General features: G+C 60.4%; 43 protein-coding genes, 1 tRNA gene and 1 pseudogene. 23 read left to right on the top strand and 22 right to left on the bottom strand.

What is annotated here, in order from left to right; translation table 11 throughout:
• Positions 1-156: 156 nt before the first annotated feature.
• From AC1RRP_RS12695 to AC1RRP_RS12680, 4 genes are all read right to left on the bottom strand, one after another.
• Positions 157-606, bottom strand: a complete 450-nt coding sequence (locus AC1RRP_RS12695) for a thioesterase family protein (RefSeq protein ID WP_305617697.1) — start codon at positions 604-606, stop codon at positions 157-159.
• Positions 607-849: 243 nt separating this feature from the next.
• Positions 850-2,862, bottom strand: a complete 2,013-nt coding sequence (locus AC1RRP_RS12690; RefSeq protein WP_305617699.1) for a ParB/RepB/Spo0J family partition protein — start codon at positions 2,860-2,862, stop codon at positions 850-852.
• 644 nt (positions 2,863-3,506) lie between these two features.
• The gene (gene radC, locus AC1RRP_RS12685) at positions 3,507-4,016 is read right to left on the bottom strand and encodes a RadC family protein (RefSeq protein WP_305617701.1); all 510 of its coding nucleotides are present in this window, start codon (positions 4,014-4,016) and stop codon (positions 3,507-3,509) included.
• 350 nt (positions 4,017-4,366) lie between these two features.
• Positions 4,367-5,692 carry a DUF5623 domain-containing protein gene (locus tag AC1RRP_RS12680; protein ID WP_305617703.1) on the bottom strand — a complete coding sequence of 442 codons (1,326 nt, stop codon included), beginning with the start codon at positions 5,690-5,692 and terminating at the stop codon, positions 4,367-4,369.
• Positions 5,693-6,012: 320 nt separating this feature from the next.
• Between AC1RRP_RS12680 and AC1RRP_RS12675 the strand changes: the two genes are divergently transcribed.
• Entirely contained in the window at positions 6,013-7,509 is a 1,497-nt protein-coding gene (locus AC1RRP_RS12675; RefSeq protein ID WP_305617705.1) for a glyoxalase superfamily protein, read from the top strand.
• Positions 7,510-7,770: 261 nt separating this feature from the next.
• Positions 7,771-8,649: a hypothetical protein gene (locus AC1RRP_RS12670; protein ID WP_305617707.1), complete on the top strand. Its 879-nt coding sequence runs from the start codon at positions 7,771-7,773 to the stop codon at positions 8,647-8,649.
• A gap of 165 nt (positions 8,650-8,814) precedes the next feature.
• Here AC1RRP_RS12670 and AC1RRP_RS12665 read toward each other — a convergent pair whose 3' ends face one another.
• Positions 8,815-9,144, bottom strand: coding sequence for a helix-turn-helix domain-containing protein (locus AC1RRP_RS12665; protein ID WP_305617708.1), 330 nt, complete (start codon positions 9,142-9,144; stop codon positions 8,815-8,817).
• 75 nt (positions 9,145-9,219) lie between these two features.
• Between AC1RRP_RS12665 and AC1RRP_RS12660 the strand changes: the two genes are divergently transcribed.
• Complete coding sequence (locus AC1RRP_RS12660) at positions 9,220-9,630, top strand: lecithin retinol acyltransferase family protein (protein WP_305617710.1); 411 nt, start codon at positions 9,220-9,222, stop codon at positions 9,628-9,630.
• 61 nt (positions 9,631-9,691) lie between these two features.
• Positions 9,692-10,711 (top strand): glycosaminoglycan attachment site, encoded by a 1,020-nt coding sequence (locus tag AC1RRP_RS12655; protein ID WP_305617712.1) that lies wholly within the window; start codon positions 9,692-9,694, stop codon positions 10,709-10,711.
• A 19-nt stretch (positions 10,712-10,730) separates the two neighbouring features.
• Here AC1RRP_RS12655 and AC1RRP_RS12650 read toward each other — a convergent pair whose 3' ends face one another.
• The 3 genes from AC1RRP_RS12650 to AC1RRP_RS12640 form a co-directional block, all read right to left on the bottom strand.
• Complete coding sequence (locus AC1RRP_RS12650) at positions 10,731-13,109, bottom strand: type I restriction enzyme HsdR N-terminal domain-containing protein (protein WP_305617714.1); 2,379 nt, start codon at positions 13,107-13,109, stop codon at positions 10,731-10,733.
• Entirely contained in the window at positions 13,106-13,846 is a 741-nt protein-coding gene (locus AC1RRP_RS12645; protein WP_305617716.1) for a hypothetical protein, read from the bottom strand. Before AC1RRP_RS12645 ends, AC1RRP_RS12650 begins: the two co-directional genes overlap by 4 nt.
• 63 nt (positions 13,847-13,909) lie before the next feature.
• Positions 13,910-16,894, bottom strand: a complete 2,985-nt coding sequence (locus AC1RRP_RS12640) for a TrlF family AAA-like ATPase (protein WP_305617718.1) — start codon at positions 16,892-16,894, stop codon at positions 13,910-13,912.
• Positions 16,895-17,112: 218 nt separating this feature from the next.
• Here AC1RRP_RS12640 and AC1RRP_RS12635 point away from each other — a divergent pair, with 218 nt between their 5' ends.
• Genes AC1RRP_RS12635 through qatD form a run of 7 tightly spaced genes read left to right on the top strand, consistent with a single transcriptional unit; the run spans position 17,113 to position 24,336 of the window.
• Entirely contained in the window at positions 17,113-17,445 is a 333-nt protein-coding gene (locus AC1RRP_RS12635; protein WP_305617720.1) for a helix-turn-helix domain-containing protein, read from the top strand.
• A complete protein-coding gene (locus tag AC1RRP_RS12630; protein ID WP_305617722.1) occupies positions 17,435-18,697 on the top strand; it encodes a type II toxin-antitoxin system HipA family toxin in 1,263 nt (420 codons plus the stop codon). The genes AC1RRP_RS12635 and AC1RRP_RS12630 overlap by 11 nt, the downstream gene beginning before the upstream one ends.
• A gap of 36 nt (positions 18,698-18,733) precedes the next feature.
• Positions 18,734-19,357, top strand: coding sequence for a poly-gamma-glutamate hydrolase family protein (locus AC1RRP_RS12625; protein ID WP_305617724.1), 624 nt, complete (start codon positions 18,734-18,736; stop codon positions 19,355-19,357).
• An 18-nt stretch (positions 19,358-19,375) separates the two neighbouring features.
• Positions 19,376-21,319 (top strand): Qat anti-phage system ATPase QatA, encoded by a 1,944-nt coding sequence (gene qatA, locus AC1RRP_RS12620; protein ID WP_305617726.1) that lies wholly within the window; start codon positions 19,376-19,378, stop codon positions 21,317-21,319.
• Positions 21,319-22,209, top strand: a complete 891-nt coding sequence (gene qatB, locus AC1RRP_RS12615) for a Qat anti-phage system associated protein QatB (protein ID WP_305617728.1) — start codon at positions 21,319-21,321, stop codon at positions 22,207-22,209. The genes qatA and qatB overlap by 1 nt, the downstream gene beginning before the upstream one ends.
• Positions 22,206-23,573 carry a Qat anti-phage system QueC-like protein QatC gene (gene qatC, locus AC1RRP_RS12610; RefSeq protein ID WP_305617730.1) on the top strand — a complete coding sequence of 456 codons (1,368 nt, stop codon included), beginning with the start codon at positions 22,206-22,208 and terminating at the stop codon, positions 23,571-23,573. The genes qatB and qatC overlap by 4 nt, the downstream gene beginning before the upstream one ends.
• Before the next feature lie 13 nt (positions 23,574-23,586).
• Complete coding sequence (gene qatD / locus AC1RRP_RS12605) at positions 23,587-24,336, top strand: Qat anti-phage system TatD family nuclease QatD (protein ID WP_305617732.1); 750 nt, start codon at positions 23,587-23,589, stop codon at positions 24,334-24,336.
• Between the two features lie 261 nt (positions 24,337-24,597).
• Here qatD and AC1RRP_RS12600 read toward each other — a convergent pair whose 3' ends face one another.
• Entirely contained in the window at positions 24,598-25,986 is a 1,389-nt protein-coding gene (locus tag AC1RRP_RS12600; protein WP_305617734.1) for a tyrosine-type recombinase/integrase, read from the bottom strand.
• Between the two features lie 302 nt (positions 25,987-26,288).
• Between AC1RRP_RS12600 and AC1RRP_RS12595 the strand changes: the two genes are divergently transcribed.
• A complete protein-coding gene (locus AC1RRP_RS12595; protein WP_493036683.1) occupies positions 26,289-27,914 on the top strand; it encodes a DUF6538 domain-containing protein in 1,626 nt (541 codons plus the stop codon).
• Positions 27,915-27,926: 12 nt separating this feature from the next.
• Here the strand turns inward: AC1RRP_RS12595 and AC1RRP_RS12590 are convergent, their stop codons facing one another.
• Both AC1RRP_RS12590 and AC1RRP_RS12585 read right to left on the bottom strand, forming a co-directional pair.
• Positions 27,927-30,761, bottom strand: a complete 2,835-nt coding sequence (locus AC1RRP_RS12590; RefSeq protein WP_493036681.1) for an AAA family ATPase — start codon at positions 30,759-30,761, stop codon at positions 27,927-27,929.
• Positions 30,762-30,769: 8 nt separating this feature from the next.
• Positions 30,770-32,269 carry an SIR2 family protein gene (locus AC1RRP_RS12585; protein WP_493036679.1) on the bottom strand — a complete coding sequence of 500 codons (1,500 nt, stop codon included), beginning with the start codon at positions 32,267-32,269 and terminating at the stop codon, positions 30,770-30,772.
• Positions 32,270-32,741: 472 nt separating this feature from the next.
• Here AC1RRP_RS12585 and AC1RRP_RS12580 point away from each other — a divergent pair, with 472 nt between their 5' ends.
• Positions 32,742-33,326 (top strand): recombinase family protein, encoded by a 585-nt coding sequence (locus AC1RRP_RS12580; protein ID WP_493036677.1) that lies wholly within the window; start codon positions 32,742-32,744, stop codon positions 33,324-33,326.
• A 295-nt stretch (positions 33,327-33,621) separates the two neighbouring features.
• On the opposite strand, the gene AC1RRP_RS12575 is transcribed toward AC1RRP_RS12580, so the two are convergent.
• Positions 33,622-34,941 (bottom strand): hypothetical protein, encoded by a 1,320-nt coding sequence (locus AC1RRP_RS12575; protein ID WP_493036675.1) that lies wholly within the window; start codon positions 34,939-34,941, stop codon positions 33,622-33,624.
• A 128-nt stretch (positions 34,942-35,069) separates the two neighbouring features.
• Here AC1RRP_RS12575 and AC1RRP_RS12570 point away from each other — a divergent pair, with 128 nt between their 5' ends.
• Positions 35,070-35,324, top strand: coding sequence for a helix-turn-helix domain-containing protein (locus AC1RRP_RS12570; RefSeq protein WP_493036673.1), 255 nt, complete (start codon positions 35,070-35,072; stop codon positions 35,322-35,324).
• Between the two features lie 199 nt (positions 35,325-35,523).
• Here the strand turns inward: AC1RRP_RS12570 and AC1RRP_RS12565 are convergent, their stop codons facing one another.
• Entirely contained in the window at positions 35,524-36,426 is a 903-nt protein-coding gene (locus tag AC1RRP_RS12565; RefSeq protein ID WP_493036671.1) for a LysR family transcriptional regulator, read from the bottom strand.
• Between the two features lie 159 nt (positions 36,427-36,585).
• Between AC1RRP_RS12565 and AC1RRP_RS12560 the strand changes: the two genes are divergently transcribed.
• Entirely contained in the window at positions 36,586-37,560 is a 975-nt protein-coding gene (locus AC1RRP_RS12560) for a Bug family tripartite tricarboxylate transporter substrate binding protein (RefSeq protein ID WP_493036669.1), read from the top strand.
• A gap of 44 nt (positions 37,561-37,604) precedes the next feature.
• The gene (locus AC1RRP_RS12555) at positions 37,605-38,894 is read left to right on the top strand and encodes a gallate dioxygenase (protein ID WP_493036667.1); all 1,290 of its coding nucleotides are present in this window, start codon (positions 37,605-37,607) and stop codon (positions 38,892-38,894) included.
• Between the two features lie 27 nt (positions 38,895-38,921).
• Here AC1RRP_RS12555 and AC1RRP_RS12550 read toward each other — a convergent pair whose 3' ends face one another.
• The 7 genes from AC1RRP_RS12550 to AC1RRP_RS12520 form a co-directional block, all read right to left on the bottom strand.
• Positions 38,922-39,101 (bottom strand): hypothetical protein, encoded by a 180-nt coding sequence (locus AC1RRP_RS12550; protein ID WP_493036665.1) that lies wholly within the window; start codon positions 39,099-39,101, stop codon positions 38,922-38,924.
• 225 nt (positions 39,102-39,326) lie between these two features.
• Positions 39,327-39,402: transfer RNA gene (locus AC1RRP_RS12545), tRNA-Thr, on the bottom strand.
• Between the two features lie 10 nt (positions 39,403-39,412).
• Positions 39,413-40,435, bottom strand: coding sequence for a class 1 fructose-bisphosphatase (locus tag AC1RRP_RS12540; protein WP_493036663.1), 1,023 nt, complete (start codon positions 40,433-40,435; stop codon positions 39,413-39,415).
• 9 nt (positions 40,436-40,444) lie between these two features.
• Positions 40,445-43,135, bottom strand: a complete 2,691-nt coding sequence (gene pepN, locus AC1RRP_RS12535) for an aminopeptidase N (protein WP_493036661.1) — start codon at positions 43,133-43,135, stop codon at positions 40,445-40,447.
• 9 nt (positions 43,136-43,144) lie between these two features.
• A protein-coding gene (gene prfB, locus AC1RRP_RS12530; RefSeq protein WP_493036659.1) for a peptide chain release factor 2 occupies positions 43,145-44,249 on the bottom strand; the annotation gives its coding sequence in 2 pieces (ribosomal slippage) (positions 43,145-44,167 and positions 44,169-44,249; 1,104 coding nt in all).
• Between the two features lie 107 nt (positions 44,250-44,356).
• The gene (locus AC1RRP_RS12525) at positions 44,357-44,887 is read right to left on the bottom strand and encodes an ABC transporter ATP-binding protein (RefSeq protein WP_493036657.1); all 531 of its coding nucleotides are present in this window, start codon (positions 44,885-44,887) and stop codon (positions 44,357-44,359) included.
• Positions 44,888-45,064: 177 nt separating this feature from the next.
• Complete coding sequence (locus AC1RRP_RS12520; protein ID WP_493036655.1) at positions 45,065-45,982, bottom strand: alpha/beta fold hydrolase; 918 nt, start codon at positions 45,980-45,982, stop codon at positions 45,065-45,067.
• Between the two features lie 25 nt (positions 45,983-46,007).
• Here AC1RRP_RS12520 and AC1RRP_RS12515 point away from each other — a divergent pair, with 25 nt between their 5' ends.
• The 3 genes from AC1RRP_RS12515 to AC1RRP_RS12505 all read left to right on the top strand — a co-directional run bounded on the left by AC1RRP_RS12515 (position 46,008) and on the right by AC1RRP_RS12505 (position 49,780).
• Complete coding sequence (locus tag AC1RRP_RS12515) at positions 46,008-47,846, top strand: acetate--CoA ligase (RefSeq protein WP_493036653.1); 1,839 nt, start codon at positions 46,008-46,010, stop codon at positions 47,844-47,846.
• On the top strand, positions 47,824-48,639 hold the full coding sequence (locus AC1RRP_RS12510; RefSeq protein ID WP_493036651.1) for a glycine-rich domain-containing protein: 816 nt from the start codon (positions 47,824-47,826) through the stop codon (positions 48,637-48,639). The genes AC1RRP_RS12515 and AC1RRP_RS12510 overlap by 23 nt, the downstream gene beginning before the upstream one ends.
• Before the next feature lie 73 nt (positions 48,640-48,712).
• Positions 48,713-49,780, top strand: a complete 1,068-nt coding sequence (locus AC1RRP_RS12505; protein ID WP_493036649.1) for an aldo/keto reductase — start codon at positions 48,713-48,715, stop codon at positions 49,778-49,780.
• A gap of 172 nt (positions 49,781-49,952) precedes the next feature.
• Here the strand turns inward: AC1RRP_RS12505 and AC1RRP_RS12500 are convergent, their stop codons facing one another.
• Entirely contained in the window at positions 49,953-51,389 is a 1,437-nt protein-coding gene (locus tag AC1RRP_RS12500; protein WP_493036647.1) for a coniferyl aldehyde dehydrogenase, read from the bottom strand.
• Positions 51,390-51,410: 21 nt separating this feature from the next.
• Entirely contained in the window at positions 51,411-52,028 is a 618-nt protein-coding gene (locus AC1RRP_RS12495) for a YitT family protein (RefSeq protein ID WP_493036645.1), read from the bottom strand.
• 62 nt (positions 52,029-52,090) lie between these two features.
• Here AC1RRP_RS12495 and AC1RRP_RS12490 point away from each other — a divergent pair.
• The 4 genes and pseudogenes from AC1RRP_RS12490 to AC1RRP_RS12475 all read left to right on the top strand — a co-directional run.
• Positions 52,091-52,402, top strand: a pseudogene (locus tag AC1RRP_RS12490) (YbaK/EbsC family protein); the annotation flags it as partial.
• Positions 52,403-52,497: 95 nt separating this feature from the next.
• Positions 52,498-53,856, top strand: a complete 1,359-nt coding sequence (locus AC1RRP_RS12485; RefSeq protein WP_493036643.1) for a site-specific integrase — start codon at positions 52,498-52,500, stop codon at positions 53,854-53,856.
• Between the two features lie 459 nt (positions 53,857-54,315).
• Positions 54,316-55,977: a hypothetical protein gene (locus AC1RRP_RS12480; RefSeq protein WP_493036641.1), complete on the top strand. Its 1,662-nt coding sequence runs from the start codon at positions 54,316-54,318 to the stop codon at positions 55,975-55,977.
• Between the two features lie 22 nt (positions 55,978-55,999).
• Positions 56,000-57,631, top strand: coding sequence for a hypothetical protein (locus tag AC1RRP_RS12475; RefSeq protein ID WP_493036639.1), 1,632 nt, complete (start codon positions 56,000-56,002; stop codon positions 57,629-57,631).
• Positions 57,632-57,671: the final 40 nt, after the last annotated feature.

The raw sequence follows: 57,671 nt of genomic DNA, 5'->3' as shown, positions 1-57,671 counted from the left end.
TTTGCGGCGTGGAAGAAGCTGCGCATCGGAACGCTCTCTGTGAGCCACCGTCGTCTGGCGGACTATTCGCCCGCTTTATTCAGGACGGCTTGCACGACATTCGAGCGCGGCAAACTGCGTCGTGTCCGCGCTCCGCCACCGGCGGGGCGCCCACTTCTAGGTTCCAGGGCATTGGAGTGCCAATACCTTTGTCGCGATGCGCAACTCCATCTGCGCCCGCTGGACAGCCACCAGCGTGACAGTGGCTTCGCAGACGACCTCGTGCGCATCGTGGGCCTGAACGCGGAATGTGGCGCTCCGGTCCCCCAGCCGTTCGAGCCATCCGCGCAGCCGCAATGGCGACCCAGGCGGGATCGGTCCTCGATGGTCGATACGGATCGAACGGCCGACCACCACTTCGGCGACGGCATCGACGTGCTGCTGCATCTCACGAATGCAAATGGATTCGACCACCGCCACCAGGTAGCCGGTGGCAAGACATTCGATCAGTCGCTCCGCATACCCGCTTCCGTGCGGAAGCCGCGCGAAAAGCGACTTCGCCGTCTGGTCCACCGGCACGGTGTAGGACTCTTCAAAGAATATCTCGCTGACGCCTTGGTGGTTCATGGGGTATCCGGATGGGGTTGTCGAAGGCTCGATCAGCGCGCTGGATTGCAGGCGATCGGTGCTGTTCGATGCTCCCGTGACCAGCAGGCATCCCCAACCCACCGCAGCGAGCGCTGGCGTAAGGCGGCACGCAGGGAGCGTTGGGCTTGCGCGTTCCGGAAGTCAAAACGCGCGCGGCAGACCTGCCGCGCGCGTCGCGCCGATTTCTTGATCCCCGGCCTCGCGGCCGGGGAGTCATATGGATCACGCCGTTGCGTGCGCGTCCTCGTGGTTTTCGGCTTCGGCCTGCCCCTCAGCAATCGGTTCAGCGCCTGCAACGTCAGCCGGCGTTACCTCCGGGGCGCGGAGCATCGCAGGCAGCCAGCCTGTACCCGCCGCCAGTCGCTCGGCCTCGCTGGCGATCTGCGCCTTCTTGAGCTTGCCGAGCCGATTCACTTCAGCGGGCGCGAAGGCATGCACTCCTTCCAGTGCCCTGGCCTTGGAGACGTGGTCGAAGTAGCCTGCTGCGGTCGGCGTCCACCACGCGTGCATGTCCAGCCCGACTGCTTGCGCCAGCGCAGCAGCCGGGGCTTCGTCCTCACGCGAAGCGATGGCGGTCACCGTGAAACTCACGCACACTGCCAGCAGCGACAGCAACTCCTGCTGTGGCATTGCCAGCAACTCGGCGAACAGCGCATCCGGGTCGCTGGGCAGGCGCTTGCCCCAAGCCTCCCGCACCTGTCGCATGCCCACCGCAGCCGGTGCCTCTGCTACGTCCGGCGCGTACTGCTCCAGCCGGTCCTGCGGGTTGGCGGTGATGTTGATGGGCGAACCGTAGTGCGCGTCATGGATGACGCGCAACGCAAGCCGGTGCATCACGGCCACCAGCGCCACATGCGGATGCCGGGCGACCTCGGCCTGCAGGGCGGCGGTGCGATGGGCACTCAGGCGCTTGACCAGCTTCTCCGAAATGGTGAGCTTGGCCTCCTGCCGCCCGCTGCCGTCTTCGGCTTCGGCTTCGTCATCCGCACTGTGCCCGTCGCGTTCCTGCTCCCGCAACGCCTTGGCCTGTTCCTCGCGCAGCAGCCCGCGATGCACGATCACGCCGCCCATGCGGTCGAGTGACACCACGGCTCCCGCCGTCGCCATCCCGCGCGGCGGATAGACCACCAGCGTGCGCTCGAAGGCTTCCAGCTCATTGCCCAGGTTGTCCATCTCGTCCTGCATGGTCTGCGCCTGCTCGTCCGTCATGTCCTCGTTCTCGTCGTCCAGGCGGTCTTGCAGCTTGCGTTGCTGCGCTTCGAGCTTGGCGATGCGCTTGGCTTCGGCCTTGCCCGGCTCGCGCCGCTTGCTGCGCATCCGCTGGAACTGGTGCAGGTCCGCGTAGGTGGCACGCGGCGCCACGTCCACCCAACCCCAGCCCTCGGACTGCACCTGCTCAGCCACCGGCATGAGCCTATCCTTCGTCAGCGACTCCAGCAACGCTGCATCCGTGAGGAAGATGCCGTTCTGCTCGTCCGCGAACAAGTCGCGCCGCACAGCGCCGCCAGCCTGCTCGTAGACCTCAACGCCCACGAACTTCGCCAACGCATCGCGGCCCGCATCGATCTCTTCATGCGTGAGGTGGTCGCGCAGCGCCTCCGGGCTGCGCTGCCACTGCGGCGATTCATAGAACGCCGCCTCCTGCGCCGCATGGTCGTCGGTGATAGCAAGGGCCATCAATTGCTCCAGCGTCACGTTGTCGGCCCGGTAGTCAGCCAACAGGCGCGGCGAGACGTTGGCGAGCTTCAAGCGCCGCTGCACCACCAAGGGGGTCACGCCAAAGTCGGCGGCAATGTCCTCGATCGGTCGGCCCTCGGCCACCAGATCGGCGAAGGCCTCGAACTGGTCGGCCGGGTGCATGGCCTCGCGCTGCACGTTCTCGGTCAGGCTGACGGTGCGCGCTGCCGCATCTGACCCCAGCAGGCAGGCCACCTCAAAGTCCTTGGCGAGCTTGCGCCGCTTGACCAGCAGCTTGAGCGCGGCGAGGCGACGGCGACCGGCCACGACCTCGTAATGTTCGCCATCGGCGGCCAGCACCACGTTGAGGTTTTGCAGCAAGCCCACACGGGCGATGCTGGCGGCCAGTTCGGGAATGGAGGTGCCCCCGCCCTTGCGCACGTTGCGGCTGGAAGGCCGCAGCTTGGACAGCGGAATCAACAGCAGTTCCTGCGCAGCCGTGACGGCTGCGACAGCAGCGGCGATGGCGGTGGTTTCGTGAAGGGTAGCGGTATTCATATTTGAAAACTCCTGTCCCGTGCCGGGACGTTGAAAGTGAGAAAAAGGGAAGAAAAGGGGAACGGGTTCAAGGTGTCGGTGTCTGCATGCGCGGCTCTCCTGTGGTTTCCCACCCAAGCCGGATTCCAAGATTCGGAGCCCGGTGTTGGCTTCGGTGGGTTCGGCGCAGTGACCTGGGCTGGTCGCCGTTGCCGCCGTCTTTCCTGAGTTCATCGCCCGCGAAAAACCGGGCCGGCGGGGACGGGCCGTCAAGGAAACAAGCGCAGGGTTGGTGCGGCCCGCAGCCGCAGGCGAGGACACGGCCCTGCGCGCCTTGACGGCCAGGCACCGGCGGCTACGGTCGCGGCATCAGCGATGAAGGAGGGGAAAGACGGAAACCCGGCCACGGCCAGGGGAGCGACGAACCCACGGCCGCGCGGCGAGCGCCCCTGCGTGCCGCGGGCACGCCTGGCTGGAGGTGAACAAGCGCGCAGCGCGCATCGGCACCGTGCGCTGGCCGATCAGGCGTCGCCTGTTCGGCGGTATCGAGGGGCGCCAAGCCTGCGCGGCGGGGATTGGCTTCAGCCAGTCCCCTGGAGAACCCTCGATCACGCGCGCAGCGCGCACGATGACGAAGGAATTCAAGGGCCCTCAGGCCCTTTGTGTCACAGCAACCCGCGCTCCGCGAAGCTGAGCACGTCGCTGCCCGCGACGATCAGGTGATCCAGCACGCGCACGTCCACCAGCGCCAGCGCAGCCTTCAACGTTTGCGTCAAGTGCTCATCGGCCCGCGACGGCTCAGCAACCCCGGACGGATGGTTGTGCACCAGGACCAGCGCCGCCGCATTGCGCGCCAGCGATTCCTTGACAACCTCCCGCGGATAGACCGATGCTTGGCTCACCGTGCCGCGGAACAGTTCGACGTATTCGATCAGCCGGTTCTGCGCATCGAGCATCAACACGGCAAACACCTCGTGCTCCAACGCCCCGAGCTTGACCCGCAGGAAGTCGCGCACCACCTGCGGCGACGACAACACCTCGCGCCCCTGCAACTGCTGGCCCAGCAGCCGCTGCGCAGCCTGCAGCACCTCGCCGGCCTCGGCCGGCCGGTACTCGCCCGCGACATCGCGGACCAGAAGAACGGAAGAATCGAAAGAGAAGAGATCGTGTGCCATCGTCGGCTCCGTGAATCGGGCGGGATTGCCCGAGACCGGCACCAGCACGGCGCAGCGCAGTGGTCGGGGTTCGAAGACGGCCGCCAGGACGCAAGCGCACAACCGCAGGGCAGGGCGCGCAGACCTTGACGACGAGAACGGCGTGATACGGTGAAGGGAACAGCAAGCCAACCCACCGCCACACACCCCGTTGCGGGATTGGCAAGCGAAGCGCGCAGCGGGGACACGCGCGAAGGCGTCAGCGATGGATGCCGAATGGGCGAGACGCCGCCAGCGGCTCGATGCGCAGCACGACAGCGCGACCCGGCAATGCCGGGTGACGCACAGGTACGGATGCAGCTCTGACAGCGTCAGCTTGACCAGGTCTGCATCGAACCGATGGAAGCATCCAGCTTCTTCATCAGCGCGCGCAGAGGCGGGCTGTCCGGATAGTGCTGGGCCAGGATCTGCTTGACCTGTTCCAGACTGCCGACGTGAAGAGTGCGCTCGTCCGGCGAAAGGGTACGCGCGAACGACGATCCGGACTCGTGATAGTAGAGTTCGAAGAATTGCTCGTTGGGAAGCTCGGCATGGTTGTACTCACGCTGAGTCCACTCATCGAGTTCGCTGCGAATGCCGTTGACGCGGTTGTAGACGCCCTTGCGGTTGTACGAGGTCGCCAGCACCGACTTGAGCAGCTTGCCCACCTGTGCGTGCACTTCAATCGGCATCCTGCCTTTGGGGCGGCGCTGCGGGCCGACAAAGGTCTGCACATAGCCGACCGTGCTGCGCGGACCCCTCGTGACCTTGCGGGTCTCCGTCGCTGGCAGCTTGGCGGCGGCCTCATTGCGGGCGATGGTTCCAGGGCTGAAGAAAATCGGTGTGGAGGGCGCCGATTCGCCATCCCAGGTCGCTTCGACGATCGGCGCCGGCAACCGGTCTAGTGCGGCGACGATGGGAGCCAGCGGGACGCCCTTCGTCGGGTCGGCGATGAGATAAAGACGCGAGCCGCCATCTGGGTTGTACATGCCGGGCCACGATGGCTTGGCAATGTCGAATCCGTGATGCTCGGACCATGCCGCGCGCTCGGCAGCCCTGCTCTCGACGGCTGGCTCATAGGGTTCGTCAGCGAACAGGTAGCGCTTGGATTCGCGGTCGTACCAGATGCTGTAGTGGTCCCGGCCAGGTACGGCATTGCTGGACCGGCCGGCGGGAAATGCGCGGCTGTGGCTCTTGGAAGGCCGCAGCTTGGTCGTGTCCATGAACTGGAGCGTGCGCGCGGCGGCGCAGATCGCCCGGCGCGCCTGGGCCTGCGATTGCACCATGTCGCGGCGCGCCAGGTGGTCTGGGCCTTCCGGCTGGAAATGGGTCAGCGCGCGGTGATGGTCCAGCTGCGCCGGGGTGATCAAGTCGCTCCACAACGTACCGAGCCAGATGGCCAGCGTTTCGCGACCGCGGGTGTCCGACTCCTTGTCGCGCCAGTACACGGTGAGGTAGACACGGTGGCCCGGACGGGCGTTTGGACGATTGCCCCCGTTTTTCAGCACGTTTTGCGCGTGCTTGAGGTTCTGGAAGCCGGCCAATTGGGCGGCAACTTCCAGAGCGGGTATGTGTTTTATGCCTCGCTCGACCTTGATCGAATTGGCGAGGCGTTTGATGCCGTCCAGGGTGGACGGACGAATGGCTTCACTCGACATGACAATGCTCCTGAGTCCATGACGAAACGTCACCCGTCTGCCGCTTCTCGAACCCGAACATGACATGCGGGAAGAGAGGGAGTGTCGGCAGTGCTGTCAACAGCTTTGCTATGACGGGTGGCAGGCTCCTGCCCGAAGCCTTGGACGGATTATCGTCCAGGGACGGTAAAGTGTAAAATTGAATTCGGTTGCCGTCGCCTGCCGCACGCGCCCTTCGGGGTACGACGAAGACGGAGTAGTTTCTGAGCCCACCCATCCATGTTTGATCCCTTGGGCGGCCCGCAAAGCGTGCACCGGAATTTCGCCCGACGGAGATCGATATGGACACCCAAATGCTCAAGGTGTTCGCGGAGCGCCTGCGTGCGCACCTCGAACAACACCAACTTCACCTCAAGCACGGTCAAGCCCTCGACCTGATCGCCGCACTTCCGGGGCTTCGCAACTGGCCCGAGGTCAACGCCTTTCCTGTGCGAGTAGCGGCGGCACAAGTCAACGGCGAGTCGGCCGAACGTCTCGCCAAGCGTCTGGCCAGCCTCCACAACGTTACGCTCACGGCTGCAGCGCTGGTGCAGGTTCTGGAGCCCGCCGCACCGGCCCTTGGCCTCAGGATCTGGCCGGATGGCCCGGTGCCGGGCGTGTATGTGACGACATCGCGAGATGCCGTCGACGCCGCCATCGCCAGCTACGAGGCTGCTGCAGAAGGCGCGCTCCTCTACGCCGAGGATGCTGGCCGGTCATCCGACAGCGGCATCGATCTTGGGGAGCACGGCTTGTTCTCGAAGGGCATGGACCGTCTGCCGAGCGGCACGCTGGTGGTGGTCGGTCCTCTTCCGCTCACGCAAGAGTCCTGGAGCGACAACAGAGACCGCTTGAACACGGCGGCTGGTCTGGCCTACACCTCATCCTTGCGTATCGTCGTGCTGGTGGACACGCCCCTGCCGGAGAATCTGCACAGCGATATCGATCTGCTCCTCCGCCCCGAGGATGAAGGGCTGGACAGCGAGCCGGTGGATGTGCTCGGGGTAGTCACGGACACCGGTGAATTGAGGGTCGTTCAACCATTCGTCGAACGCCGCATGGCTCCTCCGACAACACAAGCCTTCACCACGACACAGAAGCTGCCGCAGGTGTTGGAGGACGCGCTCAGGCAGGGGGTGTCGCAGCGGCCTTATGGTGTCATCGTGCTCGGCGTCACTCCCTCCGACAAGCCACGCCGGGCACTGCTCGAAGCCGTGCTTCCGTTGACTGAGCATGCCGGTCCGGCCGTTCGCATCCAGCCGACCTTCCGCAGCGGGTACGGCAAAGACGATACGCCGCTCTCGCCACACTTCGCGGGCCTGGCGATCTTTCCGTCCGTCGAGAGCGCCTACGCGCATGGCTTCAGGCGCATGGTCATCGAGTCGTCCTACCACGGCGTATCGAAAGCCATGGCGGCGCGGGCTGGGGACGTGTGTTTCATGCTCACGTCGTATTCGACGGAGGTTGCCGGCGCCTGGATGGATGCCATGCCTCGTCACCAGGACTGGCCGGACGGCCTGGAATCCATCATCGCGCTGCTCTGTGTGGCCGACATCGAAAACAAGAAAGAGTCATTCGTTGTGTGCGACGCCTTCGTCGCCGGTGCGCCGTCCGCCCCGGAGGGCGCCCGCGTTGGCGCACTGATGGAGCACCTTGAGGCGCATCGCGTCATTCGGTGGCAAGACCAGTTGGAACCGTTGCTGGCAGAACGCCGGGTAACGGCGGTGCAAGCCAAGAAGGCCCTGCATCGTCATGGCGTGGAGAGCTACCTCGCCTCGCGGAAGGCCGCGGCCCTGTGAGCGTGAATCACATGGCCGGGGCCGACCGCAAGGACGCGAGCCTGCAGGCCTATGACGAAGTGGACGCTGATCGGGACAGCGGCACGAGCACGGGCCCGAAAGATCAGAGGCGTCAGAGCGATCGAAGCCAACAGGGACGAGGCGCCGTGGCTGCGCAATACGCGGCCTGGCGTGGTAGGAGGATGACTGAGATTTCGGACGAGCACGATTTGACCGACCAGCGAGACCCGAGTGGCCGTCGCAGAGAATGGGAAATGGGACATGCCGAAAGAGAGCAATGAGGTCAGCAAGCTCAAAACGTCATCCAAACCTCAAATGTTGACGAACAAGAGCGAGGGGCAGTTCAACTCAAGAGACTGGATCAAAGAGGGCAATCACTTGTTTGCGTCCTCCAAGGCGGCGCGTGCAATGTGGGTAGTGAAACGGCGCAAGCTCAAACGGTCGTTGAATGCAACGGGGAACTGGACACATGGAACGGGCATGTGGGCGGACCTTGAGGGCCTGCCCAAGGCTTCGCTGCTCCTCTTGGGCTATTCCGTCGAGATGTTCCTGAAGGCTGGTTTGGCGAAGGCCTATCAGGGGTGTAGCGAACAAATGTTCGATCGCGATGTGCGCCAGTTCAGCCACGATTTCAAGAAGCTGGCAAAGGAAGTGGCTTTTGATTCCAGCGAGCGAGACCGCAAGGATCTCGGCATCCTGAAGAAGATGGTGCTGTTCAATGCGCGGTATCCCATTAAGCCTCACCAGAGCGGCACGGCAATTCGCCAGCAGGCGGAGCGCATGCACCAGGTTTGGAACAAGTCCGAGTTCACCCGCATGCGGCAAATGGTCCTCCGGATCAGGGCGCATGTCTCAAGGATCGATATGGACAGTTTCAATCCATCATCGGTGGCCTCGATCAAGCTCGACGATGACGGGTACGTGACCTACAGAACTGGCGGACACTTGCCGCCCCGGGTGACTTTCAAGTACAGCACGGCGCAGCGCCAAGCCGGGGAGGACAATCTGAATGCTTTGCGGACCCTCGCGAAGGATGGCCAGTTGCTCCATCTAGATCACATCTGGGAGCAGGCTACCTTTCACGAAGACAACCTGCCCGAAGAGTGGCAGTCATCGGCTGGGTCAAGTGAGGCATCCTAGAAACGCCAGCCCGTGATATCTCGCTGGTCCTCTGCCCGAGCAGGAGCGCCGAGACGCTGCTTGCAGCCCGACGCGCAGGCCGCAGGGGCAGGCTTCACGAAGGCGCATTGAAGCGTGAACTCGGCCGACGAGAAAACGGAAAGTGCCGGCGACACTGCGGTTTTCTTATTTTCCACCCAAGAAGAGCGCGGCAAGCAGTCCCAGACCAATGGCGATAGCTGCCGGATTGATTGGCTTTTCCGCGACGACGTCGACTCCCTGCTGGCGCAGTTGCTGCTCATACTGATCGGCTGCATGCAGCACTTGGGCGGGAGAGAGACCTAGCTGGGCGCAGACGTTCCGCAGTTGCGACAGATTGAGTACCGACTCTCCCGACTCCAGGCGGGAATAAGCCGATTGCGACAGCCCAATAGCTTCGGCCAAAGCGCCTTGCTTGAGGCCGAGCTGCTCCCTTCTTTGCACCAGCAATCTACCGACCAAGGTAGGGTAGGTCACGACGGGGTTGGGCGTAGGGGTTGACTTCTCTTGCATGTATGCGTTTAATGCAAATATGTTCAAGCAGAGAATACCATGATTCCTCACCAATTTCATCAAGACATCTGGTCGCATCCGGCGGGCACGGTTATCCGCGTCAAACATGGCTGGTACGACCATGTCGCCATGCTCGGCGACCGCGCCGTAGCCGGAGAACGCAGCGTTATGGCCTTCTCCGCGCAGGCTGGCGGCTTCATGGAGCAGACGTACATGAGCTTTGCCCGCGGGCAGGCAGTAACCGTGGAGGGCTACCTGGGCGTGCTGCCTTCAGCGGTCGTCATGCACCGCGCACGGATGAAGCGGGGACAGGTCTACTCGTGGATGGCTTTCAACTGTGAGCATTTCGTGCGCTACGCGCATGGCGTTGACGTGGAAAGCCCACAACTTCGGCAATGGGCGTTCCTGGGCGGGGTCGCGGGCCTGCTGACCTTGGCGGCGCGCGCCTGACGTACAACTTGTGCCCTGACGCGCATGTCTTTCCATGAAGTAAGAAGCGGAGGCCGCTAGGGTGAATCTCTTCGAATCAGTCGTGCCGACAACCCGGCAGCATCCGAATTTCCAGAACCTTCTGCGCGTTGGAAACGGATTCACTCTGGACGTGTTGACCGATTGGGCGCGTGGGTTCGTCGATCGAGATGGCAAGTTCGTCGCCGAGTTTCAGACGACGTTCAACTCCAGCTTCTGGGAGTTGTACCTGTACGCAGTGCTGAAGAAGTACGGCATGCCCGTGGATTTCACCAAGGCGCGCCCGGACTTCTGCATTCCGAACATAGGCTTCAATATCGAAGCGACGGTCGCGTCGAATGCGCAAGACGCTGCTCCGGAGCACTCGCGGCTGGAGGAGGTCCCACCGCCGGATCTCAACGCATTCAACCTCCAGTCAATCATCCGGCTATCGAACAGCCTGGCTGCAAAGCATCGCAAGTACCTGGACTCCTATGCCGTGCTGGACCACGTGCAGAGTCGCCCGTACGTGGTGGCAGTCACCAATTTCGATCAGCCTTTCAGCTTCATGGCCTGTCAGCGGCCGATCGAGGCCGTACTGCACGGCTACTACGTCGACGAAGAGCGCTACATCGCGAGCGGCCGTCGCGAGGGACGGTTGGAAGGCGAGGCGCTGTCGAAGGTTTTCAAGGACAACGGGAGTCCGATCGAACTCGGCCTGTTCTCGACGCCTGCGTATCGCGAGGTCAGCGCCGTCATCTTCAGTGGCTGTGCGAACATGGGAAAGGTGAGGGCACTGTCATCCGACCCCAGTCCGGGCATCGTGTTCACCGCTTTGCGCCTGAATCCTGCATCGGACCAGCCGCACATCATCAAGGCGCCGAAGCGGAGCTACGCGGAGAATCTGCTCGACGGGCTGCGGGTCTACCACAACCCCTATGCGACGCATCCGCTGGACCCCACGCTGTTTCGCCATCCCAGCGTGTTTCAGTCGTACTATGAAAACGGCGATTGGGTCTATGAGCAGCGTGACGGCCAATTGCTGTTTCGCAGTGTCCTGACGGCGATCAGCGGCAAGGTTTAGCAGCGGTGTGCGCGAGGTTCTAGGCTCCGTCGCCATGCAAGGCAGGAAAAAGCTTGAATGCCGGCAAGACCTTCAATGTCAGCATCTCCCCCGCCCACGTCGCCAGTTCTTTGTTCGCTGAAGATGAGGCCTGCAGCAAAGCGATGTGGATGCGCCCTAGCAATGGCATTGAATCTGCTGCGATCGCGGCGTCGATCCAGTCGCCTGCCGCCGCGCCGTCGCGCATCAGGTACCGGAAAATGGAGAGTGTGATCGGCTCGATGATCCCCGCCTCGTGGCAAACCATCGAGCCGATGCCCGGCACATCATGGGTCGGTGCCGCGCGCATTTCGTGATCTCCGCCAGGCTTGCGCAAAACGATGGAGGCCGTGCCGACGATCAGCAAGATCCCTGGATCGACGCGTTGAAGGCCTTCGGGGGTCTCCATCGCGAACGGCACTGCTGCGAGGTGGGAAAGGATCAACCACTGGTGGATGTTTGTGTAAGTGTCGGAAAAGCCATCGTCGCCCAGATCGATGGTGTGCAGATGTCCATCGATGTCCACCACAGCAGTTCCGTCTTCCTTGAAGACCAACTCGACCAGCCCCACGCCGGGGAAATGGGTGGCGAACCGCCCGCCGGCGGACACCGGCTGACGCTCCGGTGGCGTCTCGAGCAAGGCTCTAATGAGATCGAACGACAGGCTGCCTGGCCGATGCACAGCGTCGGAGATCGCCTGAGCGGCAATCACGTCGCCGATCGGAAAATTGCTCGCTGCGCCGGCGATCCAGGTGGCAGCATTTTGCGCATCGGCCTGAACAAGTGGAACAAGTTCATCGGCCAGCAGCCGGGCCAACTCGCTGGCCAGAAGCTCCGGCAACCGAATGAATAGGATCGAGTCCCCTGAGGCATGTATGGCAGGCTTCACGAAACCTCGATCGATCAGCCAAGTCAACTCCGTAGCGTCCACATGCTGGCGCAGAGTCTCGCGACGAACGACGTTGATTTCAAGGGACTCCAGCATCAGGGAGGTATCGCGCTTTTGATCCCTGGTGTCGGCTAGCACGGCCTTCGCGATAGCCTTGAAAAGTCGACGCAGTTCATGATCGGTGAATCGCTCTCGCGCGTGCCGAATCAAATCCAGGCTGAGCAACGGCGGCAGTGCGACAGCAAGAGTCGGGGCAGCGCCTTCAATGCGTTCGATCACCTGCGCGCTCGTTGCTCGCAGGACCCAGGGCTGGCGGAATTCGGGGGTGGCCTGGGCGCCATGCATCAGTTCAATTCGATGCCCCCGCAGCACGCGTAGCGCGATCTGGAATTCGCGATCGTCCAGCGGTCCGACATGGACCTGTTGTGCGCGCCGCCCGATGGCCGATTCTGTCAACCCGTTGGGCGCTGTCACCAGCTTCCCGGCCACGGCATCGTCTACAGCGACGATGACGAAAAGGCCCGGCCCAAATGTCGTCGAAGAAAGGTCTTCGATCTCTCTGCGGGTATCGTTGTCGCCGGCATCGAGGCCATCGACCGCCAGCAGCAATCTGTGGTCGCTGGACTGTGATAGACGCATCAGCCAATTGCGCGCTTCCTCTCGCGTTACTGGCCACGCGAGTGAGCGGGCGAGCGCATCTGCGAGGGATTGCAGGATGCCTCCTGCTACTCCGGCTTCGACGTACAGCGTAGCGATGTTATCCAGCTGCGTCGTGCGGAGGCTTACTTCACGCAAGACATTGCTTTTTCCTGCCAGGGGAGCTCCTTCGACAAGGATGAGCTTGGCACCTCCGGTTGCACGTCGCAACACCTGAGCGGTAGCTTTGCGTGGAATCAGGAAGCCCCGAGCAAACGGGCGCGCGGGTTCATCCCAGGAGGCGCTGAGTTCTTCCATCGTTTCCGCGGCGGTAAGACGGACCGCCTGCATCCACACCGCAGCGTTGGTTCCCATCAAGGTCTCGATGGCTTGCTTCATGTCTGCAGCTGCAACCCGAGCGGCGCTGGTCACAAGAGCCTGAAATTCGTGTTCCGAGCGCTGTGTCGGTTGCCAGCGTTTGCCGCTGTGGGTTTCGATGAAGTGCAAATCGGTACCGTTGGTCACGACGACCAACGGGGGGGACGGGTTCAGAACCCGCGCGTAGGAAAGACCTTGTGCGTCGTCATCTGGTGTCAGCGGCACGCCGGCACGCTTAAGCTCCAGTACTGCGAGAGGACGATCACCGTTGTACAGAACGATATCGGATCGTGCCTCCGCCCGAGACGCTTCGGTGCCGTCGACATCGATCTTCTTGCGACCGAAGGTGAATGAGAACTTTGTCTGATGGCGGATGGACTTGGCTGGCAGCCAAGGGATTGCCAGCGCAATCGCGTGATGTATTTCCGCTTCGAGGTCCGCTTCCGTCGGTGAGGTCGTCAATTTCTTCGCGGTCATGTGGATGCATTGCCCGGTGTGGTTCTGAGATCTTGCGCTGAATCGACAGTCGGCGGGGCGCTGTCGTGACTTGCCGGATAGTTTGCGTCAAACATCTTCTCTTCGAGCCATTCGCACAATGACTCGACATTGGAGATGGCTTCCATCAGCTTCTCGCGGGGCACGTGCAGGCTAGGTGACATCCACAAGCCTGCTCCATCGCCGTTGTCATAGAGCTCTGCTTCCTTGTCGTTGAGAAAGAAGGGGCGTGGATGCCGGGCTCGATCCTGGTCTGCATGCGTTACGCGGAGCGTGGTGATGCTGTCCGGATGTTGATCGCGGTTTCGCGCAAGCACCACCTGCTCGATGATGGCGAGGTCGGCAGGGCAATCTTTCCAGTCCAACACCAGTCGCGTGGCAAGACACTGTCGATAGCCGCCGATCAGGCCATCGCGTTTGAAATCAGTCTTGAACTGGGCCTTGCACTGCAGCCCCAGGATTCGGTCCCAAGCGTTCAGGTAGAGCTGCAGTGATGCGGACAGCATCGACACGCAACTCCGCCCCGTCACTTCGAGCAGTTCGTTGGCTTCGATCCACTCGGTCAGAAATGCCGGCTCCGGATCCTCGCTGTAAGGTGGAACGAATGGCTCTTCTTCCGCCTCGATCTTTCGTATGGTTTCGCTGAACGGCTTCGCGGCCTGTTCGTAGTACTGGCGGATGAGCCGAGTACGTTCCTTGAGGAAGTAGAGAACGTCCATTGAGGAATTCCTATGCGGCGGCGAAGGCGGGTACTTGGTATCCGCTTTCTCGTTGATCGCCGATCAAATGGTCACCCGCAAGCGCTTGGCGCGCTCCTTGAAGGCGCGCTCTCCACCTTCGAGGATGTCGCACACGTGCTGCCGGATGAGCGGGTTCTCGAGACTACCGCTCTCATACGTGGTGAGCGGCAACTGGCCGGGCCTGTGCGGTCCGCACTGCGCGACGATCACCTGATCCGCATCGGTGTTCACCACCAAGTTGGCGTTGTGCGTCACGATCACGATCTGGCGCCGCTTCTTGGCGTCGCGGAAGCGATGCACCAGCTCTTGATAGATGGACTGAGGGTCCAAATTCTCTTCGGGCTGATCGATGATCAATGGTCGGTCATCTTCCGCATCGATGGCCAAATACAGTAACAGCAAGACGATGCCGCGCGTGCCAGGTGACAACTGCTCGATATCTACGCCGTCATACTGCAAACCGTAGCCAACAGTGATGTGATCGGTGCTGTACAACCAGTCAGAGATGTTGCGCGCCCATGCGCGGAACTCGGCGTTTTCCGGCATGTGGGTCCGGAGCGCCGCCTCATTGGCCTTGACGAAATTGAGCAAGGCCGTGGCGGCTTGCGCAGCGTCACCGGTTGTCCATGCCGCCATCAGCCCGGCGCGCGCCGACCGCAGCAACTCACCGCGCCCCTTGAACGGGCCGTTGGTCCGCAGATCCAACAGGTCCTCACCCTTGGCGGCCCACTGCGCCAGATCCACATTTCGACGCACCGAGAAAGACAATTTCGACAAGGAGCCCGCCGCCTCTTCGATGCGCGCCTTGATGGGCGCGTAGAGATCCGCGAGTTCCAGCTCCTCCTCAACGATGGCTTCGAAGATGGCGGCATAGGCGCCGCGCCGCGCATCGACCAGCGCGCGGATGCGCTCGTCTGCACCCTGAATGCGTTCGATCTGCTGGAGCACCTTGGTCAGCGCGGTCTCGGCCTTGGTGATCTTGTCCGAGAGGGTGGTGAAGCGTTTGGCGTTCTGCGCGTCGACACCAACCAGCGTGCGCAGGCGAGCGAGCTCCCGCTCAAGGAGCGAGAGCGATTGATCCGCGAGGTTGACGTCGACGGGGATCAGCGCGACCGTCGGGTCGGGATTGGCTGGAGGCACCGGATCGGTTTTGGCAGGGCCTCGCAGCGCGGCCACCGACAGGTTCGCCTGTTGGATGCGCTCGGTCAGCAGCGTGTCAACCGGGCCGGCATAGTCGAGCCTGAAGGCTTCCCAGTCATTGGCACTGAGGCCGGCATGCTCACGCTCTTGCTTCATGTCGGCGAGCAGAGATGGCGCCTGGCGGGTGCGGAAGTCGCGCACGTCGTCTTGCAAGTGAAGCAGGGCCTGGTGTCGGCGCTTGGCTTGGTCTACGAGTTGTCGCTTCGCATCGACCGCGAGCGAAATCTGCTCATGGCGCCTTGCGCGGTCTTCGTTGCCCTTGGCAACCAGCGACTTGCGGTCGGTCTTGTCCTTGTCGATCGCACGCTTCTTCTCGTCCCGGTCCTTCTCAAGCGCCTTGAGGCCGTCCTTCTTGACACGTTCGTCGGTGAGGTCTGCGGACGCCCTGGTCAGAGCCTGTTGCTGGCGTTCACGCTTCTGGCGCGAAGTTTCCAGCCGAAAGCCCAGCAACTCCTGGAAAGAGTCGGCGCCTTGACGTTCGTTGAGCGGATGGGCATTGAAAATCACACGTTCGATCTCGGTGACCAACGCATCGTTCAAGCCTTCCGCCGAGCAGAGCTGGTCAACGAACTGCTGCGACAGGTACTGGACGTAGGGGCTGGCCAGGAAATCCTCCATGTCGGTCTGGGTGAGTTCGTTGCCAGTCTTTTCGCCAGACGCCCATTGCAGCTCGGCTTTGCTGTCACCGAGGTGCTGTTTCGCGCGAAGGATGAAGGAGCGCTCGTTCAAATGAGGAGAGAGCGCAAGACCGCCTGCCGCAATGAGATCGGCCAAGGCGGTTTTCCCCGAACCCCGCGCACCGATCACGGCAACCAGTCCCGCGTTCAGCTGAAGGGCACCATTCGCGATCCAGGGCGCGTTCGTCACAGACAGCGAGTTGATGGTGTGGCTGTCCAATGCGCCGCGCGGTGGCTCGGTTCCGATGGAAACACGCTCTTCGGGTTCGATGCAGGCCTGGCGTAGCGAGTCAAACATCAGGTCGCCCTTGATCCAGCAGCGGCGGTCGCCGTCAGGCTGCCCGGCCTTGGCGAGCGAATGTGCATCCGACCCGTGCAGGCAAGGCTTGCATCCGTTGTACTGGCTTTCGAGTTCTTCGACGGTGGCCGACTCCTTGCCCAGCCAGAAGCGGACCTGTTTGGGGTTGGCGCTGAAGATGATGTGGGCAAGGCCCTCGACGTTCTTGCGCTGCGCCGCGAACGAGGCGGTGGCGTCACGCAGACCAGAGGTCCCGTCCTTCTCTCCGCCAGCGACGGCGATCAGGGTGTTCTTCTTGATCCACTCGTTTTTTGACCATGCCTGCTTGAGCTGCTCGAAGTTCACCTTGAACTGGTTGGCACCTTCGGACCGGGCCGCCTCGTCGTCTGTCAGATCTGGTTTATGGGCGCGGCCTAGGCGGATGAGGTCGCTGCGTTGGCAGCGGTAGGACTCGCCCAGGTAGGGGAACTCGAACTCCAGCAGGAAGCGCTTGATCCGGTCGATGTGGTCGGCATCATGCGGCGAGAAGAGCAGGTGGATGTTGACCGCCGATGCCTTCGCGGTTTCGATGCCAAGTCGCAACTCGACGTTGGGGAATATCAAACCCACGCCAGACAAACGCCCGCGGCGTTTTTCGTCGACGACCTGCTCGTAGCGTTCAATGCCGAAGTAGTCGGTGATACCCATCGCGCGAATCGGCGGGTTCGACGCCTCGATGGCGTCCAGGAACGCTGCCCAAGGATCTAGACCGGCGTACTGGTCGTTCAGGGCGGTGCCCGGCGTGTGGATGTGAGGGTCCCAGCGATGCCAGATCGAGCCTCGTTTGCTTTGTACGTCGAACATGTCGGCCATGGGTCCTCTTCAGTGTTCTTCTGAGGAGGGACGTACCCCGCCACGCTCCCGTCGCAGAGCGACAGGAAGCGCGTAGATCCGGCCCTCAAATGCCTAAAATACAGGGCATTATCAACTTATTTGCCTAATTTGGCGATTTTCTTCCGAGTGCCTGGCTTGCGCTCCATGTGGCAAAAGCCTAATATAGCGGGCGTTGAGTACAGAGAATGCCTAATTTCATGAGCAAATTCGTGATGCCACTGCAAGCCACCGAGCGGGTTGCCCAGCTGGGTCAGCGCATCCGGGTGGCGCGGATTCGGCGCGGGTGGTCGGTCGCCGATCTCGCCAGCAAGGCGGGTATCAACCGAAACACCCTCACGGCGCTGGAACTCGGTAAGCCAGGTACGGCGATCGGCGTGTGCTTCACGGTACTGTGGGCACTCGGCCTGGACAAGTCTCTGGACCCTGTTGCGGATCCCGACAGCGATCTCCACGGCAAGGCGCTCGAAGCGTCGCGCCGCCCTACGCGGGCGGGCAAGGTCCGGAAGGCGAGCGACGACTATGACTTCTGAGCGCGAAGCCTATGTCTACATTCAGCTACCCGGCACGTTGGAAACGGTGCCGGCAGCGCTGCTCAGGGTGCAGACGCTGCCCGACGGCATGCAAATAGGGCGGTTTCGCTACGGCGACCGCTACCTTCAGCGCCAAGAGGCGGTTGCACTCGATCCGTTCCAGCTGCCTCTTGCCAAGGAAGTCTTTGAGTTCACCCAGCTCAAGGGGATTCCCGGTGCGGTTCGAGACGCCGGTCCCGACGCCTGGGGACGGCGGGTGATCGAGCACAAGCTCGAGCGCAGCGCGGCTGACCTCCAGGAAATCGACTATTTGCTACATGGTCCGCAAGACGGGGCAGGGTACCTGAGCTTTGGGCTGAAGGCCGAACCGCCCGCGCCAAAGCGCCAGTACAACCGCACGCACCAGTTGGCCGAGCTGATCGCGGCCACGCAGGCGATCGAAGAGGGGCGCCCAGTGGCCGCCCATCTGCTCGAACAGCTCGATCCTGGCACCAGCATGGGTGGTGCGCGGCCGAAGGCCACGATCGAGGACGCGCAAAGTCTCTGGCTCGGCAAGTTTCCCGCTAGAGATGACCGCTTCAATCTGCAGCGGGTCGAATTTGCGACGCTCGACTTGGCTCGGAGATGCGGCTTGAACGTCACACAATCCCGGCTGGAGACGGTTGGCGAGAGCGACGTGCTGATGCTGCAGCGGTTCGATCGCGATTACACCGACAAGGGTTACCTGCGTTTCGGTCTCGTCAGTGGCCTGACAGTGCTCGACTGCGGCGATAGCCACCTGGACCGGGAACGTTGGTCCTACCCGCTGCTGGCCGACAACTTGCGCCGATGGTCTGACAAGCCGGAAGCTGACTGTGCCGAACTCTTCAGGCGGATGGTCTTCAATGCTGCCGTGACCAACAACGATGATCATCCTCGCAACCACGCTCTGCTGCGCAGGCAAAAGGGATGGCGGTTGTCGCCGGCCTACGACCTCGTGCCCGCGCCCGTAGTGAGCCTGGAGAGGCGCGATCTGGCGTTGACTGTCGGCGACTACGGCCGCACGGCCAGTCTCTACAACTTGCTGTCGCAGGCGGGGCGCTTCGGTTTGTCGGCTGAAGAGGCACGCGGGCAAATCGCTCGACTCGTCGACACCGTCCGGCATTGGCGCGAAAGCTTCTTCGCCTGTGGTGTCTCGGCAGAGGACATCGACTACATCGCCCCGGCCATCCTGCCTGACTGCTTCTTCTTCGAAAGGCGTCCCGATGCGTGAGGCGCCATGTCGGCTTGCATCTTTGGCCACGCCAACATGCCGTTCGAACCCATCCTCTCACGACATCGAGATGTCATGAGTAGCCCCGCGGACAACTACAAGGGCTTCACGGACTTGGCCACCGCTCAGGTCGAAGGCACCGATTACCGAGTCCATGTGCGGGCGAACGCCGGTTCGACCGTCGCCGTAATAGCCCCCCATGGGGGCAGCATCGAGCAATACACATCGGACGTTGCACGCGACGTTGCAGGGGCGGACTTCAATCTCTACATCTTCGAAGGAATTCGCCATGCCGGCAACTATTCCGCGCTTCACCTGACCAGTCATAGGTTTGATGAGCCGCGATGTCTGGAGTTGCTGTCCAGCTGCGATCACGTGGTCGCGTTACACGGATGTGCTGGCGACGTTCAACAGGCCCTTGTCGGGGGCCTAGACGAGCCCTTGAAGGCCGCTGTGGCGAAAACCATCGCTGATCTGGGTATCGATACCCGGCTGCGGGGGCACCAATTCCCGGCAACCGATCCAAAAAATATTTGCAATCGTGGGCGCCGCGGCGTTGGCGTGCAGATCGAGATGACGATGGCGCTGAGGCTGCACGGGCCGCGAGAGGCGATCTCTGCGGCCATCCGGTCGGTGTTGCTGGCGTTGCCGGCGGTTTAACTGGGGAGGAAGAAACAAATGATTCTGACCGACAACGAAACCAAAGTTGACTTGCTCAACAACGAGGCGATAGCCAAGACCATCATCGAACTGTTGCGCGAGAAACCGGACCATCCAGTCACGATCGGTGTCCACGGCGATTGGGGCGCTGGGAAATCCAGCGTCTTGGAGATGATCGAGGCCGGGTTCTCGGGTCAGGACGATGTGCTCTGCCTGAAGTTCAACGGTTGGCGCTTCCAGGGGTTCGAGGATGCCAAGATCGCGTTGATCGAGGGCATCGTGACTGGCCTGGTCGAAAAGCGCCCCGCATTGACGAAGGCTGGGGGTGCGGTCAAGGATGTTTTCAATCGCATCGATTGGTTGAAGGTCGCAAAGCGCGCAGGTGGTTTGGCGGTGACCGCATTCACCGGCATTCCGACGCCGGACCAGATTGGTGCCGTTCTGGGGACGCTCGAAGGCATGTTTGCCGACCCTGGCAAGCTGGCGACGAAAGAAAACCTCACGTCCGCCATTGATGGCGTGAAGGAAATGTTGAAGCCTGCGGAAACCAAGAACGTCCCAGAGGAGGTCGAAGCCTTTCGCAAAGCCTTCGATAAGCTTCTGAAGGATGCGGGCATTAGGCAGCTCGTCGTGCTGATCGATGACCTTGATCGCTGCTTGCCAGATACTGCCATCGAGACGCTTGAAGCGATCCGATTGTTCGTGTTTACCGCGCGCACCGCGTTTGTGGTCGCCGCCGATGAGGCGATGATCGAGTATGCGGTGCGCAAGCACTTTCCGGATCTACCCGAGACCACGGGCCCGCGCGACTATGCCCGGAACTATCTGGAAAAACTGATCCAAGTGCCGTTTCGCATTCCGGCTTTGGGTGAGACCGAGACGCGCATCTACGTGACGTTGTTGTTGACGGGCGCGGAGATCGGCGACGGGGATGCTGCCTACTCGAACCTCATCGAGGTGGCGCGTGAACGCCTCAAGCGTCCTTGGGCAAGCGGTGGACTGGATGCAGCGACTGTCAAGGCGGCACTTGGGGAGAAGGCCGAACAAGCCAACAACGCGCTCGCCCTCAGTGACCAAATCGGCCCCATCCTTGCGAGTGGGGTGAAGGGCAACCCGCGCCAGATCAAACGATTCCTGAACACCCTGTTGCTCCGGGAACGGACGGCAACGGCACGGGGGTTCGGCGATGACATCACGTTGCCCGTATTGGCAAAGCTGATGCTCGCCGAGCGTTTCATCCCCCGACTGTTCGAGCAGATCGCATTCGTCGCGGCAGTCCATCCGAAAGGCTTCTGCGATGACCTTGAGGCGCTAGAGAAGAGTCTGGCCGCGGACGGTAAGACAAGCGCGCAAGGAACGAGCAAGGGGGCGAAGCCACCGGACTCGCCTGTGCCCATCTCTGACAACGCTGTTCTGTCGGAGTGGAAATCGTCTGATACGGTTTGTGATTGGGCCCGCGTGCAGCCAACTCTGTCCGGCGTCGATCTGCGTCCATATTTGTTTGTGACGAAGGACAAGAAAGACTACTTCGGGGCGGTGTCGGTGTTGGGGCACCTAGCTAGCGTGGTGGAGAAGCTGTTCGGCGGGAAGATGATGGTTCAAGGTTATGAAGCCGAGTTGAAGCAATTGGCCCAGCCAGAGGCAGACAAGGTATTCGAAGCCGTGCGCACTACGATCATGGGCACTGGGACCTTCGACACGATGCCACCTGGCGTCGATGGCCTCATCGTCTTGGTGAAGGCTCAGCCCGGACTGCAAGGGAAGTTGCTCGACTTCCTGGAGGCTTTGCCGAGCAGCAAGTGCGGGCCATGGGCCGTGCGCGGATGGCAGGGTGTCATCAAGGATCCGGATTGCGTCGCCCGCCTGACCAAGCTGTTGACGGATTGGAGCAAGGTAACGAACAACCCCACGCTCAAAGCGACCGCTGAACTGGCGCTCAAAGACACGAAGGGGGTTCGCTGATGGGAACTTCGACAGCGTACGGCGGCCCAGGGGGCGGGACGCCACTGATCCCCTCGTGGTTGGGAGGTGCTGACGGTGGGGCCGCGCCGCCAGCATCGCCTGCCGGAGGTGATGGCTCTGCAGGCGACGGCGTTTCACCTGGTGACGGAGGCGCGCCGCCCATCGCGCCGAGCCGCCCGTCCATTCCTGCAGCCGCTGACCCTCAACGCTTCTCCGGCGCACGCAATAGTTTCACGCGGTTTGCCGGATCGGGCGGTAGTGACCGGGTCAACTTGGGACGTGCCGTCTCTCGATATGTGTCCACGTCGGCGGGTGGTGCGCGCCAAGCGGCGCAACGCATGGGGGCCTCGCGGGGCTCTGGTGCGAGATTGCTGGGCTTTCTTGCGGATGCCCAAGCCAGAGGCGTGCGTGAAGCGCTGCGCTCGCTGGACCTCGAGTCGCTTGCGGGGAGACCAATCCAAGAAATCTTTGTCGGCTTGGCCGATTACATCTGCCCAGGAGCCGGCACAGTCGACGAGGGAATCGCGCGAGAAGCCTATATCGAGACGATCATCGAACTAGCCACCGAGGGGTTGACCGATCTTTCGACCTTCACACCCGACCAGATGCAAACCGTGTTCGAGTTGTATGCGACGCATGCGATCGAAGCGCGCATTTGCAACGACATCGGCACCAAGGCCGTGACCATGCCCACGGATGTGCAGGCTGCCCACAAGGTGGAAGCGCAACTACGTGACTTCATCCGTGGCGGAGTAAGTGATGCGCTCACGAGGGCGCGCGCCGAATCGCCCAATCTGACCCCGGAGCGTATCCAGTCGTTCGTGGACACGGTGTACGAATCGGCGTTTTCGATCCTCCAGACCCTCGGCCAAGCGGAGGCAGATCAATGAAACGGCAACTTCTGGCCGGCCGCTTTGGCCCTGACGATCAAGTCGACATCCCCATGGCCGCGGACGAGCAGCGGACCTTGCTTCAAATGGTCGCTGGCGAAAAGTCGCTTGATCACGGCATCGGGAGCGCTCTCACAAGCTTGAAGAAGCTGGGCATCTTCCCGTCCGAGATTGGAATTGACCTATTGGTCGTCGCAGCGCATGTCCATGCAGCCGACACCCGCATCTCCCGTGCCGAGCAGTCGCAGGACTCGTGGACCCGGGAGATTCGTTTGGTCGTGCCAGTGAGCGATCCGACGCGTTGGACCGCCGCGACTCCAACGCTGACGAAGGCCTTGAACTTCCTGACTGGTGACCGCTGGACGGTCGGGTATAGGGCGCGTCCGCACAGATTCGCCACTATCGCCAGCGATGCGCCTCCCACCCTACTTGCGCCGCCGTTCGACTCAGTGAGCCTGTTTTCGGGCGGCCTGGACAGTTTGATCGGTGCCATCGACTTGCTGCATCGCGGGTCGACTCCGCTGTTGGTGAGTCACTTCGGCGAAGGCGCCACCAGCGATGCTCAGGGCAAGCTCTTTTCCGGATTGAAGAAGAACTACGACAAGTCGTCTTTTGAGCGTCTGCGTGTTGGCATGACGTTCGATGACGGGCTGGTCGAAGATGTCGGGTCGGAGAACACCACGCGCGGGCGTTCGTTCCTCTTCTTCGCGCTTGGGGTATTTGCCGGGACCGGCCTGGGCAAGGATTTCACTTTGCGCGTGCCCGAGAATGGGCTGATCGCCTTGAATGTTCCGCTAGATCCATTGCGCTTGGGTTCGAACAGCACACGCACCACTCACCCCTACTACATGGCTCGCTGGAACGACTTGCTCTCGGAGTTGGGCATCAACGGCCGCGTTGAGAACCCGTACTGGGATAAGACCAAGGGTGAAATGGCATCGGCTTGCGAGAACCCCGCGTTGCTGGCCAGGCTCGCGCCAGACTCTCTGTCTTGTTCGTCGCCCACGAAGGGGCGCTGGCAGGGGCTTGGCATCGAACATTGCGGCTACTGCCTGCCGTGCTTGATCAGGCGTGCTGCCTTGGACAGGGCTTGGGGTCCCGGCAAAGATGAGACGACCTACACGGTGTCTGATCTCCGTGCCAAGGCATTGGACACCCGAGAGTCGACGGGTCAACAGATACGGTCTTTCCAATACGCCATCGAGCGTCTTCGTGGACATCCGCAGCTCGCGAACCTTCTCATTCACAAGCCCGGCTCACTGACCGACGAAGTCGCGCGGTTGGACGAACTCGCTGATGTTTATCGTCGTGGCCTCGACGAAGTTGCACGCTTGATCGATGGTGTCGAGACAAGGCCAAGCTGATGCTGGATCGCTCATGACCGCCGCAGCAGGGCTTGTGGATTTCCACTGCCATCTCGACCTCTATCCGGACCACGAAGCTGCGGTGCTGGAAGCGGACCAAGCGGGCGTCTTCACGCTGGCAGTAACGACGACCCCGAGGGCCTGGCCGCGCAACCATGAACTGGCGCAGCGCACGCGACACGTGCGCGCAGCACTCGGCCTCCATCCGCAACTGGTGGCCGAACGGGCCAATGAACTGGATCTGTGGGACAGGCACCTGTCAGAAACGCGCTACGTTGGTGAGGTCGGCCTCGATGCTGGTCCGCGCTTCTACAAATCGTTCGATCTGCAGAAGCAGGTGTTCCAGCATGTCCTGCAGCGCTGCGCCGAAGCTGGCGACAAAGTCGTCACGGTGCATAGCATCCGTGCCGCGAAGGCGGTTCTTGACCACGTTGAGGCGTACTTGCCATCCGCGCGCGGCAAGATCGTGCTCCATTGGTTCACGGGAACCAAGAGCGAAGCGAAGCGTGCGCTTGATCTCGGCTGCTTCTTTTCGATCAATGCTGCGATGCTGGACAATGAGCGCCACGCGCCGATGGTCGGGGTCATTCCGCTGCACAGGTTGCTGACTGAGACAGACGGCCCGTTCACGAAGACCGGTGAACGGCCATCGAAACCGGCGGACGTGTCGCTCGTGGTTGAGGGCCTGGGGCGTCTGCACGGGCTACCGGCTGTCGAGGTCGCGGCCGCTGTTCGCGAGAATTTGCGAAGCTTGCTCAAATAGCCCGTTGAGGGGAAGAGGCTTGTCTGGTGGAGACGGTAGGCTTCGATAGTTGACGATGGATGGGCTGGAGTAGCCGTCCCGCAAACCGAGTCCATCTCCCGCGCCAGCAAAAGCGCTCGTTTTTCGACGGTAGAAGTGACGGTAAAGTACGATGCAACGACCCCTCAAAGCAAGCATTCATGCGGGTTTCCGGCCCTCGGAAACGATTGAGTGGGCTCCACGTCGTAGGGCACAGCGCGGTGGCGTTGCCGCGGCTCCTGGCTAAGCCGCCCGCTGCAGCGGCACTACGTTGCTGGCCGTCAAGATCGCATCAAGGCGCTGACCGAGTAGCCTCCATGCCTCACGCTTTTCTTCGGCGTAGTCATGATGCAGATAGTGCCTGCGCACTTTACTGCCCGGCAACACGTGATTCTGGCAGCGATCAATTACGTCTGGGCTGACGCGCAGCGCCTGCATCATCGTGGAGGCGGTTCGGCGCAGATCATGCGGCGTCCATTCCCCGTTCTTGCCATCAGCCAGCACCAGCGAGTCATCGTTCCTTCGATGCGCGAGTGGCTTGCGGTTCTTGAACCGGGTCTGGCGGTCGCCGACCTGTTTGCTGACACTTTTGACGAAGACGTGGCCTTCCTGTTGGCTGGCAGGGAAGCACCAATTGGCTTTGCCGGTCAGTTCATGCAGCGCTTTGAACTGTCGCAGCGCGAAATCAGATAGATAGACCTGCCAGTCAACGTGCGTCTTGGTGTTTTCGCGCGGAACGAACCAGGTCGCCTTTTCAAGGTCTACGTGCTCCCAGCGGGTTTGGAGCAGTTCACCAATGCGGCAGCCGGTCCCGAGACAGATCCACAAAGCGAACTGCGTTTCTCGCAGTACCGGCCTGTCTGCGATCCGCTTGTCCTTCGCAGCCTCGTAGGTGGTCGCCATGCTGGCGAAGATGTCGCGAAGCTCCCCGATCTCATTGGCAGAAAGGGTGCGTTCACGGATGCCCGGCTCGTAGCCTTGCGGTACGACCTGCTTCAGTTCGACCAACTCGGCCGGGTTGCCATGGACCAGCAGCAAGCGCCAGGGCTGGCGCTTGATGGCCCAGCGGAACATCTGGCGCATCTCTGTCAGCATGCGTTCCGCAGTTCGGGCTCGTCCGCGTTTGCGCCCGACGTTACGAAGGAGGTCGAGTAGTTGGGCGTCGCCGAGTTCGCGCACCGGCGTGTCGCCGATGGTGGGCAGGACGTCCTTCTCGAAAGTCCGGCGAAGTTCGGCGTTGGCGTCCTTACGGCTCACGCCGTCGGCCAGCCAGGTCTCGAACAACGTGCGGAAAGGAGCATTAGCCGCCAACGCTGCAGCCTTTGCTTCTGCGGCCGCACGATCGGCTTCCGCGCGCTGCACCTGAAAATCGACCCCGTCCCGCGCGAGCGACTGAATGCGCGCGTTCTCCGTCACCGCCTGGGCGAGCGACATGTAGCCATCAGTGCCGCTGCTGCCATATGGACGCGGTAGGCGAGCTTGGATCTGGTTGCCAGCAACGACGTAGCGCACGAGCCATGTCTTGGTGCCGTCCGGGGCCACGCGCAGGTAGAGGCCGCGGTCGGCCGTGACCTTGTAGCCGGCGTCCTTGGGCTTGAGCGCTTCGATGCCGCGTACAGTCAGCTTCGCCATTTCCGTGTCCTAGCCGTGTCCTAAAAATCGGTGGATTTCAGTGTATCCAGCCGAACGATCGCGGACAAGAAAACGATATAAGCTATTGTTTTGTATGGGTATTTTCGATCCTGGGACGTCCAGGGAAATCCGCAATTACTCACCTGTCACGCCGGGGGTCGCGGGTTCGAGTCCCGTCCACTCCGCCAACACCTAAAAGGGCTAGCAGGTACTTACCCGCTGGCCCTTTTTCTTTGCGCCTCCCTCTGAGAACGAGGTTCTGACGCAGGGTCGCAGCATCAAGAACCGTGTAATGATGCCGTGTGACCAAAGCAATCTTGACCAAGTTTCCGGGCGTTCACCGCCGAGCCGATTCAGGCATCTACCAATTCGGACTCAGGGCACCAGCCGATCTTCTCCAGCATTTTCCGAGCGGCTGGGCCATTCGATGTTCGCTGCGAACGGCTGATCTGCGTGAGGCCAATACGAAGGCCAAAGCACTACAGGCTGATTGGTCCCGCAAATTCGATGAAATGAGAACCGGGGAATCTCAACCTCTCAGTGTCGAGTTGCCTGTATTACGGCGTGAACTGCTGGCCAGATTTGAGCGGCTGCTTACAGTGGTTGATGCTCAGTGCAGCAGGGTATCGGGTGCTTCACGTCCAGAGAAGATAACGTCGCTCAAGGAACACATTTGGGATTACCGAGAGGCCTTGAAGGAGGGGACTGTTCCAGAGTGGGCTGAGGAACAGCTAGACAAAATGGGCTACGCAAGGAATCCGCTTGTTGATGCCGAATTGCTGGCCCACATCGTGTCAATGTACGAGGTTCGTTTGGAGGCGCTTACAGACGTGAGTCGTACCTTCCCCGTAAGAGTCGAGTTACTCAAGCGCAGGCGAGAATTGCTGGGGTCGCTCACGCAAGATGTGCTCTTACAAAACCGGGAATCCTCCTCCCGCCGAATCGTGGAGACTGGTCATACGATAAACGATGCTTTGAATGTATGGCGGCAGATACAGCGATCCGAAAAGACGGCGGGGACCTTTGCCCGCCATGCACAGCAGTTCGCGGACATGATGGGTGACCCGTTTCTAGAGTCAATAGACAAGACGGGAGCAATCGAGTTCAGAGACAAGCTCCAAGAATGGGCAATCAAGAACCGAAAGACTGCAAATACTGCAGATAACGTTTTAGTGAGTGTCCGGGCCTTAGTGAACGTCGCTAGGGATAAGGGATGGATTTCAGGGAACCCATTTGAGCGCTTGATCGTAAAGGTCGGTGGGAAGGAGTCAGTGGGGCGAGAGCCCTGGACGCACTCTGAGTTGAAGGTGCTCTTTGACGATCCAATTTGGACTGAGGGGAGACTACCGACTGAGCGCAAAGCGGGCGGTGCGGCAGCGTATTGGATCCCCCTAATTGCTTGTTACACCGGGGCGCGAGTCAGTGAAATTGCCCAGCTTTGGACGGACGATCTGGATATCACACTGGGTCAAGAGGTGATCGAGTTTCGCTCAGATGCGGAAAGGGCTCAGAAGCTCAAGACAAGCGGGTCTTGGCGTGCTGTGCCGATGCATTCCGATTTGGTAAGGCTAGGCCTGCCGGAGTATGTGAGGTCCTTGCAGGAGGGGCATCTGTTTCCACTTTTGCCTAGAAATGGGCAGAACGGTGCGGGCGGACAGTTCTCAAAATGGTTCGGTGATTTCAAAAGCCGGAAAGGCTTCAAGACGCACAGCAAATCAATGCACTCATTTAGGCATCTTGTGGCGTCTGAGCTTCGGCTTTCTGGGGCGCAGGAGGCGCAGGCTGATGCGATTATTGGTCACGCAGGTGACGGAATTGGGCGCAGGGTATATTCCGCGACCATCCGAAGAGAAGCGGAGAGGTTGAGACCAGTCATAGAGTTGTTGAAATTTCCTCTGTCGCAGTTGGCCCGTGTCAGCAAGAGATGAGAGCCAGTCAATCTAGATGGGGACATTCTGGGAAGACAACAGCAAGCTGGGTAGTGGAGACTTAAAGTCTGGACTAAGAAGAAATAGATGCTCCACCGCGGTTCTGGAAGTTATCTGCTTCGCCCACTTTAGTGTCGTAAGTTGATGTTGCGTTGCGCGTGCTGCGTCTAGTGCACGATCTTCCTGATGCAGGAACAGAACAACGGACAAATCTATGGACTGGCGCCCGTGAAGTCGGCAAATCTTTTGAAGAAGCCGGGCAAAACTGCGAAAGGTGGTTTGGTCCATCTCTTGCGCCGGGTCATCCAAGCAGATAAGAGAGTTCCTGAATCGTCCCGATGACAAATAGCGGGTGAAGAACCAAGCCAAACCAAGAATATGGTTCTCTGCCTCATTAAATATGTGGCGCACTTCAACTTGTCGAGAGTCTGTGCCAACAACGACTTTGAGGGATTCGGCGCCTCGTTTTGTCTCTGCAACCATCTGTGGTGTATCTACGAGATTCCACCTCGCCGGCGTGAGTGTCATGGCTAACTCGTTCCATACCGCTTCCAAGGTGCGGGGAAGATGTCGCTTGACTATTGAAAGACATTCTTTGTCGACCGTGTCGCGAATCCTTGCCCACCGTGTCGGCAAGTCCCAGAGGGCAGATCCCCGCGCATTCTCGGTCTCAACAGATTTCCAAAGCTGTTTGCCCACTTGTACGGAGTCATTGGATATAGGGAGTGGTGGCATCGCGAGAAGCGAATCGATCATTTGCATGTAGTCTGAAACGACGTGACCGCCTTTCAGTTCGCTTTCCAGCGTGGCGTAACCTTCGCTGTCTAAGCCAAGCAGTTTGCTTAGATGTGTTCTTCTATTTTCGGATATTGGGCACTGTCCAAGTCGCGTTCTGCTCTTTTCAGTTGCACGAAGTTCAGCTAGCTTGTCGGAGTATTCTTTCCGCGCTGTTTGAATCTTCTTGTCCAATTCATCCGATATTTCCCGAACAACGTTCAAAATCCCACCCCGCTCGTGATGATCTGAATGGCATGTTGGGCAAGTGTCAGGGTGACGCTCTATCCACGATGGGAGCAAGGTGCTTGAAAGTTGAATAAGGTGCTGCCTTTGATCACTCAAACTCGTTCCGATTGATTTGAGGTCATCTAGTTGTTTCCGAAGAGAGGTCAACTCGTCAGAACTTGCCTCCTTTATATCTATAGATACTTCAAGTGGCGATTGACTACCAAGCCATGCCTGCCAATTTGTCAGGTCTTCAGAAATCTCTGAGCGCTGTTCAGCAAGGGATCGAAGTTCAGACTCAATTGAATCTATCAAATTCTTGACAGAATGCAGAACTGAATCTCGTTCCTCAATCCACAGCGAAATAGCGGACTGGCATTCATCGGTGGCGCCGAGCGCCTCCATGCCGATCAGACGCCGAGCCAATGTTTCACGTCGCTTGTTCCCATCAACGTCTAACCAAATTGCTGCGAGAGACTGCGCAGCAATTCTTTGACTTGGCATGAGCTTCGCAAATGCCTCCAGCCAATGTGCAATTTGTTGCGAGCCTGGTGGTACCTGCTTCAAGAGAAAGTGATCTATAAGCTTGGTGAGTCGACTGTCCGAGCGAGTAACAGACGCCATGATTCCAAATTGGCGCAGCCAGTCTTGTCGCTGACCATTGGCAGACTGATACTCGCGCTCGCAGTAGCTCTGTAGAGTTTGGGCCAAGCGCGAGTAGCCGCTGAGCACGGTGAGTCCTAGTGACTTTCCAGATTTGGAAACGAATTGTCGAGCATCCTCTTGTGCCAAGAGCGTTCCGTCGACGAGTTCCAGGTCCGCATCCGCCTTGATGAGGTCGTTCTGTTCATGGAGTGGAAGTCGCTCTCCATCACAGATGATCCGGGGGGATGTATTTGTGTTGAACGGGGATAAGACTGAATCAAAATACTTTTGTATGGAAGGTTGTCTTATGTCTTTGTCGTAAAGATATTGGCTCATTCGCCTGGATGTGCCAGCTACCGCCAAGCTCACTCCCTCAAAAATGCTTGACTTTCCCGTCCCATTTGGTCCGTAAATGATGTTGATGTTTACGGGCCTCTGAGAACTTTTAAGTTGTAGCTTGAAGTCGGAGATGTTTCGAAAATTCTCGATCTCAATCGAACTGATTTTGCGAGGTCGATCAGGTAGGCTTCCTCTTAACCCTGTGGGACTCTCCGTTCGAACCTGAGCAATCATTCTGGTAACAAGCTCCTTGTCGGCCGATTCTTTGAACCGACTTGGAAGCTGATCCAAGACGACTTCTATTTCCGCATCTGCGGTCAGCCATGCATGCATTTTGTTTGCCGGCAGCTGTAAAAGCCCTCTGCTGGAGAGCAGAAGCTGAGGCAACTCGCGCCCAGCCGCGAGTTGTATTGCAAGAGCCTTTTCGTCGGTATAGACAATTCGATCTATTGCAATTTCTTCTGTGAATCCACTTTCCGAGCGCAGGTTCTGTATGGCGTTGTCCCATTCCTCCACGCACGCGGATTGCACGAGAAAGATCAAGGAGATTGTCCAACTTCCATATTCGTCGGATCGGCCTTTCTGCAATCCACTTCTTGGAAGCAGTTGTGAGCATTCCGACAAGGCTTCCTGAATCTCCCTGGCTACGACGTTTCGCGTTTGAGAGGCCTCTGAGAGGACGATGAATTTGAACCAGGTGCCGAGATCGGCATCAAGGAATTCCGCAATTTGCGATTCGGTGCGATGCGGGTATAGCCATACCGCCGAAGAAGTTGGGTCCGGACTATTCGCTAGCGTTATGCCAAGTTGTTTTTGGTACTGGTCTTTGAGCCAGCTCTCAAGTGTTTCAAGGATGCTCATGTTTCACCTCACAGGTCGCTAAGTGATATCCACTCGATATTCGACAGCGTTGCGTGTTTAACGTTGCGGGACAGTCTTGATAGCTCGTAACGCCAGTTTTGCATATCAATATCCGTTGGGGCTGACGGATTTATTTCGTGGTGGAGACCCAGCATAGATAATTTCTTGATTCTTCCTTGATATGCCCATTGACGACTTTCTGCAAGTGGTTTGAGTGCCGCGAGGCTTTGCTTGCTGCCTGCACGCCATGAGGGAACTGGAACCACTAGATGTAGATTGGTTTCGTCCCATAGGGCCCCGGGGTACTGCAAGAAATCCCATTTGTGAATTGTTTCTTCTTTGTCGCCAAGATGTACGAGAAGGTTCGATGCGGCGATCAAGTCGTTGCGTTTTGTATGCTGATAGTCCCAAGGAATATGTTCGTCTCTTCGGTGGGTCGGGATTGCTTTTGAACTGATCGGTTGCCCGAATATGAAGGATTGGCTCTCGCTGTTAAAGCAAACCATCGACCAGACGCCTAGGAAGTTGTCAAACCACTCCATCAGGTATCTGAGCTTCTCGTCGTTCGTTTGTGGGTGGCGATATCGGTCTAGCCAATTTTTAAGAACGAGGGCGTTCTTCTCGTCACTGACGTTTTGCAAGCATGAGAGGCCGTGCAAAGTCTGCATCCAAAGAAACAGATCATCAGTTGTGAATTGGTTAGGGTGTTGATCTGAGTGTGTTTGGCAAACAGTATCGGCCCGAGTTTTCCCGTACGCATCGATTAGCCTGCTGTGGCCATCGTGGTTGGGGTAGGGATCAATGATCGTGATCCCAGCACCGGCATGTCTCTTGGTGGCCGAAATCCGAAAGAACTCCTGAAGATACTGCTCGGATGCCCTCCAGCCGGCAGCAATTAGCGAATGTTTAGAAAAGCAATCTTCAAGCTCCGTTTTGACGTTGCCAGGTTGCCCCTTGAGGCGTTGTTCCAATTCGTCCTCTGTAAGGACAAAGGTTCCATCACCATCTAAGAGCGCCTTAACGCAACCATGAGGCTTATAAACGACGATTGTCTGAGCGTCCTGATTCGTTATCGAGCCAGTCGGCGTCCAAGACTCATACCAGCGAATCCAAGTTGGGGGAAGAGGCAAAGGACTTGTCTCCTTTTCCTTCCGGCTACCAATCCCGACGCTGTTTAACGCACGCTCTAGCCAGATGTCCCAGTTGAGGGACCATAGCGCATACCATCGCCCCTCTCTTGCAAGTCGTGCGATTACCCGATGGCGTCCGGTGGTTCCTCTTAATGGGACCCTAGCATTGGCAGTCCAGCAGGGGTCGTTAGTGACTTCTAGGACTTGGGCGATTTGGTATTTTGCTTCAAATTCTTTGCTTCCAAGTTTCAAGAGCTCTTCGTAGACTTCGCCAGCCCACTTGTAGAGAGCCTTTTCCTTATTTGTGGCCAGATCCATTAGTGAGCGTGCAGGAACCCCTAGTTGCTTTTCAAGCTCTTTTTGCTTGGATGCGACCATGCAGGCAAGATCACTCGCCAGGGGTACCAATGAATGAGACATCCCGGCTCCGATGAGTAGCGTCGGACGTATCGGGCTGGGGTTTGTAATGCCGACTACCTCAGGAAACTGATGCGGTGGCGTTGCTGACATTGAGCGTGACTCCCGTTAACGCCCGCGTGTCTATGGCCCTTGTGCCAAGAGTGCTCGTGTTGACTGGGGCAAATATTCTTTGTGTACGTGCTCGACTATACAAACCTTGTTCGATTCAGAAGCTGAGATGAAAAATTGTTGTGATTTTGCGAGGCCCCAGTCCAACCAGCTAGCCTGATAGATCCCCCATTACCCTCACCGTAGTGCTATCCCGCGTGAGAGGAGAGTTCATAAACGACCGTTTCCGGACATACCTGAGTGTAATGTACGGAAATTAGCTTGCGGTTATTTTGGACATGTCTCATGATACGGACGTCCTTTTTGTACATGGAGTCGAGTGATGTCTCGTGTTTTCGCCTATTGCCGTGTCAGCTCGACTGAGCAGACCACGGACAACCAAATTCATGAAATTGCCGCCGCAGGCTTCAACCTGTCCCCGCAGAGGATCATTGCCGAGACGGTTTCCGGGTCGGTGGCAGCCCAAGAGCGCGAAGGGTTCGGCAAGCTGCTCAACAAGCTGGAGGCCGGAGATGTTCTTGCGGTGACGAAACTCGACCGGCTTGGACGGAACGCAATGGATGTCCGTTCCACCGTTGAGATGCTGGCCGGTATGGGGGTGCGGGTCCATTGCTTGGCCCTGGGTGGGGTGGACCTTACAAGCCCAGCCGGAAAGATGACCATGGCCGTAATTTCGGCTGTAGCCGAGTTTGAGCGTGATTTGTTAATAGAGCGTACCCAAGCGGGTCTCAGCCGCGCCAAGGCCGAAGGAAGGGTCTTAGGCAGGCCACAGAGCCTTTCCCCAGACCAAGTGGTAGAAGTGAAAGAGAGTCTCTCTAGGGGGCTTCCTGTGGCTGCGATTGCAAGGGAATTCAAGACCAGCCGCCAGACGGTCATGCGCATTCGGGACGCTGAGCCTGTATCTTGATTCGGTACAGATTCGGTGCATATAGAGATAAAAGTGCTCGCCAATTTCCCTGGGTGCCGCGCATCTATCGCCTGACGAAGGCAGCGAAGCGAACCGGAGTCAGAGTACTCCCCCTAGGATTGACCACAGAGTGCCCAGAGCAGGCCGTAGATAGCTAGAGTCCGAGAGTAGACAGAAACCCAGGCTACAAGAACTAATGGAGTGAGGTCACCCCCTTAGAGTTACCTTATAGAGACGCGGAACCCACAACAGCGGCAACTAGGAGCACTACCTCTAGGCCGTGAATAGGGCAAGACTAAAACAAGCGTTTCCACCAAGGTATATTGAGATGGGGTGAAGTTCTCGTCGCCACCTCTACGAAGTACGGAATGGAGAACTTCACTGCGTCTTGAAGACTAGGGTGATAGTCAGGTCCAGGAAACTTACTGCTCGTGTCTATACCTCGAATTGAACAGAAAGTCTTTCCACCCGGTTCTCGTGTGATGACAAAAGAGCCAAGCGGTACGGGTTGGCCATCATGGGAGTAGCCGACAGATGCAGATGCAGCGTTAGGCATAAAGCCTTCGTTGACTTCTAGCCAGCCGGGTGCTTTCGCTAGTTCTCCAATTTGCTTAGAGAGCGCATCCAGAATAGCCAATTCCACAAAAGTCAGGACTTCTTTTGCACGATCTTTGCCCGGGTCTTCTGTGTTAGTCGCTGTCTCAACAATTCCTTTTCGGCCTACATCAACTACTGCTCCGGCAAAGATTGCTGCATATTTCACTGCATCTGCAAGCGTCGGATATGCCAGTTGAGGACCCAGTTGCCCATTGTCTCCACAAGAGGTCGGTGAGAACACAACGCTGTTATTGAAGGGGGCGGACTGAATCTGAGCCACGGGAGTTAACCCGGAGCCTCCAGGCCGTGCCACCTCAACTACAACACCAGCGAATCGACCCCCGTGGCCCAGTTGAAGAGCAATCTCTACACCCTTGGCTTTTCCCATTCCTACAAAAGTGTTTGTGAGCAGGTTGATCTCTGAGTCTGAGAAAGAGTATCCGTCTAAGTTGGAACTTCCCACGCCGAGTTTTTCCCAATTCTCAACGGTCATGCCAAGGGTAAAGCCATGAGATGCAAGTGCCTCCTTAACTTCTTCGACCTCGGTCCTTGTCAAAGAGGCTTCGCTAACAAGAGGCTCTTCAGAGAGTTGAACAAGGTCGCCGACAAGTGATAAGCCTCTGCGCGTCAGCTTCTCCACCGTAGCCGCATTCTCCAAAACTTCGCGTATTGACCAAGTGAGAGCCGGATCGACTCTCGGCGACGATGAGCCGCTCGGCGGCAGTACCATGCCGATATATTCTTCATCCATCCCCGATGGGGTGGAGAGTTCGTCCAAATCCTCATCGCTTCGATGAGGAACTCGAATGGCTACGCAACGCTTCTTGGTGACATTTTCCACAAGCTGCTCGTAGGAAGATGTCATGTAGACAGGGCTTTCGCAAACAGTGCAAAAGCGAGTCTTGTCACTGCCGTCGATGGCTTTGAGTTCATCCCATTTCCGGTCACACCGGAAGCTGAATTTGCAAACAATTTCGCCGACCATCCTGTAGCCTTCCGTAGAGTTGAAATGCAGCATGGTTCAGCCGCAGACGGCCTCGCCGTGGTTTCAACCCCGCACTCCCTGCGACTTTCCCGGGAGGAGTCTGCCACAAATCAAACTCATAGTGTGTGTACTCATAGTGTGTGTTTGGGAAGACTTGGGTCATGCCCAAGACCATCCACAAGCCGCCATCCAAAGAGCGTGCACAGGTCGTTTTTGGGGCTACAGTGCGTCGATTTCGGGAGAAGCGTCTCCTGACCCAGGAGCGGCTCGCGGAGCTTGCAGACCTCCATACGAACTACGTGAGCTCAGTCGAACGTGGGGAGCGGAATTTGTCCCTCCACAACATCGCTAGGCTGGCCTATGCGCTCGATGTGGCCGTCTCGGAGCTGGTTCGCCCACTTGATCCGTCTGCCTGAGGGGGGAGCGGCTGGATATACTGGGGCCTTGATCCACAACTGTGAATCACACCGTGTAACTGCACGTGGTTTTTGAGGCTGCTTCCCTAGGGAAATCAAGGTTACGGCAGGAGTCCCGTCCACTCCGCCAACAAAAAAAAGCCGTTGCATGAAAGTGCAACGGCTTTTTTCTTGGCCAGACCGAAGGTCCGCGACTCCCTCATTTCTGTTGGCTCAACTGGTGTGCCGCGCGGTGCAGATGTGCGATGAAATGCCTGATCACCGGTGAGACGACCGAATCACTGCGGATGATGGCGCCGACCTTGAGGGGCAGTCCCGCCTCTGCAATAGGCACCACGTGGATGTGGGGCGCAGTCAGCGGGTGTTGCGCGATCTGGCGCGGCAACAGCCCCACGTAGTCACCCGAGCCCACCAGCGACAGCAGCGTGAGCGTGGAATTGACCACGGCCCCCAGAGGCGGGGCCGGCAGGCCATGGCTCTCGAACAGCTGCTTGGCGTAGCCGGTGTCGGTCGCCGAGCCGGTGTAGACCCAGGGGGCATCCGCCAGTTGCGCCAGTTTCTTTGCTTTCGCCCTGGGGCTTCCTTTGCGCACCACCACGACCATGGTGGTGCTCATCAGTTCTTCCGTCACGAATTCGCCACTGGACAGGCCGGCAGGGATGCCGCTGACGGCAATGTCCACCTGGCCGGAACGCAGGCGCTGCAGTTGGGCGAAATAGAGTTCTTCGCTCACGCGCAGCCGGATGTCGGGGAATTCCCGTCCGAAGGTGCGCAGCGCTTCCGGTATGAGCAGCATCACCGCGACCGGCACCGCGCCGATATTGAGTTCGCCGCGCATGTTCCCGCCCAGCTGGCTGATCTGGTCAGTGGCGGCCTGCAGTTCCTTGGCGACTTTTCGCGCGCGCTCGAACAGCACCTGGCCCTGGGCGGTGGGCAAGACGCCTTGTGAGGTACGCACCAGCAGGGGAGCGGCCAGCTCGATCTCAAGCTCGCGGATCATCTTGGTCAGCGCAGGCTGCGAGACGTTCAGGCGACGTGCTGCGCTGCGCAGGCTGCCGTCTTCGATGGCGGCCACGAGGGCCTGCAGGGTGCTCAGTTTCATGGTCGAGGCAGGGCGGTCGGGAGTCCCGAAATCGTCATCGCGATAACCAGATGTTATCGCGAGCGCGAAACTGGCATCTGGGCAGCAGGCCCAGGATTGCGCAGAATCGCGCCCGCTCCCCGGAGTGAATTGACCGATATCAAATAACGAGGAAACGAGATGCTCAAACCGATGGCGACCCAGCTTTTTATCGCCCTGGGCCTGACCCTGGCGCTGGCCGCACAAGCCCAGAACTTCCCCAGCAAACCCGTGCGCATCATCACGCCTTTCCCGGTCGGCAGCGGCCCGGAGGGCGTGGCACGCATGGTGGCCGACAAGCTTTCCCGCCTCTGGGGCCAGCCGGTCGTGGTGGAAAACCGTCCGGGCGGCAATGGCTTCATCGCCATCGACGCGTTCAAGCGCGGTGCCAATGATGGCCATGACTTGATCCAGCTCGACAACGTGCACCTGACGGCCTACCCGCACCTGTTCAGGAAGCTGCCCTACGACCCGAAGAACGATTTCGATCCGCTTCTGCCCCTGTTCAAGACCTACTTCTTCCTGACCACGGCCGTCAACAGCAAGTACAGGAACGCAGCGGAACTGATCGCCGATGCCAAGGCCCATCCCGGCAAGCTCAACTACGGCTCCTGGTCGGTCGGCAACCCGGTGCACCTGGGCTCGGCCCTGCTGGAGACCGTGACGGGCACCGAGATGCAGCACGTGATCTTCAAGGAAACGAGCCAGCTCTACACCTCGGTGGCGCAGGGTGATATGGACTTCGCCTTTGGCACCAGCGCCACGGCGGGCTCGCTCTATCGCTCGGGCAAGATCAAGTTCCTGGCCGTGGCCGCGCCGCGTCGTATCCCCGCTTACAAGGACGTGCCGACGGTGGCCGAAGCTGGCGGTCCCGCAGGCTTCGAGGTCAGCGGCTGGACGACCCTGGCCGTGCCCAAGGGGCTGCCGCGCGCCGTGGCGCAGAAGATCACCCACGACATTGAGAAGGTACTCGGCGAAGCGGACATCAGGGAAAAGTACCTGACCTTCGGCTACGAACTCTCCCCCCTGAGGGGCGAGCAGTTTGCCCAGTACATCCAGGCCGAGTCGGCTCGCCAGGCGGCCGTCATCCTGAAAACGCAGGCCGCGCTGGACTGACCGGCCCTCCTGCACCAGACACACCCGCAAACGAAAGGACAGACATGGCCCGGATCATCGGCGGCATTGCCACCTCGCACACCCCTACCATCGGCTTTGCGGCCGACAAGAACCAGAAAGACGACCCGGTCTGGGGCCCGATCTTCGAGGCCTTCGGCCCCATTCGCAGCTGGCTGGACGAGAAGAAGCCGGACGTCATGTTCGTCATCTACAACGACCACATCACCTCCTTCTTCTTCGACCACTACTCGGCCTTCGCGCTGGGCGTGGGTGAGAGCCATGCCGTGGCCGATGAGGGCGGCGGCGCCCGCGCGGTGCCGCCGCTGCCCGGCCATCCTGCCCTGGCCAGGCACATCGGCGAATCGCTGGTGGCTGACGAGTTCGACATGTCCTTCTTCCAGCACAAGCCGCTGGACCACGGCTGCTTCTCGCCCATGTCCATGCTGTGTGACCGCACGCAGGACAGCTGGCCGGTGCAGGTCGTGCCGCTGCAGGTGGGTGTGCTGCAGCTGCCGGTGCCGTCGGCCCGGCGCTGCTACAAGCTGGGCCAGGCCCTGCGCCGCGCCATCGAGAGTTATCCCGAAGACCTCAAGGTCGTGGTCGTGGCCACGGGCGGGCTGTCGCACCAGGTGCACGGCGAACGTGCCGGTTTCAACAACACACCCTGGGACATGCGGTTCCTGGACCTGTTCGAGAAGGACCCGGTGCGCATCTCCGAGATGACGCTGGCCGAACTGGCCGAGCTCAGCGGCGTGGAAGGCGCCGAGATCATCATGTGGCTCATCATGCGCGGCGCGCTGTCCGCGCAGGTGAAGAAGGTCCACCAGACCTACTACCTGCCCTCGATGACCGGCATCGCCACAGCCATCTATGAAAACCTGGCGTCCGGTCCCGTGGCAGGCGAAGTGGATCGCCACCGCGCGCACATGGCCCAGCAACTCGCCGGTGCCGAACGCCTGCAGGGCACCTACCCCTACACCTTGGCACGCAGCGTCAAGGCCTACCGCCTCAACAAGTTCCTGCACGACATGGTGGTCCCTGCGCACCGCGAGGCCTTCAAACGGGACGAGGAAGCCAGTTTTTCCCAGGCTGGCCTGAGCGAGAAGGAAAAGACCCTGCTGCGCGGGCGCGACTGGCGCGGCCTGATCCATTACGGCTGCATTTTCTTCGGCCTGGAGAAGTTGGGCGCGGTGGTGGGTGTGTCCAACCTGCACATCTACGCTGCCATGCGCGGCGAGAGCCTGGAGGCCTTTCAGAAGACGCGCAATTCGCCGGTGCTGTACTCGGTGGCCAGCACCGAGGCGGGCAAGAAGGACTGGGTGGAGGGCAAGTAGCTGCTGCCCCGGTCCCGGCAGGCGGGCTCAGGCCGCTGCTGCACTGCGCGCGAGTTCGGCTGCACGCTGTTCGATCGCCAGCAGCAGGCGGGCCACGTTTTCCGAACTCTTCAGGTCGCCAACATCCAGCAGCAAAGCTGCGGCACGGGCCATCGCTTCGATTTCCTTCGCAGCGTCTTCGGTGGAGGGTTGGGCAGTGAGGGGCATGGCTTGATGGACACCTTATCCTGCCTGCGGGGCAGAGCTGGCCATTCTGCGGCACACGCCGGACAGGTCAACGGCCAGCCAGCTCTTTTCCCGCCAACAGTGCGTCAAAAGTCACGCTGGCGGTACAAGTTCTGCCTGAACCGGGGTTTCGTTGCCGGGCGTCGCACGGTTCCGGCTGGCACAAGGAAAAACCCCGCCAATCTTGCGACTGGCGGGGTTTCTGTTTGGTGCCGGAGAGATGAATCGAACACCCGACCTTCTCATTACGAATGAGCTGCTCTACCGACTGAGCTACACCGGCGAAGCCGAAATTATACCTTCTCGCCGTGGTAGGACGTGACGCGCTCCACCTCGTTCTTCGAGCCCAGGATCACGCTGACGCGCTCGTGCAGGCTGGTGGGCTGGATGTCGAGGATGCGCTGGCGGCCGTTGGTGGCGGCACCGCCGGCCTGCTCAATGAGCCAGCTCATGGGGTTGGCTTCGTACATCAGGCGCAACTTGCCGGGTTTGTTGGGCTCGCGCTTGTCCCAGGGGTACATGAAGACGCCGCCGCGGGTCAGGATGCGGTGCACGTCGGCCACCATGCTGGCGATCCAGCGCATGTTGAAGTCCTTGCCGCGCGGGCCGGTCTGACCCAGCAGGCATTCGTCGATGTAGCGCTTCACCGGTTCGTCCCAGTGGCGCATATTGCTCATGTTGATCGCGAATTCCTTGGTGTCTTCCGGAATCTTCACGTCCTCCTGCGTCAGGACGAAGGACCCCTGCTCGCGGTCCAGTGTGAACATGGCCACGCCGTCACCCACGGTGAGCACCAATGTGGTTTGCGGGCCGTAGACGCAGTAGCCGGCGGCCACCTGCTGCTTGCCCGGCTGCAGGAAGTCGCTCGCGCTGACCGGTTCGACGGTCTTGGGGTCGTCATTGTGTTTCTTCAGCACGCTGAAGATGGTGCCGATGCTGACATTGACGTCGATGTTGCTGGAGCCGTCCAGGGGATCAAACAGCAGCAGATACTCACCCAGGGGGTAGCGGTTGGGTACGGCGTAGATGTCGTCCATCTCCTCCGATGCCATGGCGGCGAGGTGGCCGCCCCATTCGTTGGCTTCGATCAGCACCTCGTTGGCGATGATGTCCAGCTTCTTCTGCACTTCGCCCTGCACGTTCTCGCTGCCGGCGCTGCCCAGCACGCCACCGAGCGCGCCCTTGTTGACAGCCTGGCTGATGCTCTTGCAGGCGCGGGCCACCACTTCGAGCAGCAGGCGCAGCTCGGACGGGATGTGGCCGTGGGTGCGCTGCTGCTCGACCAGGTAGCGGGTGAGGGAAATCTTGGAAGACATGGATGTTCCTTATTCAGCCAGGGCGCGTGTGACCACCTCGCGCACATCGTTGCTCAGGTCGGGCTTGGCGGCCACGCGGGCGATGGCTTCGCGCGCGGCGTGACGGTAGGGTTCGGCCAGCTTCTTCCAGCGGTCCAGCGCGCGCGCCAGGCGCGCGGCGACCTGCGGGTTGATGCCGTCCAGCTCCAGCACGCGTTCGCTCCAGTAGACATAACCGGCGGCATCGGCGCGGTGGAAGGCACCGGGGTTGGCACTGCAGTAGCTGAAAATCAGGCTGCGCGCGCGGTTGGGGTTGCGCAGGTTGAAGTCCGGGTGCGTCATCAACTGGCGCACGGCCGGCAGCACCTGGCCGCCGCGGTCGCAGTTGCCGGCCTGCAGCGCGAACCATTTGTCCAGCACCAGGGCTTCGTCCTTGAACAGGGCGTGGAAACGCTCCAGCGCCTGGCTGGCCAGTTCGTGGCCGCTGTTGACCAGGGCACCCAGGGCGTTGAAGCGGTCGGTCATGTTGCCGGCGTCCTTGAAACGCTGGTAGGTCTTGCCGGGCCAGATCACATCGCCGGTTTCGCGGGCCGCCAGGCACAGCATGGTGAGCGCCAGGCCGGTGAGGGCGCGGCGGCCCGAGGAGACGGCGTCCGGACGGTAGGCGCCGGTGGCCTGGTGTTCCTCATAGGCCCAGGCCCAGTCGTGGCGCAGCTCCAGTGCCAGTTGCTGGCGCATGGATTCGCGCACGGCGTGCACACGCTGCGGATCCACCACGTCCAGCTGCTCGGACATATAGGTCTCGGCGGGCAGGGTGAGCACCAGATCCTTGAAGGCGGCGTCCAGCGTGGGGTGACGCAGCACCTGGCGCATGGCGTCGATGTAGGCGGCATCCAGCACCTTGGCTTCGCCGGGCTGGGCGCTGCCGCGGATGAAGACCAGTGCGCGCTTGACCGCCAGGCGCTGGCCAGCTTCCCAGCGGTTGAAGGGGTCGGTGTCGTGGGCCAGCAGGGCCAGCAACTGCGCGTCGCTGTAGTCGTAGGCCAGCACCACGGGGGCGCTGAAACCGCGCAGCAGCGAGGGCACGGGCTCGGCATCCACGTTGACGAAACGCAGCGTCTGCGAGGCGTCGGTCAGCACGATGGTGCGTGAGCTGGGGCCGGGTTCGGCCTCGCCCTCCAGCTGCAGCGGCAGGGCACGGCCGTCGGGCGTGATCAGGCCCAGGCTGACCGGGATGACAAAAGGCTCTTTGACGGACTGGCCCGGGGTGGGGGCGCAGGACTGGCTCAGTGTCAGCGTGTAGCTGCGGGTCGCAGCGTCGTACTGCGCGCTGGCGCCCAGGCGCGGCGTGCCGGCCTGGCTGTACCAGCGTTTGAACTGCGGCAGCAGGCGCGCCAGTTCCGAGCCGGGGTTGGCGTCAGCTATGGCCTGGGCGAAGTCGTCGCAGGTCACGGCCTGGCCGTCATGGCGCTGGAAGTACAGGGCCATGCCTTTGGCAAAGCCTTCGCGCGAGGTCAGTGTCTGCTGCATGCGCACGACTTCGGCGCCTTTTTCGTAGACGGTGACGGTGTAGAAGTTATTGATCTCGATGTAGGAGTCCGGACGCACCGGGTGCGCCATGGGGCCGGCGTCCTCGGGGAACTGGGCGGTGCGCAGCACGCGCACGTCCTCGATGCGCTTGACGGCACGGGCCGAGAGGTCGCCCGCCAGGTCCTGGCTGAACTCCTGGTCGCGGAAGACGGTCAGGCCTTCCTTGAGGCTGAGCTGGAACCAGTCGCGGCAGGTGACGCGGTTGCCGGTCCAGTTGTGGAAGTACTCGTGGCCCACCACACTCTCGATGTTCGAATAGTCGGCGTCGGTGGCGGTGGCCTGGTTCGCCAGCACGTACTTGGTGTTGAAGATGTTCAGGCCCTTGTTTTCCATGGCGCCCATGTTGAAGTCGCTGGTGGCGACGATCATGAAGCGTTCCAGGTCCAGCGGCAGGCCGAAGCGGGCCTCGTCCCAGGCCACGGAGGCCATGAGGGAGTTCATGGCGTGCTCGGTCTTGTCCAGGTCACCCGGGCGCACGAAGACCTGCAAGAGGTGGTCCTTGCCGTTGCGCGCGGTGATGCGCTGTTCACGCGCCACCAGCTGGCCGGCGACCAGGGCGAAGAGATAGCAGGGCTTCTTGTGGGGGTCGATCCACTTGGCAAAGTGGCGGCCATCTTCCAGATCGCCTTGCTCGACCAGATTGCCGTTGGACAGCAGCACCGGGTATTTCTTTTTGTCGGCGCGCAGGGTCACCGTGTAGTTGGCCATCACGTCCGGACGGTCCAGGAAATAGGTGATGCGGCGGAAGCCTTCGGCCTCGCATTGCGTGAAGAAAGAGTCGTTGCTCACGTACAGGCCCATGAGCTTGCTGTTCTTCACCGGGGCGCAGGTGGTGAAGATTTCCAGTTCGAAAGGCGCCTCACCCTCGGGCAGGTTTTCCAGAACCAGCTGGCTGCCGTCCATCTTGAAACTCGTGCCCTGGCCGTTGACCAGTACGCGCGCGAGGTTGAGCTCCTCGCCGTCCAGGCGCAGGGGCTGGGGGGCCATGGCCGGGTTGCGACGCAGCGTCATCCTGTTGAGCACGCGGGTCTTGGCCGGGTCCAGGTCGAAGCTCAGCTCGACGGTGTCGATCCAGTAGGCTGGGGCGGTGTAGTCCTCGCGCCGGATGACGTGGGCTTGTCCTTCACGCATGGTGATTCCTTAAACGCCCTGCTTGAGCGAGGCTTCGATGAAGGGGTCGAGGTCGCCGTCCAGCACTTTCTGGGTGGCCGAGGTCTCGTAATTGGTGCGCAGGTCCTTGATGCGGCTCTGGTCCAGCACATAGCTGCGGATCTGGTGGCCCCAGCCCACATCGGTCTTGCTGTCTTCGAGCTTCTGCTGCTCTTCCTGGCGCTTGCGCATCTCGTGGTCGTAGAGGCGGCTGCGCAGGCGTTTCCACGCCACGTCACGGTTGCTGTGCTGGCTGCGGCCGTCCTGGCACTGCACCACGATGCCCGTGGGGATGTGGGTCAGGCGCACGGCCGAGTCGGTCTTGTTGATGTGCTGTCCGCCGGCGCCGCTGGCGCGGAAGGTGTCGGTGCGCACATCGGCCGGGTTGATGTCGATCTCGATGGTGTCATCGATCTCGGGGTAGACGAAGACACTCGCAAAGCTGGTGTGGCGCCCGCCCGAGCTGTCGAAGGGGCTCTTGCGCACCAGGCGGTGCACGCCGGTCTCGGTGCGCAGCAGGCCGAAGGCGTAGTCACCCTCGATCTTGATGGAGGCGCTCTTGATGCCGGCGGTGTCGCCCGGGGTTTCTTCTTCCACCGTGGCCTTGAAGCCCTTGCGCTCGGCGTATTTGAGGTACTGGCGCAGCAGCATGCTGGCCCAGTCGCAGGCCTCGGTGCCGCCCGCACCAGCCTGGATGTCCAGGAAGGCGGGCAGGGGGTCGGCCGGGTTGTTGAACATGCGGCGGAACTCGAGCTTCTCCACGATCTCGGAGAGCTTGGCTTCTTCGGCCGAGATGGTCAGCAGGCCGGCCTCGTCGCCTTCTTCCTTGCTCATCTCGTAGAGCTCGGAGTTGTCGGAGAGTTCGCTGGTGAGTTTGTCCAGTGTGACAACCACGTCGTCCAGCGCCTTCTTTTCGCGGCCCAGCTCCTGGGCGCGTTTGGGGTCGTTCCAGACCGTGGGGTCTTCGAGCGAGGCGTTGACCGTCCTCAGTCGTTCAGCCTTGGCATCGTAGTCAAAGATACCTCCGGAGCTCGACCGTGCGCTGGCTCAGGTCGGCCAGTTTGGTACCGATGGCATTGATTTGTTCTGCGTCCATGATGGGGAATCCTGTCTGTGTTCTGCGGGGGGCGATTTGCCGGTGGGCCCTGTTGATGGCCCGGAACCCTTGATTTTAGGCCCTCCGCCCAAAGCCGGGCGGACGACTCAGGGGCCGGCAAACCCTTCGAAGCTGTGGCTATAGCCGATCACCACGCCGGCCGTGCCCAACAGCATGAGGTTGACCGAGCCGTTGGCGCTGATCTTGTAGCCCAGCGACGGGATGATGCCGGGGGAAAAGCCTTCCCAGTTCAAAGGCACCTTGTCTGCGTATTCGCCCGTGTAGCCGTAGATGATGCCGGCCGAGACCTTGAGTGAGAGCTTGGGCTGACCCAGAAAGTCGTGCCAGTGATACCCCGCATAGGCGTAGGCCGAGGGCTGGCCAAAGGAGTTGCGGAACAGGGCCAGCCCGACCAGGCGCTGGCGGTCCAGATGCTGTTCCACCGAAATCACAAAGGCATATTTGTGCGCGGGGTCGTCACGCCAGTGGTAGACGACGGGCGCGATCGTGAGGGTCAGGGGGGTGGGGGCGGCCGCTTCGCCGATGGCGGGCGGCGGCGTGGTGTCCGTCTGGGCCAGGCTGGCGCCGGCCCAGAGCAGGGCGCCAGCGAGGCTGAACACGCGCGTCAGAAAGTGCATGGGACGGAGACGTCCTAGCACTGCGCCCCAGAAGTATCGAAACATGAAAGCGCGCCTTCGCGCGCATGGCCGTGTTGCAAATCCTCGCCATAGCGAAGGCTATGGCTGTGGTTTGCGCCTGGCCCTGCGCACGAATTCATCGCTTTCATCATGTTCCTCTACCTCGGGGTTGCAGTACTAGCCGGCCAGGAAATTCTCGATGAGCCGGGCCAGCTGCTCGGGCTGGTCATGGTGCAGCATGTGGCCGGCGTCCTGGATCAGGGCCTGCTGCAGCTGGGGCACGCTTTTCAGGCGCTCGTGGAATTCGGCCAGGGTGTACTTGCCCTCCCACCACTGCTCCATCTGGTTGTGGCTGGCTTCCACTGACAGCACAGGCGCCGTGATGGCGGCAAAGGCGGCCAGCACCTCATCCACGCGATAGAGCTGGGCGTTGACGATCTTGTGCGCGGCGTCGCCCAGGATCTCCCATTGTCCCCGGGCATTGGGCCGTGCCCAGTGCTGCGCCAGCCACTGCGCCTTGTCTTCGCCCAGGCGCGGGTTGGTCTTCATGAGGCGGCGCGCCACCCCGGCAGCATCGTCATAGCTTTTCAGGGCCAGTTCACCACGGTGCAGGCTCTTGAGCTCGTCCATCCACTGGGCATAACGCTTGGGGGCTTTCTCCGGTTTGCTGGCTGGCATGCCGAAGCCTTCCAGGTTGACCAGGCGGCGGATGCGCTGGGGGCGGGCACCGGCGTAGAGCATGACCACGTTGCCGCCCATGCTGTGACCTACCAGGTCCACAGGCCGCTCGCCCGCGTAGTGGTCGAGCAGGAAGTCCAGATCGGCCAGGTAATCAGGGAACCAGTAGTTGTCGTGCCCTGGGCATTCAGTCAGCCCGAAACCGCGCCAGTCGGCGGCGATGATGGTGCGGCCCTGCACGAAGGCCGGGCTGAAGGCGTCCACCATGAACTGGTAGGACGCCGCCACGTCCATCCAGCCGTGCATGAGCACCAGCGGCGGCAGGGCTGATTCGGCCTCACCCCAGTGCAGCACGTGGTACTGGAGGTTGCGGACCCGGGTAAATTCGCTGCGGGCGGGACGTCGGACTTGGTACATTTATCCAATCATACGGAGACACCACATGGCAAGCAGTCAAGACCGGGACAACTATGCGTCTTTGCACGGCCAGTTCCGCTGGCTGGTGCCGGATGAATTCAACATCGCCGAGGTCTGCAGCCGGCGCTGGGCGCGGACGGCCGATGCCGGCCAGCGCATCGCCATCCATGCCGACGGGCCCGGCCTGCAGCCGCGCGCCCACAGCTACGCCGAACTCCAGCACCAGGCCAACCGCCTGTCGAATGCCTTGGCCCAGCTGCGGGTGGGCCAGGGCGACCGCGTGGCCATCGTGCTGCCGCAGCGCTTCGAGACCGCGGTGGCCTACATGGCCGTGTTCCAGCTGGGCGCGGTGGCCATGCCGCTGTCCGCGCTGTTCGGGCCCGAGGCTCTGGAATTCCGCCTGAACGACAGCGCGGCCTCGGTCCTGATTTGCGACGACGCGTCCATCTTCAACATCCAGAACATCCGTGGCGAGTGCGAGGCCTTGCGTCATGTGATCGGCGTGGGCTCCAGCGCCAGCGGTGACGCCGGTGGCGGCGCGGCCGGCATGGCCGACCTGGATTACGCGGCCCTGCTGGCGCAGCATCCGCCCGAATATGAGCCGGTGCGCACGCGTGCCGATGACCCGGCCGTGCTGATCTACACCAGCGGCACCACGGGCAACCCCAAGGGCGCCCTGATCCCGCACCGCGCGCTGATCGGTAACCTGACGGGTTTCGTCTGCAGCCAGAACTGGTTTGGTTTCGATCCCGATCCGGCTCCCTCCAACGTGCGGGGGAGGGTCGGGGTGGGCGCGAGCACGGAAAAGACAAAGTCCAGCGCCAGGCTGCCGGAACCGAAAACGCAAAGCGTTTTCTGGTCTCCGGCGGACTGGAGCTGGACGGGCGGTCTGATGGATGCACTCTTGCCCTCGCTGTATTTCGGTCGTCCCATCGTGGCCTGGAACGGCCGTTTCAGTCCACAGACTGCTTTCGAGCTGCTGCAGAAATACGAGGTGACCCACACCTTCCTCTTCCCCACGGCGCTGAAAGCCATGATGAAGGCTTTCCCGCGGCCGAAGAAGTTCTTCAAGCTCAGGTTGCAGGCCATCATGAGTGCGGGCGAAGCGGTGGGCGATGCGGTGTTCGGTTACTGCAAGAAGGAACTGGGCGTGACGGTGAACGAGATGTTCGGCCAGACCGAGGTCAACTACATCGTTGGCAACTGCGCGATCTTCTACCCGGCCAAACCCGGCAGCATGGGCAAGAGCTACCCGGGCCACCGGGTGGCGGTGATCGACGAGCAGGGGCGCGAATGCGCCAGCGGTACGCTCGGCGAGGTGGCGATCCACCGCCTGGACGTGCATGGTGATCCGGACCCGATCTTCTTCCTCGGTTACTGGAAAAACGAGGCGGGCACCCGTGACAAGTACACCGGCGACTGGTGCCGTACCGGCGACCTGGCACTGCAGGACAAGGATGGCTACCTCTGGTACCAGGGCCGTGCCGATGACATGTTCAAGGCCGCGGGCTACCGCATCGGCCCGGGTGAGATCGAGAACTGTCTGGTCAAGCACCCGGCCGTGGCCAATGCTGCCGTGGTACCGAAGCCCGATACCGAGCGTGGTGCGCTGGTAAAGGCCTATGTGGTCCTGACGGCGGAGGCTGCAGCCGAGCGTGGGGACGAACCCGTCTCGCGCAACGAGTGGGAGCGGCGCCTGATGATCGACCTGCAGCGGCACGTGAAGGGCCAGCTGGCGCCCTACGAGTATCCCAAGGAGATCGAGTTCCTCGATGCCCTGCCCATGACGACCACGGGCAAGGTGCAACGCCGCGTGCTGCGCTTGCAGGAGGAGGCCCGTTATGCCCAGCGCCGCGCGGTTTAAGCCCGGGCTGGCGCGGCGCGTGGCGCTGCTGTCCTGGTCACAGTGGCTGCTGCTGCCCGTCATTCCGCTGGTGGCTATTTCCCAGGGGAGCAGGCCGGCCGTGGTCCTCTTTTTCGCGATCATGCCGGGGCTGGGCCTGCTGCTGGCCTTGCGCGCCTGGGAGAAGAGTCTGCGCCGCCAGTTCGTGCGTGAGGCGCCGCTGCCGCGCTTTCTGGGCGCCAAGCTGCGCGAGCAGTATCCCCAGCTCAGCCAGCGTGACACCGAGCTGGTGCTGCGCGGCCTGCGGCAGTTCTTCATGGCGCATCTGCGCAGCGGCCGCGCCTTCGTGGCCATGCCTTCGCGTGTGGTGGACGCGGCCTGGCATGAATTCATCCTGCACACGCGCGGCTACGAGTTATGGTGCGACACAGCTTTCGGCCGGCTCTTGCACCACAGTCCGGCCGAGGTGCTGGGCCGGGACGCACGGCGCAACGACGGCCTGCGCCGCGTGTGGTTCTGGGCCTGCAAGGAGGAGAGCATCGACCCGCGCCAACCCAGCCGCCTGCCGCTGCTGTTTGCGCTGGACCGGAAATTCGGGATTCCCGGCGGTTTCAACTATGTGCCTGACTGCCGCGAGATCGATCGCCAGAGCGGTTCCGACGCCTATTGCGGGACCAGCTTTGGCGGAAGCGACGGTGGTGGAGGTGGCGACGCGCCCGGTGATGCCGCAGGTTTTGGCGGGGTCGACAGCAGTGCCAGCGGGGGCAGCGATGGCGGCTCTGACGGCGGTGGTTGCGGTGGGGGTGGGGACTAGGTTTGCCAAGTCGCGCTACGATGGCGCGCCGCGTTTGCGCTTTCCTTCCCATCAATATCTGCACTGTCTTCTTATGAATCTAGTACAACTCGGCCGCAGCGAGCTGCGCGTCACCCCCATCTGCCTGGGCACCATGACCTTCGGCGAGCAGGTCAGCGAGGCCGCCGCTCACGCCATCCTGGACCGCGCACTGGAGCGCGGCATCAACTTCCTGGACACGGCCGAGATTTACTCGGTGCCCACCAAGGCGGAGACCTACAACGCCACCGAGAAGATCATCGGCAACTGGTTCGCCAGCCGTCCCGGCGCGCGCCAGAAGATGGTGGTGGCCACCAAGGTGGCCGGTCCGTCGCGCGGCATGGACTGGGTCCGCAAGGGCAGCCCCAACGTGACGCCAGCCGAGATGCTGGCCGCCTGCGACGACAGCCTCAAGCGCCTGAAGACCGACGTCATCGACCTCTACCAGATCCACTGGCCGCTGCGCCACGTGCCCATGTTCGGCCAGATGTATTTCGATCCGGCCAAGGACGATCTCACGGTCACGTCCATCCACGAACAGCTGGAGGCCCTGGGCAAGCTGGTGAAGGCTGGCAAGGTGCGGGCGATCGGTCTGTCGAACGAGTCACCCTATGGTGTGCACGAGTTCGTGCGTCTGGCGGAGCAGCATGGCCTGCCGCGCGTGGCCACGGTGCAGAACCCCTACTGCCTGGTGAACCGCACGGTGGAAAACGCACTGGACGAAACCCTGCATCGCCTGGGCGTCTCGTTGCTGGCCTACTCACCGCTGGGTTTCGGCCTGCTCACGGGTAAGTACGATGCCAGCGGTTTCCTCGGGGCCGACGCGCCCAAGGACGGGCGCATCACCAGGTTCGAGAGTGTGCGCAAGCAGCGCTGGGGCCGCGCCGAGGCGCTGGAGGCCGCGCGCCGTTACAACGCCCTGGCGCGTGAACACGGCCTCACGCCCACAGAGATGGCCTTGGCCTTCTGCTACACCAAGTGGCAGGTGAGCAGCACCATCATCGGCGTGACGTCCGTCGCGCAGCTGGACGAGGACCTCAATGCCTGGGGTACCACGCTGAGCCCGGAACTGCTCAAGGCCATCGACGCGATCCGCAAGGAAATGCGCGACCCGGCCGTCTGAACCAGGACACCCCCACGCTTGCGCACCGCGGGTCGCCGCTGCCCTCTCTGGGGGCTGAGGCCGGTCTAAGCCTGCCTGCGCCGGCTTGGACCGGCCGAAGAGACGCGCACCTCTCGTGCCCTCAGGTCTTGTCGCCTTGGGGCGGCCCGGCGCTGACTCACGCCGCACTTGCCTACTTCAGCAGGAACTTCAGCAGCTTGTCCGTCAGCGGACCGTAGGGCGGCGCCAGCAGCCTGGCGGTGGAGAAGCGTGCCTGGTGGAAGACCGGGCGCAGCTTGGAGAAGGTCAGGAAACCCTCATGGCCGTGGTAGTGGCCCATGCCCGAGGCGCCGACGCCGCCAAAGGGCAGCTCTTCCTGGCCCACGTGGAAGAGCGCGTCGTTGATGGAGACGCCGCCCGACATCACGCGTGTGAGCAGCTGAGCCTGCACGGCCTTGTCGTTGGTGAAGGGGTAGAGCGCCAGCGGCCGGGGTCCGGCGTTGATGCGCTTGATCACATCGTCTTCCAGGTCCTCGTAGCTGATCACCGGCAGGATGGGGCCGAAGATCTCGCGCTGCATCAACAGGCAATCGGCGGGCGCGTCCAGCACGATATGCGGTGCGATCTTGCGCAGCTTGGCATCGAAAGGTTTGCCGGAGATCAGCGGGATCACCTGGGCGCCGCGCTGTTTGGCATCGTCCAGCGCATGCAGCAGGCGGGCGTAGGCGATGTCGTCGATGATGGACGTGTAGTCTGGCGAGTCCAGCTTCGGGTAGCGCTTGGGCATGATCTCCTGGGCCAGGCGCACGAACTCCTTGATGCTCCGGTCCGGCACGTAGACATGGTCGACCGTGGTGCAGATCTGGCCGGCGTTGAGGTACTTGACGTAGAGCAGGCGCTCGGCCGCCGTGCGCAGCGGGAAGTCCTCGCACACGATGGCGGGTGATTTGCCGCCCAGTTCCAGCGTCACCGGGCAGAGGTTGCTGGCGGCGGCGGCCATCACGGCGCGGCCGGTCTGGCCCGAGTCCGTGAAGAGCAGGTGGTCGAAGGGCAGCCTGGAGAACTCGATGCCCACGCCGCCGGTCTCGTCGAAGAACTGCAGCTTCTCCTCGGGGAAGTAGTCGGGCATCTCCTTGATCAGTAGCCTGGCCAGGTGGCGCGAGTTCTCGCTCATCTTGACCATGGCGCGGTTGCCCGCGGCAAAGATGGCGACCAGCGGCAGCAGGCTGAGGTTGAGCGGGAAGTTCCATGGCACGATGACCCCGACCACGCCCAGCGGCTGCGGGATCACGCGGTTGCTCGCCAGGCCGAAGGCCATGCGGTCGATGCCGCGGCGTTGCGGCTTCATCCAGCGCTTGAGCCGTTTGAGTGTGTGGTGGATGCCCTTGAGCACCGGCATGATTTCGGTCAGCAGGGTTTCGTGGCGCGAGCGGTTGCCGTAGTCGGCGTTGATGGCGTCGCAGATGGCGTCCTGGTGCTCGCGCACGAAACGCTCGAGTTTGCGCAGGTCGGCGCAGCGGCTTTCATGGTCAGGTTCCGGGTTGGCGAGGTAGGCGGCGCGCTGGCGCTTGAGGGCGGCTTCCAGCGCGGTGCGGACCAGGGCACCGGCGGCATCATTGACAGCGTTCATCGTCACTCTCCTTGTTTTTCTTCAGTTGGCCATGTAGCGGCCGGCGCGATGGTTGATGGCCAGCGTGAGGTTCAGTACCACGGCTCCGGCCACGGACAGGACCACCTGCAGCAGCGGTGCAGTGGCCAGCGCCAGCAGAAGTATGAGCGAATCCACGGCCATTTGCACGTGGCCGGCACGCCAGCCCCGGGTCTCCTGCAGCCAGAAGGCCAGGATGCCCACACCGCCCAGGCTGGCGCGGTGGCGGAACAGGATGAGAAAGCCCACGCCCAGCAGCACGCCGCCCACCAGGGCGGCGTAAAGCGGCTGTACCTGTTCGAAGGTGATGAAGTGGGGCGTGAGTTCGCTCAGCACCGAGAGCAAGGCCACGGCGATCATGGTCTTGACCAGGAAGGCCCGGTCCAGACGACGCCAGGCCAGCACATAAAAGGGCAGGTTGAGCACGAAGAACACCGGCCCGAAACCCCAGCCCGTGCCGTAGTGCAGCAGGAAGGCGATGCCGGCCGTGCCACCGCTGAGCAGCTGCGCATGCTGGAACAGCGCCACCGCCAGGGCGATCAGCGCCGTGCCCGAGAGCAGGGCCAGCGCATCCTCGGCCCTGCTGTGGCGCAGGGGCGGCGTGTCGTGGGGTGGGTTCATGCACTGGAATTGTGGCACTGCCCGGTCACGCAGGGGCCCTTTCCTTGAGGGAAAATTCACACATGGCCAAGAAAGAACACGTCTCCGAAACCCCTGCCACCCAGTTGCTCAAGTCGCACAAGGTGGCGTACACCGAGCACCCGTACGAGTATCTGGAGCATGGCGGCGCCCAGCACAGCGCGCAGGTGCTGGGCTGGGATCCTTACACGGTGGTGAAGACGCTGATCATGCAGGACCAGGACGCGAAACCGCTGGTGGTGCTGATGCACGGCAACCGCAAGGTCTCGACCAAGAACCTGGCGCGGCAGATCGGCGCCAAGTCGGTGGAACCCTGCAAGCCCGAGGTGGCCAACCGCCATAGCGGCTATCTGGTGGTTATAGGCTAGTCAAATATTTATTAATTGATGATCGAGGAGGTGTCTTCTTAGATGTAATATGATTTATTCTGATGACGGAAGATCATTAAATAATGAACCGCAAGACGTACTCAGTGCACGCCACGGCAAAGAGTGGCGAGTTCGCGAAGAAGTATCCAGCGCTTGCTCACCTGCCATTCATTCTGGATTCCGAACTCAGGTATCACCGGGACGCCAACGCGTATTTGATTGACCGTGGGCTTGGATTTCCGGTTGGTGCAGCACAAGGCCAGTTCTTCAGCAGAAGAATCCCAGCACTTCGGTCGATGAAAAACTATGCAGCATGGCTTTCCAACTTCCTTGAATGGGCCGACACGCGGCGAGTGAGCTTGGAGTCCTGTGACTACGGTAAGCACATTGCTGGGCGATATCAGAAAGAGATGATGAAAGGCGTTTGGTCGGATTCGGGAAGTCCGCTATTGCCTACCACTTTCAACCCTCGTGTTGACCAAGCCTGTGACTTCTTGCTCTGGATGATATCGACAGGGCGCAGGAAGACTCCATTTGTTGTGCCATTCAACAAGGTCAAGATCCCACTCGACATTTCGATTGATTCATCCAGCGGCAGAACAAAGGAAGTAAGCGTTCGACAAGGTAAGGTGAAACGAAAATCATCTACTCTCTTCATGCCGTCCGACGAGCAGGTGTTGAAATGGCTTGGCCAAACTAGGGAGCTAAAAGGCTACACGGTATGGTTGATGTGCTACACGGTGCTTGTCACAGCAATGAGGCGCGAAGAGGTTGTCTGTCTGAGAACGGATTCTCTTCCGATGAATCCATCGACTTGGAAGGTTGTTAATCCACAGGCTCCAGAGCATCTCCGCAATGTTCAAATTGCGATCAAATACGGCACCAAAGGCCCCGATCTTGGCGAAGACCACGGTGACAAGATTGGACCATCCAGAAATATATTGATCCCGCTGACTCTGGCCAATTTGTGGCAAGAGTATCGGAAAAATCAACGAGCACAGGCCTTCGGTAAAGCGATGAAGAACGTAAGGGGTCGGGCGGAAAGAGATGCGCGATCGAGAAGCGCAGTCCACCTGTTTCTTCGTGATGACGATGGCGAACGATTCAAAGGCGAGAAGTTTGGAAAGGATTGGGCGGCTGCGCCAACGCCATTCGGGGAAGAAGATCATGACGATGGTGCAGCGCAGTGGTCACCGCATAGCGGGCGCCATTGGTGGGCATGTTCCACACTTTGGCGGGAGCTGAAGAAGTACGACAACGTTTCGCATCCAACCAATGAGACGATAGCGGCGTTAATCGAAAATTCGGCGCTGAGCATCATTCGTCTCCAGATACAACCACAGCTCGGTCACTCCAACAAGGAGACCACGATGCTTTACCTGAAATGGGTGAAGGATATGCTGTCAATCCCAGTAACCCTCTATGACGACGAAGATGTCTAGTCGCCCGCCTGATGCTGGCGTTGCCGGTGAGTCGAGCCGCGAATGAGGCTGAGGTCAAGCAAGAACACGAAGGATCGGCTGCGCGAACACAATTCGCTTGAGCTGGCCCTCGATTCAATCACGCCGGCACCATTATCGGAATCGCTGGTATTTCGCACACAGCACCCCACCAAGCCTTGCTACGTCGATCTAACTTGCTTTGAGCGCGGACGAGAGCATGCCACTCGGGGGGGTAAAAGGAGATGGCTGGGTGCATATAGTGGTCGCCCCGAGCTGATCAGGGAGTTGTTGCCGGCATTGATTGATCGGTTAACGTCCTTGTCAGAGAAGACGACCCGTCACTACACTGAAGCGCTTACATCCTGGTGGCGTGTACTTGACGATGTAGAGTCAAGAGGTGGCGAACAATTTCGCGTCACATCAGTAGCACATCTTTCCGATGTACATCGCCAAGTTGCGATGAACAAGGGCGTGCCGACGAAGCACTTCGCCTTGCTTTTAACGGTAATAAACCCGACTCGAAATGCTCTGGGACTCAAGGCGCTTCACTGGGCATTGCCACCTTCGACTGAGTCGAATAGATTTTTGGTTCCGAAGGCGGACTTTGAGGTTGTGAGAAGGAAGTTGAAGAGGAAATGGTTTGACATCCTTGATCGTTGGGATCGAGCGGAAGCAATGGTCAGCAGATCCACTCAGACCGACAGCGGCGCATGTTTCGACGAACCAACATACGTTGATAGATCAGGGCGGGACAACCAAGATCAGGAACGACTGCGGAGGAACTATGTTCACTTCCAGCGTGTCGTGGCCCTAACCGGCGATGGTCGCCCTAGCGCCGAGGCGCTATATCAAGGGTTGACGTCGTCAAGGTTTAGCGTACTTGGCTATAGCGTTCGCGAGATGTTGAACGGCTTTTACCCTAACGGCGACGATGTTCGTGTGGCGTTTCACCTTTGTCTTGCGACGACCGGCTGGAATCCAGCAGTTCTTTTGAATCTGGATGTGAATCTATCGTTTATCGAGCCACATCCGATGGACAGCAATCGGTACGTGATGCGAGGTGTGAAAGATCGCGCAGGTGGTGCCGAACAAATACATGAGGGCTTATTCAAATCCCAAAGCAGTGCGGGAGGAATCCTTCAGACCCTGATCAAGAGAACTGAGCCACTAAGAGCGCATCTGAGGGTAAAGCTTGAAGAGTGTCTTCGCCAGCGAGAGGGGCAGGTTGGCTCAAAAAGCGAAAAAGAGCAGATGGAACTTGATCGTAGAGTCATGGAGTTGCAAAAGGCGTTGCGTTCGCCATGGATCTTTGCATCGACCGCAACTCAAGGAGATTTGGTCGCAAGGTTGACTGATACCAGCTACACATCATCATCGAATGCTGTAGCGGGGTCGTATATGCAAGTGCTAGTTGCTGAAATTAATCAGGCACTACCAGCTGAGCGTCAGATCGGAAATATAAGGGCAACTGATTTTCGCGATGGCTATGCCTACGATATCTACCACGCGAGTGGTGGGTCGATACTTGCTGTGTACAAGGCGTTGGGGCATAAGAGCATCAAGTCGACATCGGTCTATGTTCGCAACACGCTGCTGAAGGATGAGCATAGGAAGCTCTTTGGAACTTTCAACCACGCGTTATGGACCGAGCTAGAAGGCAAGGCAGTTGTCGATCCGACCGTCATTGCCAAGTGGTCCCGAGATGGACCCGTGTCCGAGCAGGATCGGGTACGCCTCTCCACCTACCGCGCGTTGATGATTACTCGTTTGGGGACTGGATGCAAAGATCCTTATCACCCCCCGAAGCATATTGCCCCAACTTTCACGGCGGACGGTGTAATCATGTGCCATGTTCAGAGGTGCACATTATGTCCTGACCACGTGATCATCATGCCTGAGAGTCTGCCGGGGCTATGTAAGCGTCTGGCAGAGCTCCGACATTTGAAGTCACGAATGAGTGTGGGGCTATTCATCCAGTCGACTGGACTAGACGCGGAGATTGAAAACACTGAGATGGCACTTGCCGGATTTGAGGTTGTTGACGTCAATGAACAGATTTCGGAGTGGACGAGGCGGATCGAATGCGGTGAGCATCGTGTAATCGAACTCGACGGCGCATGATAAGAAAGATGAGGAGTCAATCATGGCGCAGAGCGCAAAAGTAGAAACACACGCGCATTTCCGAGAAGTCGGGTTTTGCGGCGAAAGTGATGGTGAAGTTGATGCGACGCGCGCCGCTGCCCTTAGTCGCGTACAAGTATCCGACATCCAGCGACTAGATTCGAAGCAAATACTTCTGATTCAGTCAGTACTTAAAAATGGGAAAAGGTTTGGATTCTGGGCGACGCCCCAGCATTGGCTTGTCGCGTCGTTCAAGCGTCGAGCAGCTAACGGAGCATCAATTGATCTGCGGCAACGCATCGTTGATCATTTACCTGAGGATCTACGACATGATATTTCAAAAGAACTAGTTCCGATCCAGCTTCGCTCAACACTAGACAGAGTCCTTGATCTAGCGGTACTCGTAATGACACGGTACTTGATTCTGCTGCGTATGGGGCCTGTAGGCATGAAGCGATCAAAGTATCGATCTTTGGATGTAAGTACGATTTTTCGACTTGCAAGCGCGCAGCTTCCTCCCCTGTTTGCGGCGGGGGTTTGTCGAATGCTCAAATCGAACAAAGTAGGAGCTGACGTTAACCTCCATCTCAAGGCCGGAGGACAGTATGGGGCAGACTCCTTTCTTCGCTTCTTAAAGGGAGAAGATATAGAGGGGCTCAGTGGAGGGGCTCAAAGGGCAGCGAGAAACGAATCCAGGCGCATGCAGATGATGCATGAGATGGACATCTGGGATGACGTGCCCAGGCTTGATCAACAGTCAAAAGCGATGTTGATGACGAGTGAACGAAAGTTTGCGGAAAAAAGAGCGTCGGCAGAGAACCCCCATTTACCCCTGCCAGACGATTATGTTGCGCAGATGGGCAGTCGCAGCCTTTGGCTACTGCATGATCTCTATCCGACTCTGATGTCGATCGGCGCAAGGCTGGTGCAGTTATGGGATGAGACGGAAAGCTCAGGAGGTTCTCCTCTGGCGATTCGACAACATCGATATCTAGGCGTCAAGGAAATTATTGAATCTCATAGGTGGATAGATCGAAACGGTAACGCAATTGTGTCTATCCCCTTCCCATTGCAGCTGCCGAAAGAAGTTCATAGTCAAAAAATTGCTAGGGTCAGGGCAGCAGGCCCCGAAAGTGAGCAGCTAGCTTGGCCGCCACGGGGAACGCGAGACATTGTGGCACTGCTTGGTGTCGTTCAGATGGCGCACTATTTCATACTAGCCTTGAGTATGGGGGCCAGGCAGTCTGAGACGTTAGACCTCACTAGGGACGCACTTCGAGTGGATGCACAAGGTTGGTCTGTTCTCCGTGGACATGACGGAGCATTGGTACGGGGTAGAACGTTCAAGCTCGAGGCGAATGTTACGGGAAGGGCAAGGGACTGGTTGCTGCCTGGAGTTGCCGTACTTGCCTACAAGCAGCAAGTGAAGTTGGTTGAGTTGCTCGAAAGACTCAGTCGGATGAAGCCTCGCGAAGCATTCGGGAACGAGGGCAACAGATCGGCGCGCCATCTTTGGGCGCAAGCTGCCGCTGGAACTAGAAGCAACACAGCAAAGCCACTTGGCGACATCAATAGGGCCCTCCATACGTTTGCACGATCGATTGGCATGGCGATTGCTCTGGGCTTCCCCCGATTCCCCGGACGGTTTGCTTAGCCCTTTAAGCCTTCTTCAAACTGGACCGGGCTGAGGAAGT

It is taken from the genome of Hylemonella sp. GW821-FHT12C09 (assembly GCF_058807395.1).
The sequence above is the reverse complement of the archived record's forward strand: the minus strand, read 5'-3'. Positions and strand labels throughout refer to the sequence as shown.

What these genes read in the sequence shown, in the direction of transcription:
- AC1RRP_RS12695 (WP_305617697.1), bottom strand. Translation starts at nt 606, where the DNA reads ATGAACCACCAAGGCGTCAGCGAGATATTCTTTGAAGAGTCCTACACC.
- AC1RRP_RS12690 (WP_305617699.1), bottom strand. Translation starts at nt 2,862, where the DNA reads ATGAATACCGCTACCCTTCACGAAACCACCGCCATCGCCGCTGCTGTC.
- radC (WP_305617701.1), bottom strand. Translation starts at nt 4,016, where the DNA reads ATGGCACACGATCTCTTCTCTTTCGATTCTTCCGTTCTTCTGGTCCGC.
- AC1RRP_RS12680 (WP_305617703.1), bottom strand. Translation starts at nt 5,692, where the DNA reads ATGTCGAGTGAAGCCATTCGTCCGTCCACCCTGGACGGCATCAAACGC.
- AC1RRP_RS12675 (WP_305617705.1), top strand. Translation starts at nt 6,013, where the DNA reads ATGGACACCCAAATGCTCAAGGTGTTCGCGGAGCGCCTGCGTGCGCAC.
- AC1RRP_RS12670 (WP_305617707.1), top strand. Translation starts at nt 7,771, where the DNA reads ATGCCGAAAGAGAGCAATGAGGTCAGCAAGCTCAAAACGTCATCCAAA.
- AC1RRP_RS12660 (WP_305617710.1), top strand. Translation starts at nt 9,220, where the DNA reads ATGATTCCTCACCAATTTCATCAAGACATCTGGTCGCATCCGGCGGGC.
- AC1RRP_RS12650 (WP_305617714.1), bottom strand. Translation starts at nt 13,109, where the DNA reads ATGACCGCGAAGAAATTGACGACCTCACCGACGGAAGCGGACCTCGAA.
- AC1RRP_RS12645 (WP_305617716.1), bottom strand. Translation starts at nt 13,846, where the DNA reads ATGGACGTTCTCTACTTCCTCAAGGAACGTACTCGGCTCATCCGCCAG.
- AC1RRP_RS12640 (WP_305617718.1), bottom strand. Translation starts at nt 16,894, where the DNA reads ATGGCCGACATGTTCGACGTACAAAGCAAACGAGGCTCGATCTGGCAT.
- AC1RRP_RS12635 (WP_305617720.1), top strand. Translation starts at nt 17,113, where the DNA reads ATGAGCAAATTCGTGATGCCACTGCAAGCCACCGAGCGGGTTGCCCAG.
- AC1RRP_RS12630 (WP_305617722.1), top strand. Translation starts at nt 17,435, where the DNA reads ATGACTTCTGAGCGCGAAGCCTATGTCTACATTCAGCTACCCGGCACG.
- AC1RRP_RS12625 (WP_305617724.1), top strand. Translation starts at nt 18,734, where the DNA reads ATGCCGTTCGAACCCATCCTCTCACGACATCGAGATGTCATGAGTAGC.
- qatA (WP_305617726.1), top strand. Translation starts at nt 19,376, where the DNA reads ATGATTCTGACCGACAACGAAACCAAAGTTGACTTGCTCAACAACGAG.
- qatB (WP_305617728.1), top strand. Translation starts at nt 21,319, where the DNA reads ATGGGAACTTCGACAGCGTACGGCGGCCCAGGGGGCGGGACGCCACTG.
- qatC (WP_305617730.1), top strand. Translation starts at nt 22,206, where the DNA reads ATGAAACGGCAACTTCTGGCCGGCCGCTTTGGCCCTGACGATCAAGTC.
- qatD (WP_305617732.1), top strand. Translation starts at nt 23,587, where the DNA reads ATGACCGCCGCAGCAGGGCTTGTGGATTTCCACTGCCATCTCGACCTC.
- AC1RRP_RS12600 (WP_305617734.1), bottom strand. Translation starts at nt 25,986, where the DNA reads ATGGCGAAGCTGACTGTACGCGGCATCGAAGCGCTCAAGCCCAAGGAC.
- AC1RRP_RS12590 (WP_493036681.1), bottom strand. Translation starts at nt 30,761, where the DNA reads ATGAGCATCCTTGAAACACTTGAGAGCTGGCTCAAAGACCAGTACCAA.
- AC1RRP_RS12585 (WP_493036679.1), bottom strand. Translation starts at nt 32,269, where the DNA reads ATGGTCGCATCCAAGCAAAAAGAGCTTGAAAAGCAACTAGGGGTTCCT.
- AC1RRP_RS12580 (WP_493036677.1), top strand. Translation starts at nt 32,742, where the DNA reads ATGTCTCGTGTTTTCGCCTATTGCCGTGTCAGCTCGACTGAGCAGACC.
- AC1RRP_RS12575 (WP_493036675.1), bottom strand. Translation starts at nt 34,941, where the DNA reads ATGCTGCATTTCAACTCTACGGAAGGCTACAGGATGGTCGGCGAAATT.
- AC1RRP_RS12570 (WP_493036673.1), top strand. Translation starts at nt 35,070, where the DNA reads ATGCCCAAGACCATCCACAAGCCGCCATCCAAAGAGCGTGCACAGGTC.
- AC1RRP_RS12565 (WP_493036671.1), bottom strand. Translation starts at nt 36,426, where the DNA reads ATGAAACTGAGCACCCTGCAGGCCCTCGTGGCCGCCATCGAAGACGGC.
- AC1RRP_RS12560 (WP_493036669.1), top strand. Translation starts at nt 36,586, where the DNA reads ATGCTCAAACCGATGGCGACCCAGCTTTTTATCGCCCTGGGCCTGACC.
- AC1RRP_RS12555 (WP_493036667.1), top strand. Translation starts at nt 37,605, where the DNA reads ATGGCCCGGATCATCGGCGGCATTGCCACCTCGCACACCCCTACCATC.
- AC1RRP_RS12550 (WP_493036665.1), bottom strand. Translation starts at nt 39,101, where the DNA reads ATGCCCCTCACTGCCCAACCCTCCACCGAAGACGCTGCGAAGGAAATC.
- AC1RRP_RS12540 (WP_493036663.1), bottom strand. Translation starts at nt 40,435, where the DNA reads ATGTCTTCCAAGATTTCCCTCACCCGCTACCTGGTCGAGCAGCAGCGC.
- pepN (WP_493036661.1), bottom strand. Translation starts at nt 43,135, where the DNA reads ATGCGTGAAGGACAAGCCCACGTCATCCGGCGCGAGGACTACACCGCC.
- AC1RRP_RS12525 (WP_493036657.1), bottom strand. Translation starts at nt 44,887, where the DNA reads ATGCACTTTCTGACGCGCGTGTTCAGCCTCGCTGGCGCCCTGCTCTGG.
- AC1RRP_RS12520 (WP_493036655.1), bottom strand. Translation starts at nt 45,982, where the DNA reads ATGTACCAAGTCCGACGTCCCGCCCGCAGCGAATTTACCCGGGTCCGC.
- AC1RRP_RS12515 (WP_493036653.1), top strand. Translation starts at nt 46,008, where the DNA reads ATGGCAAGCAGTCAAGACCGGGACAACTATGCGTCTTTGCACGGCCAG.
- AC1RRP_RS12510 (WP_493036651.1), top strand. Translation starts at nt 47,824, where the DNA reads ATGCCCAGCGCCGCGCGGTTTAAGCCCGGGCTGGCGCGGCGCGTGGCG.
- AC1RRP_RS12505 (WP_493036649.1), top strand. Translation starts at nt 48,713, where the DNA reads ATGAATCTAGTACAACTCGGCCGCAGCGAGCTGCGCGTCACCCCCATC.
- AC1RRP_RS12500 (WP_493036647.1), bottom strand. Translation starts at nt 51,389, where the DNA reads ATGAACGCTGTCAATGATGCCGCCGGTGCCCTGGTCCGCACCGCGCTG.
- AC1RRP_RS12495 (WP_493036645.1), bottom strand. Translation starts at nt 52,028, where the DNA reads ATGAACCCACCCCACGACACGCCGCCCCTGCGCCACAGCAGGGCCGAG.
- AC1RRP_RS12485 (WP_493036643.1), top strand. Translation starts at nt 52,498, where the DNA reads ATGAACCGCAAGACGTACTCAGTGCACGCCACGGCAAAGAGTGGCGAG.
- AC1RRP_RS12480 (WP_493036641.1), top strand. Translation starts at nt 54,316, where the DNA reads ATGAACAAGGGCGTGCCGACGAAGCACTTCGCCTTGCTTTTAACGGTA.
- AC1RRP_RS12475 (WP_493036639.1), top strand. Translation starts at nt 56,000, where the DNA reads ATGGCGCAGAGCGCAAAAGTAGAAACACACGCGCATTTCCGAGAAGTC.